At 62.3% G+C, this 56,152-nt stretch carries 56 protein-coding genes and 2 pseudogenes (1 of these 58 only partly in view); 47 read left to right on the forward strand and 11 right to left on the reverse strand.

From position 1 onward, the window contains the following. The first annotated feature begins 139 nt into the window (after positions 1-139). From QJT82_RS02045 to QJT82_RS02090, 10 genes are all read left to right on the forward strand, one after another. Positions 140-895, forward strand: a complete 756-nt coding sequence (locus QJT82_RS02045) for a biotin/lipoate--protein ligase family protein (protein ID WP_035634239.1) — start codon at positions 140-142, stop codon at positions 893-895. Further along, positions 892-1,431 carry a DUF6505 family protein gene (locus QJT82_RS02050; RefSeq protein WP_028345032.1) on the forward strand — a complete coding sequence of 180 codons (540 nt, stop codon included), beginning with the start codon at positions 892-894 and terminating at the stop codon, positions 1,429-1,431. The genes QJT82_RS02045 and QJT82_RS02050 overlap by 4 nt, the downstream gene beginning before the upstream one ends. Continuing rightward, the gene (locus QJT82_RS02055; protein WP_028345031.1) at positions 1,428-2,435 is read left to right on the forward strand and encodes a DUF6352 family protein; all 1,008 of its coding nucleotides are present in this window, start codon (positions 1,428-1,430) and stop codon (positions 2,433-2,435) included. The genes QJT82_RS02050 and QJT82_RS02055 overlap by 4 nt, the downstream gene beginning before the upstream one ends. Further along, complete coding sequence (locus QJT82_RS02060) at positions 2,432-2,947, forward strand: DUF3305 domain-containing protein (protein ID WP_028345030.1); 516 nt, start codon at positions 2,432-2,434, stop codon at positions 2,945-2,947. The genes QJT82_RS02055 and QJT82_RS02060 overlap by 4 nt, the downstream gene beginning before the upstream one ends. Next, complete coding sequence (locus QJT82_RS02065; protein ID WP_028345029.1) at positions 2,944-3,558, forward strand: DUF3306 domain-containing protein; 615 nt, start codon at positions 2,944-2,946, stop codon at positions 3,556-3,558. The genes QJT82_RS02060 and QJT82_RS02065 overlap by 4 nt, the downstream gene beginning before the upstream one ends. A gap of 128 nt (positions 3,559-3,686) precedes the next feature. Next, complete coding sequence (locus QJT82_RS02070) at positions 3,687-4,466, forward strand: Cro/CI family transcriptional regulator (RefSeq protein ID WP_028345028.1); 780 nt, start codon at positions 3,687-3,689, stop codon at positions 4,464-4,466. 29 nt (positions 4,467-4,495) lie between these two features. After that, positions 4,496-4,714, forward strand: a complete 219-nt coding sequence (locus QJT82_RS02075; protein ID WP_028345027.1) for a twin-arginine translocation signal domain-containing protein — start codon at positions 4,496-4,498, stop codon at positions 4,712-4,714. A 2-nt stretch (positions 4,715-4,716) separates the two neighbouring features. Then, positions 4,717-7,659 (forward strand): formate dehydrogenase subunit alpha, encoded by a 2,943-nt coding sequence (locus QJT82_RS02080; protein ID WP_028345026.1) that lies wholly within the window; start codon positions 4,717-4,719, stop codon positions 7,657-7,659. Positions 7,660-7,672: 13 nt separating this feature from the next. Next, the gene (fdh3B, locus tag QJT82_RS02085; RefSeq protein ID WP_011088224.1) at positions 7,673-8,269 is read left to right on the forward strand and encodes a formate dehydrogenase FDH3 subunit beta; all 597 of its coding nucleotides are present in this window, start codon (positions 7,673-7,675) and stop codon (positions 8,267-8,269) included. A gap of 41 nt (positions 8,270-8,310) precedes the next feature. Further along, positions 8,311-9,303: a formate dehydrogenase subunit gamma gene (locus QJT82_RS02090; RefSeq protein WP_028345025.1), complete on the forward strand. Its 993-nt coding sequence runs from the start codon at positions 8,311-8,313 to the stop codon at positions 9,301-9,303. A gap of 31 nt (positions 9,304-9,334) precedes the next feature. On the opposite strand, the gene QJT82_RS02095 is transcribed toward QJT82_RS02090, so the two are convergent. Then, positions 9,335-9,457, reverse strand: coding sequence for a hypothetical protein (locus tag QJT82_RS02095; protein ID WP_259244235.1), 123 nt, complete (start codon positions 9,455-9,457; stop codon positions 9,335-9,337). A 699-nt stretch (positions 9,458-10,156) separates the two neighbouring features. Here QJT82_RS02095 and QJT82_RS02100 point away from each other — a divergent pair. From QJT82_RS02100 to QJT82_RS02110, 3 genes are all read left to right on the forward strand, one after another. After that, positions 10,157-10,810, forward strand: a complete 654-nt coding sequence (locus QJT82_RS02100; protein ID WP_196238267.1) for an ATP-dependent Clp protease proteolytic subunit — start codon at positions 10,157-10,159, stop codon at positions 10,808-10,810. 166 nt (positions 10,811-10,976) lie between these two features. Further along, the gene (locus QJT82_RS02105; RefSeq protein WP_245288952.1) at positions 10,977-11,126 is read left to right on the forward strand and encodes a hypothetical protein; all 150 of its coding nucleotides are present in this window, start codon (positions 10,977-10,979) and stop codon (positions 11,124-11,126) included. A 122-nt stretch (positions 11,127-11,248) separates the two neighbouring features. Beyond that, positions 11,249-11,566 (forward strand): hypothetical protein, encoded by a 318-nt coding sequence (locus tag QJT82_RS02110; protein WP_028345023.1) that lies wholly within the window; start codon positions 11,249-11,251, stop codon positions 11,564-11,566. 36 nt (positions 11,567-11,602) lie between these two features. Here the strand turns inward: QJT82_RS02110 and QJT82_RS02115 are convergent, their stop codons facing one another. Then, a complete protein-coding gene (locus QJT82_RS02115; RefSeq protein WP_259244233.1) occupies positions 11,603-12,010 on the reverse strand; it encodes a hypothetical protein in 408 nt (135 codons plus the stop codon). Positions 12,011-12,411: 401 nt separating this feature from the next. Between QJT82_RS02115 and QJT82_RS02120 the strand changes: the two genes are divergently transcribed. Then, positions 12,412-13,491, forward strand: a complete 1,080-nt coding sequence (locus tag QJT82_RS02120) for an AI-2E family transporter (RefSeq protein WP_028345021.1) — start codon at positions 12,412-12,414, stop codon at positions 13,489-13,491. Further along, positions 13,491-13,928, forward strand: coding sequence for a potassium channel family protein (locus QJT82_RS02125; protein WP_028345020.1), 438 nt, complete (start codon positions 13,491-13,493; stop codon positions 13,926-13,928). The genes QJT82_RS02120 and QJT82_RS02125 overlap by 1 nt, the downstream gene beginning before the upstream one ends. Before the next feature lie 8 nt (positions 13,929-13,936). Here QJT82_RS02125 and QJT82_RS02130 read toward each other — a convergent pair whose 3' ends face one another. Continuing rightward, on the reverse strand, positions 13,937-14,605 hold the full coding sequence (locus tag QJT82_RS02130; protein WP_028345019.1) for a helix-turn-helix domain-containing protein: 669 nt from the start codon (positions 14,603-14,605) through the stop codon (positions 13,937-13,939). Between the two features lie 627 nt (positions 14,606-15,232). Here QJT82_RS02130 and QJT82_RS02135 point away from each other — a divergent pair. From QJT82_RS02135 to QJT82_RS02145, 3 genes are all read left to right on the forward strand, one after another. Then, a complete protein-coding gene (locus QJT82_RS02135) occupies positions 15,233-16,699 on the forward strand; it encodes a sensor histidine kinase (protein ID WP_264641908.1) in 1,467 nt (488 codons plus the stop codon). A gap of 117 nt (positions 16,700-16,816) precedes the next feature. Next, positions 16,817-17,449, forward strand: coding sequence for a response regulator (locus tag QJT82_RS02140; protein ID WP_080687042.1), 633 nt, complete (start codon positions 16,817-16,819; stop codon positions 17,447-17,449). A gap of 168 nt (positions 17,450-17,617) precedes the next feature. Beyond that, positions 17,618-17,992 (forward strand): response regulator, encoded by a 375-nt coding sequence (locus QJT82_RS02145; RefSeq protein WP_028345016.1) that lies wholly within the window; start codon positions 17,618-17,620, stop codon positions 17,990-17,992. A 16-nt stretch (positions 17,993-18,008) separates the two neighbouring features. On the opposite strand, the gene QJT82_RS02150 is transcribed toward QJT82_RS02145, so the two are convergent. Together QJT82_RS02150 and QJT82_RS02155 are read right to left on the reverse strand one after the other, a co-directional pair. Beyond that, the gene (locus QJT82_RS02150; RefSeq protein WP_028345015.1) at positions 18,009-18,590 is read right to left on the reverse strand and encodes an invasion associated locus B family protein; all 582 of its coding nucleotides are present in this window, start codon (positions 18,588-18,590) and stop codon (positions 18,009-18,011) included. Between the two features lie 27 nt (positions 18,591-18,617). Continuing rightward, a complete protein-coding gene (locus QJT82_RS02155) occupies positions 18,618-19,505 on the reverse strand; it encodes a dienelactone hydrolase family protein (protein ID WP_035634231.1) in 888 nt (295 codons plus the stop codon). Positions 19,506-19,668: 163 nt separating this feature from the next. On the opposite strand from QJT82_RS02155, the gene QJT82_RS02160 reads away from it, so the two are divergent. The 3 genes from QJT82_RS02160 (at position 19,669) to QJT82_RS02170 (ending at position 24,826) form a co-directional block, all read left to right on the forward strand. Then, a complete protein-coding gene (locus tag QJT82_RS02160; RefSeq protein WP_028345013.1) occupies positions 19,669-21,363 on the forward strand; it encodes a SulP family inorganic anion transporter in 1,695 nt (564 codons plus the stop codon). A gap of 185 nt (positions 21,364-21,548) precedes the next feature. Continuing rightward, the gene (locus QJT82_RS02165) at positions 21,549-24,299 is read left to right on the forward strand and encodes a decarboxylase (protein ID WP_028345012.1); all 2,751 of its coding nucleotides are present in this window, start codon (positions 21,549-21,551) and stop codon (positions 24,297-24,299) included. A 92-nt stretch (positions 24,300-24,391) separates the two neighbouring features. After that, on the forward strand, positions 24,392-24,826 hold the full coding sequence (locus QJT82_RS02170; RefSeq protein WP_028345011.1) for a hypothetical protein: 435 nt from the start codon (positions 24,392-24,394) through the stop codon (positions 24,824-24,826). Between the two features lie 39 nt (positions 24,827-24,865). Here QJT82_RS02170 and ppk2 read toward each other — a convergent pair whose 3' ends face one another. After that, positions 24,866-25,666 (reverse strand): polyphosphate kinase 2, encoded by an 801-nt coding sequence (gene ppk2, locus QJT82_RS02175; RefSeq protein ID WP_028345010.1) that lies wholly within the window; start codon positions 25,664-25,666, stop codon positions 24,866-24,868. A 22-nt stretch (positions 25,667-25,688) separates the two neighbouring features. Beyond that, a complete protein-coding gene (locus QJT82_RS02180) occupies positions 25,689-26,144 on the reverse strand; it encodes a hypothetical protein (RefSeq protein ID WP_028345009.1) in 456 nt (151 codons plus the stop codon). A 156-nt stretch (positions 26,145-26,300) separates the two neighbouring features. Here QJT82_RS02180 and QJT82_RS02185 point away from each other — a divergent pair, with 156 nt between their 5' ends. From QJT82_RS02185 to QJT82_RS02240, 12 genes are all read left to right on the forward strand, one after another. After that, positions 26,301-26,738 (forward strand): hypothetical protein, encoded by a 438-nt coding sequence (locus QJT82_RS02185; protein ID WP_028345008.1) that lies wholly within the window; start codon positions 26,301-26,303, stop codon positions 26,736-26,738. Beyond that, positions 26,731-27,963 carry a biotin/lipoyl-binding protein gene (locus QJT82_RS02190; protein ID WP_028345007.1) on the forward strand — a complete coding sequence of 411 codons (1,233 nt, stop codon included), beginning with the start codon at positions 26,731-26,733 and terminating at the stop codon, positions 27,961-27,963. Before QJT82_RS02185 ends, QJT82_RS02190 begins: the two co-directional genes overlap by 8 nt. A 24-nt stretch (positions 27,964-27,987) precedes the next feature. Then, positions 27,988-28,401 (forward strand): hypothetical protein, encoded by a 414-nt coding sequence (locus QJT82_RS02195; RefSeq protein ID WP_245288951.1) that lies wholly within the window; start codon positions 27,988-27,990, stop codon positions 28,399-28,401. 76 nt (positions 28,402-28,477) lie between these two features. Then, positions 28,478-29,842, forward strand: coding sequence for a TAXI family TRAP transporter solute-binding subunit (locus tag QJT82_RS02200; RefSeq protein ID WP_028345005.1), 1,365 nt, complete (start codon positions 28,478-28,480; stop codon positions 29,840-29,842). A gap of 87 nt (positions 29,843-29,929) precedes the next feature. Then, positions 29,930-31,645: a DUF3300 domain-containing protein gene (locus QJT82_RS02205; RefSeq protein WP_035634348.1), complete on the forward strand. Its 1,716-nt coding sequence runs from the start codon at positions 29,930-29,932 to the stop codon at positions 31,643-31,645. Next, positions 31,642-32,574, forward strand: coding sequence for a DUF2950 domain-containing protein (locus QJT82_RS02210; RefSeq protein WP_028345003.1), 933 nt, complete (start codon positions 31,642-31,644; stop codon positions 32,572-32,574). Before QJT82_RS02205 ends, QJT82_RS02210 begins: the two co-directional genes overlap by 4 nt. A 29-nt stretch (positions 32,575-32,603) precedes the next feature. Continuing rightward, a complete protein-coding gene (locus QJT82_RS02215; protein WP_028345002.1) occupies positions 32,604-33,026 on the forward strand; it encodes a hypothetical protein in 423 nt (140 codons plus the stop codon). 188 nt (positions 33,027-33,214) lie between these two features. Next, positions 33,215-33,643 (forward strand): universal stress protein, encoded by a 429-nt coding sequence (locus tag QJT82_RS02220; protein ID WP_028345001.1) that lies wholly within the window; start codon positions 33,215-33,217, stop codon positions 33,641-33,643. Between the two features lie 54 nt (positions 33,644-33,697). Next, complete coding sequence (locus QJT82_RS02225; RefSeq protein ID WP_028345000.1) at positions 33,698-33,994, forward strand: HdeA/HdeB family chaperone; 297 nt, start codon at positions 33,698-33,700, stop codon at positions 33,992-33,994. Between the two features lie 23 nt (positions 33,995-34,017). After that, positions 34,018-34,311: an HdeA/HdeB family chaperone gene (locus QJT82_RS02230; protein WP_028344999.1), complete on the forward strand. Its 294-nt coding sequence runs from the start codon at positions 34,018-34,020 to the stop codon at positions 34,309-34,311. Between the two features lie 248 nt (positions 34,312-34,559). Then, a complete protein-coding gene (locus QJT82_RS02235) occupies positions 34,560-34,790 on the forward strand; it encodes a hypothetical protein (protein WP_028344998.1) in 231 nt (76 codons plus the stop codon). Positions 34,791-35,002: 212 nt separating this feature from the next. Continuing rightward, entirely contained in the window at positions 35,003-35,740 is a 738-nt protein-coding gene (locus QJT82_RS02240; protein ID WP_018271002.1) for an outer membrane beta-barrel protein, read from the forward strand. A 103-nt stretch (positions 35,741-35,843) separates the two neighbouring features. Here QJT82_RS02240 and aspD read toward each other — a convergent pair whose 3' ends face one another. Beyond that, positions 35,844-37,469 (reverse strand): aspartate 4-decarboxylase, encoded by a 1,626-nt coding sequence (gene aspD, locus QJT82_RS02245; protein WP_028344997.1) that lies wholly within the window; start codon positions 37,467-37,469, stop codon positions 35,844-35,846. Between the two features lie 366 nt (positions 37,470-37,835). Between aspD and aspT (QJT82_RS02250) the strand changes: the two genes are divergently transcribed. Together aspT (QJT82_RS02250) and aspT (QJT82_RS02255) are read left to right on the forward strand one after the other, a co-directional pair. Continuing rightward, on the forward strand, positions 37,836-39,527 hold the full coding sequence (gene aspT, locus QJT82_RS02250) for an aspartate-alanine antiporter (protein ID WP_028344996.1): 1,692 nt from the start codon (positions 37,836-37,838) through the stop codon (positions 39,525-39,527). Positions 39,528-39,553: 26 nt separating this feature from the next. Next, positions 39,554-41,248 (forward strand): aspartate-alanine antiporter, encoded by a 1,695-nt coding sequence (aspT, locus tag QJT82_RS02255; protein ID WP_028344995.1) that lies wholly within the window; start codon positions 39,554-39,556, stop codon positions 41,246-41,248. Positions 41,249-41,383: 135 nt separating this feature from the next. Here aspT (QJT82_RS02255) and QJT82_RS02260 read toward each other — a convergent pair whose 3' ends face one another. Continuing rightward, positions 41,384-42,259, reverse strand: a complete 876-nt coding sequence (locus QJT82_RS02260; protein ID WP_051448203.1) for a helix-turn-helix transcriptional regulator — start codon at positions 42,257-42,259, stop codon at positions 41,384-41,386. A 177-nt stretch (positions 42,260-42,436) separates the two neighbouring features. Between QJT82_RS02260 and QJT82_RS02265 the strand changes: the two genes are divergently transcribed. The 4 genes from QJT82_RS02265 to QJT82_RS02280 all read left to right on the forward strand — a co-directional run bounded on the left by QJT82_RS02265 (position 42,437) and on the right by QJT82_RS02280 (position 46,593). Continuing rightward, a complete protein-coding gene (locus QJT82_RS02265) occupies positions 42,437-43,642 on the forward strand; it encodes an MFS transporter (protein ID WP_245288972.1) in 1,206 nt (401 codons plus the stop codon). Then, entirely contained in the window at positions 43,639-44,514 is an 876-nt protein-coding gene (locus QJT82_RS02270; protein ID WP_028344993.1) for a hypothetical protein, read from the forward strand. Before QJT82_RS02265 ends, QJT82_RS02270 begins: the two co-directional genes overlap by 4 nt. Next, positions 44,511-45,821 carry a tetratricopeptide repeat protein gene (locus QJT82_RS02275; protein WP_028344992.1) on the forward strand — a complete coding sequence of 437 codons (1,311 nt, stop codon included), beginning with the start codon at positions 44,511-44,513 and terminating at the stop codon, positions 45,819-45,821. Before QJT82_RS02270 ends, QJT82_RS02275 begins: the two co-directional genes overlap by 4 nt. Positions 45,822-45,912: 91 nt before the next feature. Further along, on the forward strand, positions 45,913-46,593 hold the full coding sequence (locus QJT82_RS02280; RefSeq protein ID WP_028344991.1) for a cupin domain-containing protein: 681 nt from the start codon (positions 45,913-45,915) through the stop codon (positions 46,591-46,593). Positions 46,594-46,812: 219 nt separating this feature from the next. Here QJT82_RS02280 and QJT82_RS02285 read toward each other — a convergent pair whose 3' ends face one another. Further along, positions 46,813-47,553, reverse strand: coding sequence for a hypothetical protein (locus tag QJT82_RS02285; RefSeq protein WP_028344990.1), 741 nt, complete (start codon positions 47,551-47,553; stop codon positions 46,813-46,815). Positions 47,554-48,305: 752 nt separating this feature from the next. Here QJT82_RS02285 and QJT82_RS02290 point away from each other — a divergent pair. The 4 genes and pseudogenes from QJT82_RS02290 to QJT82_RS02305 form a co-directional block, all read left to right on the forward strand. After that, the gene (locus tag QJT82_RS02290; RefSeq protein ID WP_080687041.1) at positions 48,306-49,280 is read left to right on the forward strand and encodes an AraC family transcriptional regulator; all 975 of its coding nucleotides are present in this window, start codon (positions 48,306-48,308) and stop codon (positions 49,278-49,280) included. Positions 49,281-49,491: 211 nt separating this feature from the next. Continuing rightward, positions 49,492-50,047, forward strand: a pseudogene (locus tag QJT82_RS02295) (integrase). 143 nt (positions 50,048-50,190) lie between these two features. Continuing rightward, positions 50,191-50,358, forward strand: a complete 168-nt coding sequence (locus tag QJT82_RS02300) for an AraC family transcriptional regulator (RefSeq protein ID WP_225159436.1) — start codon at positions 50,191-50,193, stop codon at positions 50,356-50,358. A 231-nt stretch (positions 50,359-50,589) separates the two neighbouring features. Then, a pseudogene (locus tag QJT82_RS02305) lies at positions 50,590-50,829 on the forward strand (LysR substrate-binding domain-containing protein); the annotation flags it as partial. 44 nt (positions 50,830-50,873) lie between these two features. On the opposite strand, the gene QJT82_RS02310 reads toward QJT82_RS02305, so the two are convergent. Continuing rightward, a complete protein-coding gene (locus QJT82_RS02310) occupies positions 50,874-51,479 on the reverse strand; it encodes a glutathione S-transferase N-terminal domain-containing protein (RefSeq protein WP_028344988.1) in 606 nt (201 codons plus the stop codon). 414 nt (positions 51,480-51,893) lie between these two features. Here QJT82_RS02310 and QJT82_RS02315 point away from each other — a divergent pair, with 414 nt between their 5' ends. From QJT82_RS02315 to QJT82_RS02330, 4 genes are all read left to right on the forward strand, one after another. Then, the gene (locus QJT82_RS02315; protein ID WP_028344987.1) at positions 51,894-53,201 is read left to right on the forward strand and encodes an MFS transporter; all 1,308 of its coding nucleotides are present in this window, start codon (positions 51,894-51,896) and stop codon (positions 53,199-53,201) included. 109 nt (positions 53,202-53,310) lie between these two features. Further along, complete coding sequence (locus QJT82_RS02320) at positions 53,311-54,462, forward strand: mandelate racemase/muconate lactonizing enzyme family protein (RefSeq protein WP_035634223.1); 1,152 nt, start codon at positions 53,311-53,313, stop codon at positions 54,460-54,462. Between the two features lie 92 nt (positions 54,463-54,554). After that, complete coding sequence (locus QJT82_RS02325; protein WP_225159441.1) at positions 54,555-55,592, forward strand: esterase; 1,038 nt, start codon at positions 54,555-54,557, stop codon at positions 55,590-55,592. Between the two features lie 341 nt (positions 55,593-55,933). Further along, a protein-coding gene (locus tag QJT82_RS02330) for a LysR family transcriptional regulator (RefSeq protein ID WP_035634220.1) crosses the window boundary here: on the forward strand, positions 55,934-56,152 show its start. Its footprint extends 672 nt past the window's final position; only the first 219 of its 891 coding nucleotides appear in the window; the start codon lies at positions 55,934-55,936; its stop codon lies off the right edge, out of view.

The raw sequence follows: 56,152 nt of genomic DNA on the forward strand, positions 1-56,152 counted from the left end.
GAGCAGATCAGGACGGTCTTCGCTGGCTGCTCCAGGTCGATCCCTCCGCGGGTGCGGCGCCGTCTTGCGGACTCGCGCCATTCCTTCACCTCGTATAGATATTCACTATCGGAAGGAAAAGGAAAGTGGAGGACGGCCCTTGCGGTCGACCCCGACCAGCCGCGTCTCCGTGGCGGAAGCGATCCATCTGCCGCCGCCATTCACGCTCGTCCGGTTGCGTGAGAGCGGAGACGCCTTTGCTCACGCTTGCCGCATTGCACCTAAAAGCGGTGCCGGCACGCTGGTCTGCGTCGGGCGGTTCGATCTTGCCGAATTCGCCGTGGTGCTCGAGCCGGGCGAGCCCTTGGGCACCGCGCGGCGCGCCTTTTATGCGGGCATGGTCGCGCTCACCGACGCTCTGCGCGCCTATGCGCCGCCGCACAAGACGGTCGCGATCGGCTGGCCTGACACCGTCGTGATCGACGGTGGGCTGGTCGGCGGCGGACGGATGGGATGGCCGAGATCGGTGCGCGAGGACGAGCCGCCTGCCTGGCTGGTATTCGGTGCCATGATCCGGACGGTCGCAATGGCCGATCAGGGACCGGGCGTCCATCCGCTCGCGTCCGCACTGGATGAAGAGGGGTTTGGCGAAGCGGGAGCCGTGCAGGTGACCGAGAGCTTTGCGCGGCACCTGATGCGCGCGATCGATAGCTGGCAGACCGATGGCTTTGGCAGCCTCGCGCGCGATTATCTCAGCCGGGTTCCCCGCGAGCGGCGAACCGTGCTGCGGATCGATGACGGCGGCGATCTCCTCACGCGCCGCGTCGGTACCGACAGGATTGAACGCAGCGTGCTCGTCAAGGCGCTCGGAACGCCGTCCTGGTTCGATCCGAAGCTCGGAGGGCCGCGACTGTGAAACTGCTCCGCAGCATCGCGCTCGATCCCTCCGACACCTTCGTCTTCGATGTGGCGGCCGAGCCGGGCGAATGGGCCGTCTCGGGTGCCTTCCGCTTCTGCGACCAGGATCCGACGAAGCTGACCGGCAAGGCGCGCGTCGCTTTCCGCAGCGGCTTCCTCGGAGTGCAATCCTGGGGCTGGTCGACGCTGGTGCAGATTGTGCCTGCGACCGAGAACGATTGCAGCGCACTGATCGACCGCCTCGCGAGGCAGCTGATCGATCGTTTCGGTGCGCCGGATCTGGCAACCGCGCGGACCGCCGCGGAGGAGGAGGTCGCCTTCGCGCAGTCGCTCTGCAACCATCCGGTCAGCTCGCTCATTGCCGTTCACCGTTCGGTGAGCGACGGCGAAGTCCGGGAATCGTTCCGCAGGCTGCAACTGCGCCAGGGTCAGGGACACAGCAAGGCGTTCTCGTTCATGGAAGTCGAGGACGATGTCGAGCCCGACGCTGATCTCAAGCTTGCCGATATGCGCGGGGAGTCGCAGCACCGATGAATGATTTCTGGATCGCGTGCGGCCACCATCTGCTCGATCGCGACGAGAACGGCGGGCTTTGCGTCACCGACGAGTTCCTGAAGGCCTATTTCGTTCGTCCGGAGCTGATTCCGCCGGATGAAGCATGCCCGGTCGAGCGGCGGCTGCACCGCGCGCTGCTCGCTTCTCCCCGCAGGCCGGTCGGCGCGGAAGAGATTGAAGCGATTGTCGATGCGGATGCCCGGGAGAACTGGCGGCTCGTGCTTGCCTTCCGCGATCTCCTTGTGCGGCATCCGACGCTGGAGCAGGCCTATCTTGCAACCGTCCGGTCCGGGACGAACGACTTGCCGCCGCTGTTCGTCAATCAGCTCATCCACGTGATCCTGCGCAATGCGCTCGACGGCTGCGATGATCCATTCGTGCTGCGCGCAGCCGAGCTGTTCTTCCGCCCGCAGCGCATCCTGCCGCAGGAGCAGGCCCTGCTGCTCGGCGATGAAGAGGTCGTCGGGGGACAGACTCCGACCCCGGTGCTCTCGCTGATGTCGATGCTGGGGGCGGTGACCGATGCCGAGCTGGATGTCTTGCGCGAGGACAATGCCGGCGATTACTGGCGCCGGAGCGACCATTTCGACATGGCATTCGACCTTACCGCAGGCGGCCGCGGGCCGGCAGCGCTGGCGCAGGCGATGGTGCGCTGGATCTCCCATCTGCTCGGGATCGACGTCAGTATTGAGCCGCTGCGCGAGCTGCGTGATGCACGTCTCACCTGGTATGTCGGGCTCGACGCCGACGCGACCAGGCTCGGCGACCGTCTCTGGCACGGCGAGCAGCTCGACGACCGCAGCGCCGGACGTGTGCTCTCATTGTTCCGCCTGACATTTGCGGACACGAACGCGGCCGCAGACGAGATGCGGGGCGAGCCGGTTTATCTCATTCTGTCGATGAACGCCGATCAGAAGCTCCGGATGAAGCCGCAGAATTTGCTGACGGGGTTGCCGGTCAAACATCTGGAGATGGCGACATGAGCCCGGCTGCGCTGCCGCTAGTGCGCGTTCCCGTCGGCGTCGTGGTCGAGCGGCATCAGGCGGATTCGCCGTGGACCGACTTTGTCTGGCGCGCGGTTGCCGTTCTGCCCGACGAGCCGGACACCAAACCCTGGACCGTGCTTCGCGAAGAGAACGGGACGACGCTGTTTTATGCCGGCAGCGCCACGGTCGATCTCTATGGTTCCGAGACGGCGCGCTACCGCGACAATCTCGCCTCGGGCAGTCCGGGCATCTGGACGGTATTGTCGCCGGCGGAAGGCGCCTGGCCCTATTCGGTGGCTGCCGCGACCGCCGATCCTTCGGAAGGGGAGGCGTTCACGGAGGCCGGTGCGAATCTGGTCGAAGCCGTCCCCATGCCGGAGATGCTGCGTGAGCAGATTGAAAGCTTCATTGCCGAGCACCACGTCGAACGTGAGTTCTTCAAGCGCAAGCGCCGGCAGGCCGATCCGGAGGCGCTCGCGCGCCGTCAGCATGAAGGCGGACACGAATGAGTGAGGACAAGTTCCTGGCGCGCTGGTCCCGTCGCAAGCAGGAGGCGAACGCCACGCAGCCGGACCCGGCCATGCGCGACGACATGCAGTCGATGCTGCCGCCTGCCGTGAACGACGACGACACGGAATTCGACCTTTCGAGCCTGCCTTCGATCGACTCGATTACGTCGGCGACCGACATCACGGCATTCCTGCGCAAGGGAATTCCGCAGGAGCTGACGCGTGCGGCGCTTCGTCGCGCCTGGAGCGCCGATCCCGTCATCCGCGATTTTGTCGGGCTTGCCGAGAATGCGTGGGACTTCAACGACCCGACCGCGATGCCGGGCTTTGGCCCGCTGGATTGCTCCGAGGCAGAGCTCACCGCGCTCATCGACAGGATCGTCGGCGGCCTCAGCAAGCCGGCCGAGGCGCTGCCTGAGCCTTCGGTTGAAGTCGCGGATTCTTCGCAGGAATTGTGCGAGGTCGAGTTGCCGGGCATCGCGGCCGAAGAAGCCGCGACCACGGGATCCGCACCTGATCCTGTTGCAACGCAACGAACGGTCGCCGACAGCACCGAAAGCGAACGGCCGTCGGTTGAGCGCCGCACGCACGGCAGTGCGCTGCCCCGCTAGGGACCGCGACGAAAGGCCATAGCCTCGGACTATGGCGTCGATTGACCCCCCGTTGGACCGGGACTAGGCTTCGCTAGCGCTTTGTAACAAAAGAAAAATCAGCAGACGGGACTTGGATGGAGGTCCACGTGCGTGATGCTGGCCTTGAGCGAGCCATTGACGCCGCTGGCGGCGTTGCGGAGCTTGCGCGCAAAATCGGCATCAGCCAGCCCTCCGTTTCGAACTGGAGCAAGGTGCCCGCGCAACGGGTGATCGCTGTCGAAGCCGCCACCGGCATATCGCGCGATAATTTGCGGCCTGATCTGTACAGCGAACCGCTCCTCTCCGAACAGCCGATCGATTCTGTCGATGCCGCACGTGCGCAGGAGTATCTGCTGCTCGCGGCGCTGTTGTCCGCCGCACCATCGAAGAAACTGCTCGATCAACTGGCTGCATTGACCGTCGATGCGACCCCGCTCGGGCGCGCGCATGCCGCGCTGGCTGAATCCGCCGCCAATGCAGTCGCGGCCAAGGTCGAACGCGAATATTTCGATCTGTTCACGGGTCTTGGCCGCGGCGAGCTCTTGCCCTACGCCTCCTACTATCTGACCGGCTTTCTTAACGAGCGGCCGCTGTCGCGTCTGCGTGCCGATCTCGCTGCGTCCGGGATCGAGCGCATCGCGAACAATTCCGAGCCGGAAGATCACGCGGCTATCCTGTGCGAGATCATGGCAGGCTTCGCGGGAGGGCGTTTCCCGGCGCCGTTCGACACGCAGCGCGCCTTCTTCGGCAAACACGTCGCGTCCTGGATGGGGCGGCTGTTCGCCGACATCGAGCGCGCGGAGAGCGCCGTTTTCTATCGTACGGTCGGTGCGCTTGGTCGCGCCTTTATCGAGATCGAGACAGAAGCATTCACGTTCGCGAACTGACCTGCATCCGCAGGTCCAGGAGAGATGCGATGAGTGAAGACAGGACTACCACAGTCGGGCGCCGCGATTTCCTGCGCAAGGTCGGCGTCGGCACGGTGGGCGCCGGCGCGACACTCGCAACGCCGCTGGTCGGGGCGGCGCAAGCCGACAGCGAAACCAACGATGAGAAGCGCAAGGCGCGCTACAAGGAAACCGATCACGTCAAGGCCTTCTACCGCGTCAATCGTTATCCGGCCAAGGGAGGTTGACCGTGCTGATCAAGCGAACAAACCAGCGTTCCCTGCGCCAAGGCTCCGCCGCCAGCTTCCCTGCAGATCAAGCCGGTGGCCTCGACCGCCGCAGCTTCCTGCGCAAATCCGGTCTTGCCGGCGGCGCGCTCGCCGCGTTCGGCACCTTGCCGCTTGGCAGCGTGCGCAAGGCGGAAGCCGCGGTGGCCGGTCCGCTTACGGCGGGCGCGACCGTCCGCAAGAGTATCTGCACGCATTGTTCGGTTGGGTGCACGGTGACGGCCGAGGTCTTGAACGGGGTATGGATCGGCCAGGAGCCGAGCTGGGATTCGCCGATCAATCGCGGCTCGCATTGCGCCAAGGGCGCTTCCGTGCGTGAGCTCGTGCACAGCGAGCGGCGGCTGCGCTATCCGATGAAGCTGGTTGGCGGGCAGTGGACCCGCGTCTCCTGGGACACCGCGATCAACGAGATCGGCGACAAGTTCCAGGCTGTACGTGAGAAGTCGGGTCCCGATTCCGTCTATTGGCTCGGCTCGGCCAAGATGACCAACGAAGGCGCCTACCTGTTCCGCAAGCTCGGTGCGTTCTGGGGCACCAACAATACCGATCACCAGGCCCGCATCTGCCATTCAACCACCGTCACCGGCGTCGCCAACACCTGGGGCTACGGCGCGATGACCAACAGCTACAATGACATCCGCAATGCGAAGACGCAGGTCATCCTGGGCGGCAATCCGGCTGAGGCGCATCCCGTCTCGCTGCAGCATCTGCTCGAGGGCAAGGAGCTGCAAAAGGCCAACTTCATCGTCATCGACCCGCGCCTGACGCGCACCGCCGCGCACGCGACCGAATATGTGCGGATGCGGCCGGGTACCGACATTCCGGTGCTCTACGGCATGATGTGGCACATCCTGCAGAATGGCTGGGAGGACAAGGAGTTTATCCGGCAGCGCGTCTACGGTTTCGACGACCTCAAGAAGGAGGTCGAGAAATGGCCTCCTGACGAAGTCGAGCGCGTCACCGGGATTCCCGGCGAGCAGCTCAAGCGCGTTGCCAAGATGTTCGCCACCGAGAAGCCGGCAACGTTGATCTGGGCCATGGGCCAGACGCAGAAGACCGTCGGCACCGCCAATGTGCGGGCGAGCTGCATCGCGCTGCTGATGACCGGCAATGTCGGCAAGGCCGGCGCCGGCGCCAACATCTTCCGAGGCCACGACAACGTGCAGGGCGCGACCGATGTCGGGCTCGATATCGTCACGCTGCCGTTCTACTACGGCCTCGCCGAAGGCGCCTGGAAGCACTGGTCGCGGGTCTGGGAGGTCGACTATGACTTCCTGAAGTCGCGGTTCGATTCCAAGCAGATCATGGAAACCCCCGGCATTCCGTTGACCCGCTGGTTCGAAGCGGTGACGTTGCCGAAGGAACAGGTTGCCCAGAAGGACAACGTGAAGGCGGTGTTCGTGCAGGGACACGCCTCCAACAGCATCACCCGTATCCCCGAATCCCTCAACGGCCTGAAGGCGCTCGAGCTGCTCGTGATCGCCGATCCGCATCCGACGACCTGGGCCTCGCTCGCGGTCGAGGCGGGACGCACGGAAGGCGTCTACATTCTCCCGGTCGCCACCCAGTTCGAATGCAAGGGGTCTCGCGTCGCTTCTAACCGCTCGCTGCAATGGGGCGAGCAGATCGTGAAGCCGATCTTCGAGTCGAAGGACGATCTTGAAATCATCTATCTGATGGCGAAGAAGCTCGGCTTCGCCGACCAGATGTTCAAGAAGATCAAGGTCGAGAACAACCTGCCCGAGGCCGAGGACGTGCTGCGCGAGATGAACCGCGGCAGCTGGTCGACCGGCTATTGCGGACAATCGCCCGAGCGCCTCAAGGCGCACATGAAGAACCAGGCGAAGTTCGACATGCTGACGATGCGGGCGCCGAAGGACGATCCCGAGGTTGGCGGCGACTATTACGGCCTGCCTTGGCCGTGCTGGGGATCACCCGAGGTCAAGCACCCCGGCACGCCGCTGCTCTACAACACCAATCTGCACGTGATGGACGGCGGCGGCACGTTCCGGCCGCGGTTCGGCGTCGAGCGCGAGGAGAAGCTGCCGGACGGCACGACGCGGAAGGTGAGCCTGCTTGCGGACGGCTCTTATTCGTTGGGGTCGGGAATCCAGGATGGCTATCCGGAGTTCACGCTGGCGAGCCTGAAGAAGCTCGGCTGGGACACCGAGCTCACCGAAGCGGAAACGGCCGTGATCAACAAGATCAATCCGGCCAATCCGGACACGGTGTCGTGGTCGCTCGATCTGTCGGGCGGCATTCAGCGCGTCGCGCTGACGCACGGCTGCGTACCCTACGGCAACGGCAAGGCGCGCATGAATGCCTTCGGCTTGCCGGATCCGATCCCGGTTCACCGCGAGCCGATCTATACGCCACGCGTCGATCTCGTCGCCAAATACCCGACGCTGCCCGACGCCAAGCAGTTCCGGATGCCCAATATCGGATTCTCCGTGCAGAAGGCCGCGGTGGAGAAGGGCATTGCAAAGCAGTTTCCGCTCATCCTCTCGTCCGGCCGGCTGGTCGAATATGAGGGAGGCGGCGAGGAGACGCGCACCAACCCGTGGCTCGCCGAGTTGCAGCAGGACATGTTCATCGAGATCAATCCTGCCGATGCCGCCGATCGCGGTGTCAAGGACGGTGGCTGGGTCTGGGTCACCGGCGCCGAGAACAATTCCAGGGCAAGGATGAAGGCGCTCGTCACCGAGCGGGTCGGCAAGGGCGTTGCATGGATGCCCTTCCATTTTGGCGGCTGGCTTGCGGGCAAGGATCTTCGCGGCAATTACCCGAAGGGCACCGATCCGATCGTGCTCGGCGAAAGCGCGAACACGATCACCACCTACGGATACGATCCCGCGACGGGCATGCAGGAGCCCAAGGTCACGCTCTGCCAGATCGCGGCGGCATAAGGGAGCAACGACGATGGCACGTATGAAATTTCTCTGCGACGCCGACCGTTGCATCGAGTGCAACGCCTGCGTCACGGCCTGCAAGAACGAGCACGAGGTCCCCTGGGGCATCAACCGCCGCCGGGTCGTCACCATCGCCGACGGCAAGCCGGGCGAACGCTCGGTCTCGATGGCCTGCATGCACTGCACGGATGCGCCCTGCGCGGCGGTGTGCCCGGTGAACTGTTTCTATACCACCGCCGACGGCGTGGTTCTGCACTCCAAGGATCTCTGCATCGGCTGCGGCTACTGCTTCTACGCCTGTCCGTTCGGCGCGCCGCAATATCCGAAGGTCGGCAATTTCGGCTCGCGCGGAAAAATGGACAAGTGCACCTATTGTGCCGGCGGCCCCGAGGCCGATGGCAGCAAGGAAGAATACGAGAAATACGGTGCAAACCGGCTTGCCGAAGGCAAGCTGCCGCTGTGCGCGGAGATGTGCTCGACCAAGTCGCTGCTCGCCGGCGACGGCGAGATCATTGCGCAGATCTATAAGGAGCGCGTGCTGAAGCGCGGCTACGGCTCGGGCGCATGGGGCTGGAAGACCGCCTATCGCGAGACGATCGAGTCCTGACGACGACCTGGCGCGGGTCGCGTCGATATCGGGAGGACCTTATGGCGTGTTTTGCACGATTTGTTCGGCTCGTCATTGGCGTGGCCGGACTCCTGCTGCTCGTCTCCGCGGCTTCCCCGTCCATGGCCCAGCAGGTCAACCCGACCGCAAGTTCGGTCAAGGAGCAGCAGCTGCTGCAGGAACTGAACCGGGTGCAGGGACGCGTCAGCATTCCCGACCAGCGCTCGGGGGTTCTCGAGCAGCCGGCGGGCCGCGAATGGCGCGAGTTCCGGAACGTGACGCTGCGCTGGATCGGCGGCATCGCGATTCTTGGCATGCTCGCGGCGCTGGTCATCTTCTATCTCAGCCGCGGGATGGTGCGGTTGCAGAGCGGGCGTTCGGGCCGGACCATCGTGCGCTTTAGTGCGTTCGAGCGTTTCGTGCACTGGATGACGGCGACTTGCTTCATCATTCTGGCGATCTCGGGATTGAACGTCACTTTTGGACGTCCATTGCTTCTGCCGCTGATCGGCCACGAGGCGTTTTCCGAATGGTCGCAATGGGCAAAGTATGTTCATAACTATCTCAGCTTCCCGTTCACCATTGGCGTCGTGCTGATCTTCCTGATGTGGATCGCCGGCAATATCCCGAACAGGGCGGATGTCGAGTGGATCAAGCGCGGCGGCGGCATCGTCGGGCACGATCACCCGCCGGCCTATCGTTTCAACGCCGGCCAGAAGGCGGTCTATTGGATCGTGGTCATCGGCGGAGGTCTGGTGGCAGCGACGGGATATGCGCTGATGTTCCCGTTCTACCTGTCAGGCATCGAAGGGATGCAGCTCGCGCAGATCGTCCACTCCATTGTCGCGGTGCTCTTCACGGCAGTGATGCTGGCGCACATCTATATCGGCACGATCGGCATGGAAGGCGCGTTCGAGGCGATGGGAAGCGGCACCGTCGATGTCAATTGGGCCAGGGAGCACCACAGCCTCTGGCTTGAGGAGGAGAATGCGCGCGACGCCCGACCCCAGCCCTCCGTTACCGCGGCGGAGTAGGCGGGGCGCGCGCCTGTTCGACGCGGACGCGCTACAGCCGTACGCCCGTCGTCGCAAAGGCCTGTGCGACCGGCTCTTGCACGCGGTTTAGCGCCAACGCCCCGATCGCCGCCACAACGATGGCGACGACGCAGGCGAGCAAGAAGACTTTCATTGTCGTTCTCCCAAACTGATCGGGATGCCGTGAAAGTCTACACAAGATGGCGCGTCGCGAACAGCGCTGTCCCGTGCGCGTGAGCCGCCATCGCCCAAGCCGTGGGGCGCAAGCGGCGGCTTTCGGGACGCTGCACCATCGAGACGTCGCATCCCGCGTTAGGTTGCCTTGGCAACCAGCAGTTCGCGCGGAGCGTCGATTGATCTCGCATTTTTAACCTGAATGGGCTTCCTCAGTCGGTCCAATCCCTTCAAGGATCGGGCAATAAAAATAAACAAACCAAATGAATGGCTTAGGTTGAAAGTTCTTCGTGATCCCGATACTGGGTTGGACTGGCTGATCGTAAAGTCCGTAGATGATGTTTGCTCTCGGCACAGAGCGTGCGCGTGAGGGCCTGCGTCCCTCTCTAGAAGTCAAACTGGCGCTCCCGCCTGCGCGCTTGCTGAATTGGGTTTGATTCAGATCAACCCACGATGCGCTTCGATGCTCTCTCAATCGTGTGAGGTCCCGGGTCAGATGGGGAGCGTCGTGGCAGCCAGGAAGCACGCTTTGAGGGTCCTCCGCGCAACATTTATCGACGCCCAGGCAACGAGCCGGAGCGCCGCGCATGGGGTGCGGCCACCCCGAAGCGATGTCGCAACGGGTCAGCTTCATTCTCGAGCGCCTGCGGTTCGCTCGATGCGGATTGCAGGATGCGTTTTGAGCATCGCGGTCGTGCTGACGTCGACGAACTGTCTCGCGATGGAGTTTTCCCGTGTCCGAGGATGTTTTGGAGATGTTTTGAAGCTCAGTGGAGATGTCAGGGATGGGGACTTTGTCCGCTTTCGCGGATATCTGGCGACTGAGCGCCGGATCGTTGGCCTCGATCTCGATTCCCGAGGCGGGTCTCTCTACGAAGGCTTCCGAATCGCCATGCTCGCGCACCAGAGGCAAATCGCCACTTACGTTTCCGGAGAATGCGACTCGGCATGCGCTTTTATTTTCCTGGCGAGCAGGAAGCGTTATGTGGCGCCAAATGCCAAGATCGGCGTCCACTCGGTTTCCAATCTACACGGCAACGAGGACAGTCGAACGATTCGTGACACGATCAAGCTTGCGAGGTTGTCGGCCAAGCTCCGTATTGCTCCGGCGGCCATCGGCAAGATGGTGATGACTCCGCCGGGAAAGATCTCCTTCTTGAACAAGGAAGAGCTCGCTTCGCTGAAGGTCGTGGAGCGGAATCCGTTTGACCGCACCGCGCGCACGGCGGCCGAGGAACCGAAGAGCAGCTCCATGTGCGGCGCGGCGCCCTCGAAGAGCGCGTCGGAGCAGGAACGTCCGATGCGGAACGCCACCGGCTCGAAGGGAAGCTAGGACGCCGGTTGAGCGGACTTCGGCCGAACCGCTTCGCATGGCCCAATTGGGTCAGTCAAGCCGTCGCACGTGATCCTGACTGCTTGGCACAAGCTGCACTGGTCTCTCCATTCCACCGCGATCTAAAATGGCAGTCATGGGGTACCCCAGCGACAGATTTCGACGAGTGCGTGGCGTAAGCCAGCCGGCTGGCGTTCGCAATTGGCTGCATCGCTGGCTTGAATTGGCCGACGGCGATATTGCCTTCAGGGTCGTGGTCGTGACGGCCGGGATGCTGTCGACCGCGGCGATCGCCTTTGGATTGCTGTCGTCCTGAGCGAGCCTCATGTTGGCCATGCGCGGTGCCAAATTCGTCGTTCTGAGGTGCCTCGCCAGCGAAGCTCTGACAATATGAGCTATCGTCTTCAGCGCGACACGGATCATTCCCAGCGGCAATGAATGCACTTCAAATTGGCTGAAAAGTCGAACGGACGCAGAGACCGTCAGGCGGCCAGGTTGGGCGTCGGGGCCTGCGCCGCGATCTTCCTGTTTTGCTGCGCGCAACAGACGGCTGCGCTGCCGCTGACGCCGTTCCGCTATGAAGCCCAGGCTCAGCGGCATTGCCCCGGCGATAGCGTGGTCTGGCTCGATTTTCGGCGCGGATGCTACTACCTCAAAGGGCAAAGCCGCTATGCCAGGGGCTTCGATGGCGGCTTCGTGTGCAGGAATGAAGCGCGCGAGAGCGGCTACCGGCGTTCGCTGCTCGGCCTGCGGTGACATCACCGAAGGCCGCCCTGGCATCCGATGTCCAGACTACCATCCATAGTAGCGCGGCCGAGCGTAATAAGCCGGCGCATAGCCATAGCCTCCGCCCGGCGGGCAATAGTCGTAGCCATAGCCGTATCCACCGCCATAGTAGGGATACCCGCCATAGTAGGCCGAACTCGCGATGGCTCCGCCAACGAGCGCACCGGCGGCCGCGGCGCCCCAGCCTCGATAGCCCCATCCACGATAGCCTCCCCAGCCGCCGTAGCCTCGCCAACCGCGATAGCCCCAGCCGCCGCCGCGCCAGCCGCCCCAGCGCACCTGAAGGACGGTATTGTTCTCGACCATGCCCTTCATGGCCGCGACGTTGGTCGGCAGCGGCGCCGCCTGGCCAGCGCCAATGCCGACCATGCTCGCAAGCAGGATCAAGGCCAGCAGGGTCTTGGTATTCTTCATGACGTCCTCCACATCGGGGTGACACAGGCAGTCGTGATCGAAAGGCAGCCAAATCGAGAGCTGCTTTCCGGTCCATGAGCATGCCGAGCCTGTCAGCCGCGGCCGGCCGAAGCTTGATTTGAATCAAAGTGGCGAGGGGGCGGTGCGGACGATTGATCCTTCGCCTTGGGACAATTGCCGCGGATAGGCAGGCCGCCGCCCTATGGGGGCGCGATCGCGCTCGTGATCCCGACCGCGAACGCATCCCGGCGAAGTTGGAGCGCCCAGATTCCTGCCCGAACCGGGGCTGCCTCTTCGGTGAAAGTCCGGACGCCTCGCGCTTGATCTGAATCAAGCCGTGCGCGGCGAGGCGATGGCACCGCTTCCCGCGTAGCTGCTGATGCTCAATCGAAAGCACGCTCTTGAAAACCCTGCGCCAGCTCGTGACCGGAGACGAGTTCATCCAGCTCGCAATTCGCCTCGGATTGCTGGCGCTGCTGATCTACTGGTCGTTCGTCCTGGTCAGCCCGTTCGTGCCGATCCTGGCCTGGAGCGTGGTGCTCGCGGTCGCGCTCTATCCCGTCTTCACCTGGCTCGCAGCAATGCTCGGCGGCCATGCCGGCATCGCGGCGCTCGTGCTGACCTTGATCTCTCTGGGAGTCGTCATCGGGCCGGCGACCTGGCTCGGAATCGGAGCTGTAGAGGGGATGAAGGAGCTCGCCGAACAACTGGGCGCCGGCCACGTTGTCGTGCCGTCGCCGCCGCCCGAGATCAAGGATTGGCCGCTGATTGGCGGCCCACTCCATGAGATCTGGGATCGGGCGTCGACCAATTTGCGCGCCGTGCTGCGCGAGGTCGTGCCGCATCTGAAGCCGTTGGCCGGGACCCTGTTTGCGTTTGCCAGTGATGCCGGGATCGGGATGGTGAAGTTTCTGCTGGCGGTCGTCGTGGCAGGGTTTCTGTTTCCGTACGGCTCGCAGCTTGCAGCGGCGTGCCGGAGCTTCCTGTCCCGCATCGTGCCGGAGCAGAGCGAGCACTTCCTCGATCTTGCGGGTGCGACCATCCGGGCGGTCTCCCGCGGCGTCATTGGCGTTGCCGTCCTGCAATCGCTGCTGGCCGGCATTGGCTTCAAGCTGGCGGGGATCCCGAGCGCAGGGCTGCTGGCGTTTGTCGTGATGCTGCTCGCGATCGTGCAGATCGGGGCGGCAATCGTGCTGTTTCCGGTCATCATCTGGCTATGGTCGGCCAAGGACTTCCCGACGGCGCTCGCTCTCACGTTCTTCTTCCTGGTCGTCGGCGTCCTCGACAATGTGCTGAAGCCGCTGGTGATGGGGCGGGGCCTGACCACGCCGGCGCTCGTCATCTTCGTCGGCGTGATCGGCGGCACGCTCGCCCACGGCATCGTGGGCCTGTTCATCGGTCCAATCATTCTCGCGGTCGCCTGGGAATTGATCACGGCATGGATCCGGGACGACCGCGCCCGGCTGGCGGGAGAGCGATGATGCTGTTTCAGCTCCTCGTGGGATCGGCGGTGAGCGCGATCAACATCGCGATCCATTCGCTCTGGACGGTCGCGGCCATCGGGTTGCTTCGCAACGTTGCCTTGAGCGCGGCCGGCCGGGCGGGGCTACAGCTCAGCGGCGTGATGGTCGCCACCGCGCTTGCGCTGATGCTGGCTCACACGCTCGAGATCGTGGTGTGGAGCTTGGCCTATTGGGTGCTCGGCGCCGCGCCCGCCGGCAGCAATCTGCTCTATTTCGCCTTCGTGAACTACACCACGCTCGGCTATGGCGATGTTATCCCGGTCAAGCAGTGGCTGTTGATCGGACCGATGGCGGCCATGAACGGCATTCTCATGTTCGGGTGGTCGACCGCGGTCCTGTTCGAAGTGCTGCAAAAGACCATCGAGCGTCAGGAGGCGCTCACGAAATCCCCCTGACCTCGCGGTCAGTTGTCCAGCCTGGACAGCTGGTCGCGGTCAACCAGCATGATTTCGCGCTGGTTCGAGCCAAGGAAGTTGAGCGCGCCGTAGGCGTGCAGCTTGGACAGCGCGCGTGACACGGTTTCGAGCGTCAGCCCGAGATAGTCGGCAATGTCACGCCGGCACATCGGCAAGGCGACGACGCCGACTCCGGTCAGCCGGCGATCCATTTCGAGCAGAAACGCGGCAACCCGCTCCAATGCGGTCTTGCGGCCGAGCAGCAGCATGTGCTCTTCGGCATGCCGCAGGTTGCTGGTGGTCATGACCAGCAGGTTGCGAGCCAGGGCGAAATCGGAATCGGCCACGCGTTCGAGGCTCATCCGCCTGATCAGGTGCACGTTCGTGTCGACGATGGCTTCGGCGGTGAAGCGGTGGGTTTCGGCATTCTCGAGGCCGAAGATGTCTCCGACAAGGTGAAAGGCGCCGATCTGGCGGCGTCCGTCGGAGAGCAGCTTGTAGCTGCGGACCGCCCCCGAAACGACCTGGTAGACGTACTCCGCCGGCTCCTTCTCCCCGTAGATCTCGGTGCCTTTCCTGTAGTGGAATTCGCTGGTGGTGCAGTTGGCGTGCCGGGCGGTCAGCCCGCCGAGGATGCTCGGTACATTGGCCGGTCTGATATTGACGCGAGCGAACATGGACTAACTCTCTTGGGTAACGACTGTTGCAGCGTCCGCGGCGGCTCGAAATGCTTGTCCGCGCGCAATGACTACGACAGGGCCCGGCCAGTCTCTATTGGTCTTGAGGTCATTGTCCTAAAGGACAGGGTGCGCCAAATGCGGCAATTTGTTCGCAATTGATGCGCACCATCTTAGATTACTTTTCAATATTCACGCCGATAACCGGGTGCTATTTTTTGAACCCGTTGGTCTCCGGCTCCGAACGCTATGGGCAAGGCAATTCGGCTCTCTGGACTGGTCATCCTGCTGGCTGCGCTGTTGGCGCCGGCTGTGCTCCGGGCGCAAGAGATGCGCCCGCATTCCATGCTGGTGCTGGAACAGTCCGATCGACGTGGCCCCTTCTACTACCAGGTGTTCGTTGGCTTGAGGGATGCGGTGAGCGCTCACGGTCACGCGCCGACCACCGTCTACACGGAGAGCCTCGATCTCAATCGTTTCGGTGGCGAAGCCTATCAGGAGAATGTCCGGCGGTTTCTCGAGGCGAAATATCGCGATCGGCCGATCGGCGTCGTGGTCACCATTGGAGCGGCTGCGCTTGAACTGGCGCTCCGCTGGCGTCCGCAGCTTTGGCCCGATACGCCAGTCGTGTTTGCGCTGGTCGAAGAGGCCGATTTCAAGCGATTGCGACCGCCGGCCTCCGTGACCGGCGGCATCGTGGCATCGAAGCTCCAGGATGCCGTCACGGCCGCCCGCGCCGTCGTGCCGGAGCTCAAGACCATCGTGCTCGTTGGCGCAGACTGGGGGCGGCAGGTTCTGTTTCGTAATTGGAAAGACCAGGCGGCGGCCGGCATTCCGGGACTCGACATCGTCGAGATCATCGGACGTCCGATGCCTGATATCGTCGAGCGGGTCGCAGCGCTTCCCGACCATAGCGCGATCATCTACACCGGCCTCTACAGCGACGGCAAAGGCAACTACTATCCGCCCTCGGATGCCCTCTCATTTGTCGCAGCGAGAGCAAATCGTCCCATCGTGGTTGCGGCGGAGACGTTCCTCGAACCGGGCGGCATCGGCGGATTTGTCATCATCCCATCCCTGGTCGGTGCCGAAGCAGCGGGCAGGGCGCTGCGGATTCTGGATGGCGAGCCGCCGGAAAGCTTGCCGCCGTCGGCTGTCGATACCGTGAAGCCCATTTTCAACTGGCGGCAGATGCATCGCTGGAACGTCAGCGAAGCCAACCTGCCACCAGGCAGCGAGATCCGCTTCCGCGAACCGACCTTCCTGCAAAAATATCGTTGGCGGGCCGTCGCCCTGGCCACGGCACTATTGGTTCAAACAACTCTGATTGCGTTTCTGCTACATGAGCGTCACATGCGGCGGAGTGCCGAAGTCGAAGCCCGCAATCGCCTGTCTCAGCTCGCCCATATCAATCGGCAGGCGACTGCCGGAGAACTCTCGTCCTCGATTGCTCATGAGCTCAACCAGCCGCTGGGCTCGATCCTGACCAATGCCGAGAGCGCGGAACTGATCCTCAGTTCGCCGACGCCCGACCTTCAGGAGGTGCGGGAAATCATTTCGGACATCAAGCGCGATGATCTGCGGGCAAGCGAGGTGATCCGCAGGATGCGCAGCCTGCTGAAGCGTGCGCCATTTGAGAAGAAGGAGATCGACCTCAACCAGACCATGCGGGAAGCATTCGATTTCCTCAAGCTGCAGGCCTCGGCGCGCAACGTCGCAATCTACCTGCAGACCTCACCGCAGACCCTGCGGGTGAAAGGCGACCCCGTCCAGTTGCAGCAGGTCATTCTTAACCTCGTGGTCAACAGCATGGACGCGATGGCCAAAATGCCCTACGGGCGCACCATCATCGGCCGTACGGAGGTCAATGGGGACGCGTCGGCGGTGATCTCCATCAGCGATTCCGGGCCGGGAATTCCGCAGGACAGGCTGAACGACATCTTCGATCCGTTCTTCACCACAAAGGAGCAGGGCATGGGCATCGGCCTGTCCATCGCACGGACGATCGTTCTGGCGCATAGCGGTCAGCTCTGGGCCGAGAACCAGTCCGGAGGAGGCGCGGTATTCCACCTCTCACTGCCACTGGCGGCGTAGCGCGTTTGGGTCTTGCTTGCCGAGGTGCAAGGTTCGATTTACGACCAACGCAGTATTTTCAGCCACGGCTGATGGTCATTCAATAAGTAGCGGCGATCGGCAGGCGGTGGAGCAATAATGCACGCTTACGTGCACATAGTTGACGACGATGCCTCGTTTCGTACAGCGCTCGAGCGCCGGCTCAAACTTGCAGGCTATCGAGTTGCTACGTACGCATCGGCCCGGGAATTGCTCGATCAATTGCCCGACGACGAGGAGACCGGCTGCATCCTGCTGGATGTACGCATTCCCGGAATGAGTGGTCCGGAGCTGCAGCGTCGCCTCAACGAGCTGGGGTCGACACTCCCGATCGTGTTCCTGACCGGATATGCCGACACAGCGACGACGGTCCAGGCGATCAAGGCAGGTGCCGAAGATTTTTTGACCAAGCCGATCGCGTCGGAACAGCTGATCGAGGCGATCAATCGCGCCGTTGCGCGGCACGAACTGGCCCGTGGCCAGCGAACCAGGCTCGACTCACTGCGCGCGCTGCTGGCGAAGTTGACCCCACGCGAGCGGCAGGTGTTCGATCTGATCGTGTGCGGTCGGATCAACAAGCAGATTGCCCACGAGCTTGGCACGACCGAACGCACGATCAAGGCGCATCGTCACCAGGTCATGGAGAAGATGCAGGTGCAGTCACTTGCCGAGCTGGTTTCGATCGCGGAGCAGCTCGGCACGCGTGCGTCCGGGGGCGAAGTCAAGGCTTGATCTGCCGGGCAGCGCTGCCCTCCTGTCCCATGGTACAATATGAAAGCTCTGTGACGCGGCGTATCTCCGATATCGGCCGCGAGAATATTGCGCGCCGGTAGCCGCTTGACATGCCCTTTATCCATACGCGGGCGAAGGTCATTCAGCGATAGGTAAAGGCTTCAGGATTTGCCGACCGCGAAACTCGTTTTCGTCGTGGATGATAATCCCTCGATGCTCCGTGGAATCGGACGGCTTCTGCGGCAATGTGGATTTGCATCCAGGCTGTTCGAGACCGGAAGCGCGTTGCTGAGACATGGCAGCTTCGACAGCGCGGTTTGTCTGATATTGGACATCAATCTCAGCGATGGGTCCGGGATCGAACTGCGGCACCGCCTGGCAGATCAGGGCATCGAAATCCCCGTCATCTACATCACCGGCAATGACAACCCGGCGACGCGCATGGCTGCAATGGCATCGGGATGCGCGGCCTATCTGACCAAGCCATTCACTGCCAATTCGCTGATCCAACCGCTTGAACGGCTGTTGACTGGCGTGGTCTAGCGGCTGCCGGTCCCAATCATTCATCGATGGCTTGATCGAGTGTCAACGCGGGCGACCCCTTGCGCACGGTCGCAAATCGGTCGAGCGGGACCGATGTGGTCATCGTCAGAATACTGGTGTCGACGACCTCGATCGAGAGCGTCTTTCCGCCATCCATGTCCTCGAGAAGCTTGGGATCGGCAACATCGGCCGCGATGCACATGTTGGTCGCGCACCAGGTGTAGGGAAGCCGATGAACGGCCTTCTGGTCGACCGATAGCTTGACGCCAGCCTGCAGATACATCCCGACCGGCAGGAACAGCTGGACGCGGTCGCTGCCGTCCTCTCGCTCGATCAGATCGACGCGAACGGCCGTCTGCCCGGTTGGGAAGGTGCCGGTGATCGTCGTCCGGCATAATGTCTTGGCGCCGGCAGCATTGAAGCAGAGCTTTCGCCACTCGCCATACTTGATATCTCGCACCGGCGCGCGTGTCCCCCGCGGGGCCACCTCGCCACCGTCCTTCGCCGCAGCCGGTGGTGAGGGCGTCTGCTGACCGTGGGCAGCACTGATGCCGGCCGCAAGCAGCACCAACTTCACCAAGGCACCATATCGGACCATGGATGCTCCTCCAGCGGGAACGCCCGCCTAGCGAACCTTGACTAGAAATCGTTCGACCAAAGGCGACCATGTGGGAATGGAATCGGGAGAGCCGATCAGGAAATGCCCTTCGTCGCCGAACGGCGGCAAAAGATGGTATTCGGCACGACCGCCGGCGCGCGTGAAGGCCTCGTGCATTCGCTTTGACAGGGCCGGGCCGAAGAACGTGTCGTTCTCGATGTAGAGCCACAGCATCGGCACCCGCGAGGTGCGGCCAAACGCGCCGGTCGCCTCGACCAGCCTGTCGGGAGCGCAATTGTTGTTGGGCTTGCCGTCGACACGGCCGCCGCGGCCCGCCGCGAAGGTGATGATGGCCTTGACCTGCGGCGGATTGAGGCTCGACAGGGCGATCGCTGCCCAGCCACCGGCCGACTGTCCGACGACGATGACGTCCTTCGGCAAGGTGCGCTTTTCGGCGGCCATGTAATCAATGATCCAGAGATCGACCTGCGCGACGGCGAGGCCCGGATCGAGGAAATTGGGATTGGTGCATTTCCCGATCTTGGAGAAGAACGGGCCATAAAGACCGCGTTCGGGAACATCGATGGCTGCCGCGCCATAGCCGGTCCCGACCGGCGCCACCACGAGGTGGCCGCGCCGCGCGAACCACATTGCGGCATCGCGGAATTCGACCAGCGGGAAAAAGCTGCGATCCCTGGCGTTCAGTGACACGCCATGGTTCATGATGACCAGCGGGAAAGGACCGTCGCCGAGCGGACGGACCAGATAGGCGAACATTGGCAGCGGCGTCGGCAACACCCAGATCTCTTCCTGGATGCGCTGGGGTGACTGTTGGTCATCGGCACGTGCTGCAGCGGTCAGGCCAAGCAGCAGCAGCGCTGCGGTTGCGAGGGTCCGTAAGCGGTGCTGACGCATGCCATGCGCTCCGGCAGTCATCTGGCAAATGTGCAGGTCACGACGATCGAGCCGCGCAAGATCTGAAGCACATTGAGGGCTGCAAGGCTTGATCTGAATCAACGCGCATCGGACCCGCCGGCGCAACCACATGCGACCATTGTGGCGTCATACGGCGGGCTTGATGTCGATCCAGGCAGAGACGAGTTGGATGCGCTGGTTTCCGCCGGCGAACTGGCTCGCCGACTACCGCGCATCCTGGCTTGGGGCGGACGCAATCGCCGGGGTCACGCTGGCGGCCTACGCGATCCCGGTGTCGCTGGCCTATGCGGGGCTCGCGGGTCTGCCGCCGCAGATCGGCGTCTATGGCTATCTGCTCGGCGGCGTGGGATACGCCCTGCTGGGCTCGTCCCGGCAGCTCGCGGTCGGACCCACCTCGGCGATCTCGCTGATGATCGCCGGCGCCGTCGGCATATTGGCCGGCGGCGATGCCACGCGTTATGGGCAGATTGCCAGTCTCGTGGCCTTCAGCGTCGCGGTGCTCTGCCTGATCGCCTGGCTGTTCAAGCTCAGCCTGCTGGTGCGGTTGATCAGCGATAGTATTTTGGTGGGCTTCAAGGCCGGAGCGGGCCTCACCATCATCATGAGCCAGCTGCCCAGCCTGTTCGGCGTCGCTGGGGGCGGCCACAACTTCTTCGACCGCGTGATCAAGCTTGCCGGCCAGCTCGGCGAGACCAGGCCGCTGGTGCTCGGCATTGGTGTGGCTGCGACGATGCTGCTCCTGCTCGGCGAGAAGAGACTGCCCGGAAAGCCCGTTGGGCTGGCGGTGGTCGCGCTGTCGATCCTCGCCGCCAGCGCATTCGGGCTCGCAGAACTGGGCTTGCCGGTGACCGGAGCGATCCCAACCGGCTTGCCGACACTTTCGCTACCGACATTTGGCCTGCTCGAATTTGACGATCTCTTTCCGATCGCCGCCGGATGCCTCGTGCTGGCCTATGTGGAAGGGGTGTCGGCCGCACGAAGCTTTGCGGCAAAGCACGGCTACCCGCTGGATGTCAGGCAAGAGTTTCTGGGACTCGGCGCGGCCAATCTCGCCGCAGCCTTCGGGCATGGCTATCCCGTCGCCGGCGGGTTGTCGCAGTCGGCCGTGAATGACGCCGCCGGCGCACGCACGCCGCTGGCGCTGGTGTTCTGTTCGGCAACCCTCGCACTCTGCCTGCTGTTCTTCACCGGCCTGCTGACCAATCTGCCGAAGACCGTGCTCGCCGCGATCGTTTTCTCAGCCGTCTACAAATTGGTCGATATTTCGGCGCTGGCCAGAATGTGGCGGATCAGCCGGATCGATTTCTATGCCGCTATCATCGCGCTGGTGTCCGTGCTGTTCCTCGGGATATTGCAGGGTGTGCTGCTGGCGGCCGTCGCCTCGATCTTCCTGCTGTTGTTGCGGGCGTCCCAGCCCAATATAGCGTTTCTGGGCCGTCAAGCCGGCAGTGGGCGCTATTCCGACCGGGCGCGACACGATGACGTCGAGCCCTTGACCGGGATCATCGCGTTCCGCCCGGAGACCTCGCTCCTTTATGTCAACGCGGAGACGATCTTCGAAACGGTGCTGGCGGCGCTTCGGGTGTCGCCCGACGTCAAGCTGGTGGCCTGTGACCTGTCGGCCTCGCCGTTCATCGACCTTGCGGGCTCGCGCATGCTGCACGACCTTCACCAGGAACTTGCATCGCGCCAGATCACATTCTGCATCGTGGGCGCGCACGCGCAGTTGCGGGATCTGCTTCAGGCGGATGGTCTTGCCGACAAGACCGATAGCGGTGACTGGATGCGTACGCTCGACAGCGTCTTGAGCAACAGGAAGCCACAGGCAAGCACCTAGGGCGCGCGGCCGTGCGAACTGCTGCGACAATCCAGCCTTGTTGCGTCGCAAGACATCGTGATCACCCGCGCTTGGGGAGCTGTCTCAATCCAGCTTGCAGCTTGACTTGGATCAAAGGGCGCAACGGGCCCGGTTTGTACGATCGGACAGAACGAGCGCTGACATCACGAGATCGGGAGACTCTCATGGCCAACGACGCGAAGCCGGCACAGCAGCGCATCGACCAGTTCTTCTCCGGGCCCGGTGGACGAGCCGACAATTGGCGCGATCTGGTTGAGGCGGCGAAGGTATGGAGCAGGGGCGGCAACCGTGCGGCATATGACGCGGCGCTGTCGGCGCTTGCGGTGACGGAGGAGTTCCACGGCTACCCGGGCCTTCGTTTGATGGCGGCGCTGAAGGAAGCCGCAGCGGCGGGCGACGCCGCCACCTCGCATATGCTTGCGACGCGGATCGCGCAGGCACTTCAGACAAAATCCTTCCGCCAGCATGCAGGTGACTGGAGCACGCAGGACGAGGGCAATGGCGACGTTCCCGATCTGCTTCCACCAACCCTGGGACAATCGGCGGCGCGCCGTCCTTACTTCGAGACCCTGATCGTGACCGGGGTGCCGGCCAACAACTGGCCCGGGCTCCTGGCGGAATGGCGCAAGCTGCGGCGTCCGGTCGACGCCTTCATCTATGAGCCCGTGGTGGTGGGCAACCTCGAGGACGCCTTCTGTGCGGCAATGCTGAACCCCAACATTGCGGCGGTGGTGATCAATGAAGGCTTCGGGCTGCGCTCGCGCCACGATGCGCCGGTGCTTCGTGCCATGACCGGCGCCATGGGGCTGAACGACGAGTCCGATGCGTCCGCGCTGCGGTTGGCCCATATCCTGAAGCGGGTGCGTCCCGAGCTTGACCTCTACCTCATGTCCAATCGCGACGTCGAGGAGTTGGCCGGCAATCCCGAGGCCGATGTGGTGCGCCGGGTGTTCTACTCGGTCGAGGATATCCTCGAATTGCACCTTTCAATTCTGGAGGGCGTGCAGGATCGCTTCGACACGCCGTTCTTCGACAATCTGAAGAAATATGCGCAGCGGCCGATCGGCACCTTCCACGCGCTGCCGATCGCGCGCGGCAAGTCCGTGTTCAAGTCGGACTGGATCCGCGACATGGGCGAATTCTACGGGCTGAACCTGTTCCTTGCCGAGAGCAGCGCGACCACCGGCGGGCTCGACAGCATGCTGGAGCCGACCGGCAACATCAAGAAGGCGCAGGAGAAGGCCGCGCGCGCGCTCGGCGCCGACCGCGTCTACTTCGTGACCAACGGCACCTCGACGTCCAACAAGATGGCCGTGCAGGCGCTGCTGGGTCCCGGCGACATCGCCATCGTCGACCGCAATTGCCACAAATCGCACCATTACGGCATGGTGCTGGCCGGCGCGCAGCCGCTCTACGTCGAGGCATTCCCGATGACGGAATACTCGATGTATGGCGCGGTGCCGCTGCAGACGATCAAGCAGGCGCTTCTGAACGCGAAGGCCGATGGCCGGCTCGACCGGGTCAAGATGATCGACCTGACCAACTGCACCTTCGACGGCCACATCTACAACACGCGGCGGGTGATGGAGGAATGCCTCGCGATCAAGCCTGACCTGATCTTCCTCTGGGACGAGGCCTGGTTCGGATTCGCGCGGTTTTCACCGTTCCTGAGGCGGCGAACCGCGATGGGCGCGGCGAACGAGATCGAAGCCTGGATGCGCGATCCCAAGTCGGTTGCGGCCTATGAGAAACAGCAGGCCGAGCTCGGCAAGGATCCTTCCGACGAGGTTCTGCTCAAGACCAGGCTGATCCCCGATCCGCGCCAGATCCGGCTGCGCGTCTATCAGACCAATTCGACCCACAAGTCGATGTCGGCGATCCGCCAGGGCTCGATGCTGGCGGTCAAGGACATCGAATTCCACACCGTCGAAGCGCAGTTCAAGGAGGCCGTATTCACGCACGCCTCGACCAGCCCGAACCAGCAGTTGATCGCGAGCCTCGACGTCTCGCGCCGGCAGATGGAGCTCGAGGGGTATGGACTGGTGGCCAATGCCATGGAGATCGCGTTCGCCATCCGCAATGCGGTCAACACCAATCCGTTGATTTCGAGATATTTCCGCGTTCTCGGCGCGGATGCCATGGTGCCGAAGCAATACCGCCAGAGCGGATTCACCGACTATCTGGCGGCCGGGACCAACTGGGCGAGCGCCCTGAAGAGCCTGAACGACGACGAGTTCTGCCTCGATCCGACCCGGATGACGCTGGTCTGCGGCACGGCCGGCTACGACGGAACGTCGTTCAAGGGGCTGCTCGCCAGCCGCTACAACATCCAGGTCAACAAGACCTCGCGCAACTCGGTCCTGATCCAGTCCAACATCAACAATACGCGGAGCGACGTCGCGCATCTCGTCCGGGTGCTGGCCGAAATCTCCGGTGAAATCGATCGCGGCCTGGCCAAGGGCGGCGCGAACGCCAGGGTCGACTTCGACATGCGGGTCAACAGCCTGATGAAGGACGTACCCGACCTGCCGAACTTCTCGCATTTCCACAACGCCTATCGCGGCGATGCCGGCACGAAGACGAATGAGGGCGACATCCGCGGCGGGTTCTATTCGGCTTATGACGCCGCGGGATGCGAATATATTCGCCTGAACGATCCCGAGATCGACAGGCGCCTGAAGAACGGGCCCGATCTCGTCTCCGCCAACTTCGTGATTCCCTATCCGCCGGGCTTCCCGATCATGGTCCCTGGCCAGGTCATCACGCAGGAGACCATCGATTTCATGCGCAAGCTGGATGTGAAGGAGATCCATGGCTACGACGCGGCCGAGGGCTTGAAGCTCGTGACGACCGAGGCGCTGGCCAGGATGGGCAAGCCGCGAGCGGCCGCGACGAAGTTCAAGGCTGCATCATAGACCAAGGAGAGTCCGCAAGGCGTCATCGCATTCTTGCGGCGATGAGTCTTGCGCAACAAGTGCGTAACGCAACCGGTTTCCGGAGGGACACCATGAGGAAAGTGAGTTTGATCGGAATTCTTGCTACGCTGGCGGTTGGATTGGCCGGCTTCAGCACGCCGTCGCTGGCTGAAACCGGCTCGGTCGCCGTCATCTTCACCAAGGGTGGATTCATCGTTGGTGTCGGAGGCGGCGAGGGCGTATTGACCCTGCGCGGCAAGCACTATCCGTTCACGGTGTCGGGCATGAGCGTCGGCTTCACGATCGGCGCTTCGACCACCAAGCTGGTCGGGCGCGCCCTCAATCTCAGAGGGCCTGCCTCGATCGAAGGCTCCTACAGCGCTGCAGGCGCCGGTGGGGCGATCGCCGCGGGCGCCGGCGGCGTGCAACTGCAGAACGCCAATGGCGTGATCCTGCAGCTCAGCGGTCCGAAGGTCGGCGCCGAAGTTTCGGCCGCCGTGGGCGGGGTTTCCATCCGCTTGAAATAGATCCGGAGGTCCAGGCCGCGCCCGGCGCGGCCTGGACCGTTAGTAGCGTTCCTCGACGAACTTCATTCCGCGCAGTCCGGCCTGATCGTTGTAGCGACCCTTGTTGGAGCGCTTGGGCAGCTTGACCTTGTCGCGCCTGACCCGTCCGTGAGGAATTGTCTTCAGCAGGAACGCGATGCAGTTCAGCCGCGCCCGCCGCTTGTCGTCGGAACGGATGACGTTCCAGGGCGCGTGCTTCGAACTCGTCGCCTTGAACATCAGGTCGCGCGCGCGGGAGTAATCATACCAGCGGCGGTAGGATTCCGTGTCCATCGGGCTCAGCTTCCACTGCCGCAGCGGATCGTCGATCCGGGCCCTGAAGCGGCGCTCCTGCTCATCCATCCCGACCTCGAGCCACAGCTTGATCAGGATGATGCCGCCCTCGATGATGTATTGCTCCATCTGCGGGCAGAGCGAGAGGAATCGTTTGTGCTCCGCCGGCGTGCAGAACCCCATCACATATTCGACGCCTGCGCGGTTGTACCAGCTGCGGTCGAAGATCACGATCTCGCCGGCCGCCGGAAACTGCTGCATATAGCGCTGGATGAAGAGCTGGGACTTCTCGCGATCCGAGGGCGCGGGCAGGGCGACCACGCGAAACACGCGCGGGCTGACCTTCTCGGTCAAGGCCTTGATCGTTCCGCCCTTGCCGGCCGCATCGCGTCCCTCGAACAGGATGATGACCCTGAGATTGTTCGCTTTCACCCATTCCTGGAGATGGCAGAGCTGGATCTGCAGCTTGTGCAGTTCTTCCTCATAGTCCTTGCGCTTCATCTTCCCAGCGGGCTTGTCTTTCGCCATGGATATCCGTCCATCGTTTCGACTAGTCGCCCCAGGCAATGACGATTCCGATATCGCCGGGCATGCCGCCGGGGTAATCAACGATCTGATAGCGGATGCGATAGCCGCGCGGCTGCAGGTAGTCAGCCCAAAGCTGGTATATTTCCTTAGGGATACCCGTCAGCGTCTTCTCCCAGCCGGCCTCCATCTGATTGATGGCTCGCCCCTTGTCGGTGCACAGCGTATTGGGAAAGCGATAGACCTGTACTTCGCTCAACCCGTTGCGCACCGCCCGCTGAATCACCGTCGACGCCAGCTTGACCTTCTCGTCCTCGCTGAGCCCGGAGGGCTTGCTCAGCCGCTCGATCAACGCGCGCTTCTCGGCTTCGATAGCGGCCGCACGCTTGGCGTCCTCCTCGGCTTTCTCCGCTTCCTTGAGCGCTGCCTGCTTCTGGATCTCGTGTGCCTTGGGGATCAGATCATCGATCTTGTCTCGCATGGCTGGGGACTCCTAAGCCCGATCTTTCACCTTGCCCCCGGAACGGTAGGGATGGGCCGATCGGCTTCCTTGATCCAGATCAAGCAAGCGCGATAGGATCGTCAGCAGTGTCGATCAAGATTCGCTTGCGGTGTTATTGCGACCGGGAGACTTGGCTTGAGCGAGCAGATGCATCCGGCGGCCCCCCATCATTTGCCGTTTTTCATTCCCGGCGCCGACGGGTCGGACACCCTGATGGTGGTGATGGGCATTTTCCTCGTAGCCACAGTCTTCTGGGTTGGCACTCTGTACTGGAAGCTGCACAGCCTGCCGGAGCGCATGGCGCACAAGAGCCAGAAACTTCAGTTTGAGATCGTCGCCGTCCTCGGCCTGATATCGCTTTTCACCCACATGCATACCTTCTGGGTCGCCGGCCTGTTGCTGGCACTCATCGACCTGCCGGATTTCGGCACGCCGATGCGCAGCATCGCCGATTCCGTCGAGCGCATAGCCGACGCCACGCCGGGCGCTGCCGAACCGGAAGCCGAATCCGTACCTGGCGGCAGTCCCGACGTCCGGACGCCCGCCAAGCAAGAGGTGCACAACCATGCTTGAGCTGATGATCTGCTCGCTGGTGACGATCCTGCCGGATTACCTCTACCGCCGCTATCGGCAGGGCAAGCGGTTCGGCAAGGAGATCACGTTCTTCTCCGTCTGGTACGAACTGAGATGGGGGATCACCGGCTGCCTGATGCTCACGATCTCGCTGATCACGATGATCTTCTACTTTCATCCCTCGACAACCTCGGCGGCGATCTACTTCAGGACCGTGCCGATCCTGCCCGAAGGCTCCGGCCGTGTCGTCGAGGTCAATGTCGACTTCACCGCGCCGGTGAAGAAGGGCGACGTTCTGTTCCGACTCGACAGTTCGAAGCAGGAGGCGGCGCTCGAGACCGCCAAGCGAAAGATCGCCGAGGTCGATGCGTCGTTGATCGCGGCGCAGGCCGACGTCGTCAAGGCGGACGCTCAGATCGGGGAGGCGAAAGCCTCCTTGCAGCAAGCCAAGGACGAGCTGGAGGTGAAGAGCGAGTTGCAGCGCCGCAATCCCGGCATTGTGCCGCAACGCGACATCGAGAAGCTGCAGGTGCTGGTTGATCAGCGGCAGTCCGGCGTCGATGCCGCCAGCGCCGCCAGGGAATCGGCGGCGTTGCGGGTTTCCACGCTGTTGCCGGCCGAGAAGGCGAGCGCCGAGGCGGCGCGGGCGCAGGCGCAGGTGGATCTCGACAAGACTTTCGTCCGTGCCGGCGTCAATGGCCGCGTCGAGCAATTCCTCGTTCGCCCCGGGGACCTCGTCGCCCAGATCATGCGGCCGGCCGGAATCCTGATACCGGACGAAGCGGGCCGCGACAGGTTGCAGGCCGGATTCGGGCAGATCGAGGCCCAGGTGATGAAGCCCGGCATGGTCGCGGAAGCCACCTGTATGTCGAAACCCTGGGTGATCATTCCGTTGGTCGTCACCAGCGTGCAGGATTTCATCGCCGCGGGCCAGTTTCGGGCCAGCGAGCTGTTGATCGACCCGCAGAACCTGCAAAAGCCAGGTTCGATCCTCGTGTTCCTGGAGCCGCTTTACAAGGGCGGCCTTGACGGCGTGACACCAGGCAGCAGTTGCATCGTCAATGCCTACACCAGCAATCATGACGCGATCGACGATCCGAAAACCGGCACGTTGAAAGGCTTTGCCCTGCACGCCGTCGACGCGACTGCACTCGTTCATGCCTTGCTGCTTCGGATTCAAGCTCTGCTGCTGCCGATCAAGACGCTGGTGTTAAGCGGTCACTGACGGGCGCGAACAGGGAGACAGCATATGAAACCGGACGGTAAGTTTCGTGCAATCGTGGCGACGGGCATGATCTTCGGATTGCCGGGTTACGCGCACGCTTTCGATCTCACGGGCGCCTGGGCCACGAGCGCCGAGCAATGCCGAAAGGTGTTCGCCCACAAGGGCCGGGCGAACCAGCTGACCTTCACGAACTTCTCTGGCGTCTATGGCGGCGGATTCATCGCCGAGCCCGATCGCCTGCGGGGCAAGTTCGAGAACTGCAAGATCAAATCGCGCAAGGACGACGGCCAGAACATCAACATCATCGTCGGCTGCGCATCCGGAATCATGGTATCGAATGTGCAGTTCTTCCTTAAGGCCGTCGACGACGATACGATCACGCGCCAGTTCCCGGGCATCGAGGGGATGGAGGTCAACTATCATCGTTGCAAGATCTAGAGGCGTCCGCTCCCCGCGCTGGCTCAGCACCGCCAGACCGTTGTCGGCTGACGCCGGACCGATTGGGTAGCGGGCCATGGATCCGAGCAGGTTGCCGAGGTCATTCCGCATCGTCCTGGTGCTGGGTATCGCCCTTCTGGCAGCGGGCGCCGGCTTGCTGGCGTATCGATGGTATGAGCAGCCGACGACCTTGACGATCGCGGTTGGCTCGCTGGACGGCGAGGCCGGCAGGCTGGTCTCGGCGATCGCAGGAAAGTTCGCCCAGTCGAAAGCGCCAGTCCGGCTCAGCCTGGTCCAGACGCCGGGACCGCTCGAGTCCGCCAAGGCATTCGCGTCCGGAAAGGTCGACCTCGCGGTCGTCCGTGGAGACGTCGGCGATCTCTCGCAGGCCCAGGCCGTCATCGTGTTGGCCCACGCCACCGTCCTGCTGGTCGCGCCGCCCGGCGCTGCGATATCGGACGTGGCGGAGTTGAAACGCGCCGCGATCGGTGTGATCGGCGCCGAGGCCAATCAGAAGCTGATCAAGGTGCTGACCGACGAATACGATCTGACGCGCGCGGGCGTGACGTTCAAACCGCTCGCCCCCGCGGACGCGCGCCGGGCCCTCGATGCCAAGGAAGTCCGGGCGATCCTGCTCGTCATGCCTTTGACCGAAAAGTATCTTTCGCTGCTGCGCAATGTCTTCTCGCGCACCACGCGAGCCGGCCCGGTGATGATCGCCATCGAGTCCGCCGGAGCGATCGCCGAAAAGGAGCGCGCCTATGAAAGCTTCGATGTACCGAAGGGGACCTTGCGCGGCTCGCCGCCTATTCCTGCTGATGACCTGACGACGCTGCAGACGTCGTTCTATCTGGTGGCGCAGAAGAAGCTCGGGAATGACCTGATCGGCGACCTGACGCAGTCGATCATGAATGCGCGACGGGATTTGCTTGCCGAGCTGCCGGCACTCTCGCAGATCGCTACGCCCGATACCGACGCAGGCGCCTACATCCCGGTGCATCCGGGGGCGGCGGCGGTCTATGAGGGGACCAGGGAGAGTTTTCTCGACCAGTGGGGCAATGCGATCTTCCTGGCGCCGATGATCGCCGGCGGACTTGCGTCCGTGCTTGCGGCAGCGTGGAAATTCCTCCGACCGGTCGAGACACCGAGCCGCGAGGAGGCGCTCGACACGCTTTACGCGTTGGGGCCTCGGGTCCGCGCGGCCGGGCGCGAGTCGGAGCTGGAAGAGATCGAGCGCGAAATCGACCAGGTGCTGCGAACGCAGCGCGACCAGCCGGTTGCGGACGACAAGGCCGAGCGCGCCGTCACGGCGGTGAACGTTGCGGCCCATCGGCTCGAGAACCTGATTCACGATCGCCGCATCCACCTTGCGTCACGACAGCCGGGCCAAGCCGAAAGCCAAGTCGAAAGCCACCAAGCCGAAAGCCGAGCCGAAAGCTGAACGGAAGGGCCGTTTCCTTGATCTTGATCAAGGAGGGGACGGGACTGCGGCCGATGCTGTCGACCGTTGGTGTCGATGGAGGTCGCGATGTTCCGTTGGGGCAAGACTCTGCTTGCGGTTGTGCTGGTGTCGGTGACGTCCGTTGCCGCAACCGCGCAGACTGCTGACAAGCCGCCGGCCCAGGCCAGCCAGCCGGCCGCGGCAACAACGCAGCCTGCCGATCAGCTCCTGAAGCCGGAACAGCTGGAAGCCCTGGTGGCGCCGATCGCGCTTTATCCGGACTCGCTGCTCGCCAACGTGCTGGCGGCGTCGACCTATCCGCTCGAGGTCGTGCAGGCCGATCGTTGGCTCAAGGAGCGCAAGAGCTTGAAAGGGGATGCGCTGAAGGCCGAGGTCGACAAGCAGGCCTGGGATGACAGCGTGAAGGCGCTCACGAGCACCGCCGACGTGCTCGCAATGATGAGCGACAAGATCGATTGGACGAAGAATCTGGGCGATGCCGTGCTGGCGCAGCAGCCCGACGTCATGGATGCGATCCAGCGGCTGCGCAGCAAGGCGCAGGCCAACAACAAGCTGGTGACGACCAAGCAGCAGAAGGTCAGCGTCCAGACTCAGGAGAGCAAGCAGGTCATCGTCATCGAGCAGACCGATCCCAACACGGTCTACGTGCCCTATTACGATCCCGCGACGGTCTATGGCACGTGGCCCTATGCAGACTATCCGCCGTATTATTTCGGCTATCCGTCCTATATCGGCGCCGGGGTGATCGCGGCAGGTCTTGCCTTCGGCGCCGGATGGGCGATCGGACGCTGGGGTAATTATTGGGGCGGCGGCTTCAACTGGGGCAATCGCAACGTCTATGTGAACAATTTCAACAGGGTCAATAATATCGGGAACAGCTGGCAGCACAATCCGGCGCATCGCCAGGGCGTCCGCTACAACAACAGCAACGTCCAGCAGCGCTTCGGCGGCAACGCCAATCGGGCCGGTGCCGGCGATCGGATGGATTTTCGCGGCCGCGATGGTCAGCAGGTTCTCAAGCCCGGCGGCGATCGCCCGGGCGCAGATCGCGCCGGTGACCGGGCAGGAGACCGCGGTGATCGCGCCGGAGATCGGGCGGGAGATCGGGCCGGAGACCGTGGAGGCGACCGCGGCGGAGACCGTGCGGGCGATCGCGGCAAAGGTGGTGACCGTGCCGGTGCCGCCGATCGCGCCAAGGGCGGCGACCGCGCCGGTGCCGGCAACAAGGCCAAGGGCGGTGGCGATCGCGCAAAGGCCGCCAACCGCGGCAATGCCGGTAACCGCGCAGCTGCGGCGAATCGTGGCGGTGGCAGTCGCGGTGGCGCCATGAACGTATCGTCCGGACGGGCAGCTGCGGCGGCATCGGCGCGCGGGCGATCGAGTATGGCCAGCATGCCGCGCGGCGGCGGCGGCGCAAGTTTTGCCGGCCGCGGTGGTGGTGGAATGGGCGGAGGCGGCTTCCGCGGTGGTGGCGGAGGTGGCGGCTTCCGCGGCGGCGGCGGTGGACGACGCTCCGACATCGCGCTCAAGCACGATATCGAGTTGCTTGGACATCTCGCCAACGGCCTCGGCTACTATCGTTTCAGCTATCTCGGTAGCGACAAGAGCTATGTCGGCGTGATGGCGCAGGAGGTCGCGCAGGTCATGCCGGCGGCGGTGACGCGCGGCGCCGACGGCTATCTCAGGGTCTATTACGACAAGCTCGGACTCAGGTTCCGCAGCTACAACGACTGGCTTGCCGCCGGCGCGAAGATTCCATCCCCGTCGGAGGCATCACGATGACAGGCTCTTCGGACTCGCGACTGGATCGTATTGTCTCCATCGGCGTGGCCGCGGCAACAGCACTTGCTCTGCTGCTGTCTCCTGCGCGCGCCCAGCAAGGTTTCCCCAATCCGGAAGACGCGGCATCTGCCTTGGCAACCGCGGTCAAGGCCGGCACCAGTCGGGCCATGCTGAAGGTGCTGGGCCGCGATGCCGCCGACATCATCGAGTCGGGGGACGATGTCGCCGACGCCAATGCGCGAGAGAGCTTTCTTTCTGCCTACGACGCCAAGCATTCGATCAAGGCTGACGACAACAAGAAAGCCACCTTGATTCTGGGGAGGGACGATTTCCCGTTCCCGATCCCGATCGTCAACAACAAGGACGGCTGGAGTTTCGACGCGGCCGCGGGGCGGCGCGAAATCCTCTACCGCAGGATCGGCCGCAATGAGCTGGCCGCGATCCAGACCAGTCTTGCCTATGTCGATGCACAGAACGAATACGCAGAGAAGGATCGCGGCGAGGGTGTGGGCGCATATGCGCAGCGCATCGTCAGCCGGCCGGGCAAGACGGACGGATTGTTCTGGCGCGACGACAAGGATCCAAGCCCGCTCGGCGAGCTGGCCGCCCAGGCCGCTGCGGAAGGCTACAAGGTCGGCGAGCAGAGCATGCCGTATCACGGCTACTACTATCGGATCCTGAAGGCACAGGGCTCCGACGCCCCGGGCGGCGCGCTGAACTATGTTGTGAAGGGCAAGATGATCGGTGGATTCGCGCTGGTCGCCTATCCCGCCGAATACGGCAATTCCGGCGTCATGACCTTCCTGGTCAACCACGCAGGCACGGTCTATCAAAAGGATCTCGGCCCACGCACCGATTTCCTCGCCAAGCGCATGATCGTTTTCGATCCGGATCACACCTGGAAGAAAGTGGACCCGACAAATCCCTGAGCGAGGAGGGGACCGCAGTGACGCGATCCATGATCCGTTCCGTCATACTGGCGCTTGCGGCGATGGTCCTGTTGGTCGCGCCATGCTTCGCACAGGCCGTCGGCCACGTCCAGGTCAAGTTCGTGAAGGCGGCGCTCGTCGTGGGCGGCGGCGGCGGCAGCGGCACGTTGACCTACCGCGGGCGGCACTATCGGTTCATCGCGTCCGGCTTCAGCCTCGGCGTGACTGCCGGTGCGTCGGTGACCTGGCTGGAAGGTACCGCCTCAGGCATCAGGGACGTCAACGATTTCGCCGGCAGCTACACGCTGGTCGGAGCCGGTGGCGCATGGGCCGGTGGCGTAGGCGGGGTGAGCTTGCGAAATGAACAGGGCGTTGTGCTCATGCTCAAGGGACCGAAAGCAGGATTGGAATTCGCCGCCAATCTGGGCGGACTGACGATTTCGCTGCGGTGAACCCCCGCTGGATTCGCCCTGCCTCAGATGGGCCGCAGGTGGAAGGCGGCTCCGCCGAGCGACGATCAGCGTCCGGGGTGCGGCGCTGAGCGATGGATTGATCTATCTCAAGGCCAGGCCCGAGGCTCAGGTTCAGCTTGCATTTGGCGGGCGGCGATACGTCATCCAGATAACCGGGAGGTTAAGGCATGTACCGGCACATTCTCATTCCGACAGATGGGTCGGAACTGGCGGAGCAAGGGGTGAAGCAGGGGTTGGCGCTGGCGAAATCCGTCGGAGCCAAAGTATCGGTCATCTTCGTCGTTGAGCCGCTCTCGGAAATAGGAGGGCGGTACCGTGATCTGCTCGCGAGATTTGCCGAGATACGCAAGGAAGAGGCCACGAGCGCGCTGGATCGCGCCGCACACGCGGCCAGGGAGGCCGGCGTTCCCTGCGAGACAAGCCAAGTCGAGAGCGGGCAACCCCATCAAGCCATCATCGCAGCAGCCGGGGATAAGGGCTGCGATCTCATCGTTATGTCATCGCACGGGCGCAGCGGGCTCTCCAAGCTTCTCATCGGCAGTGTGACAAACAAGGTGCTGGCGCAAGCAAAGACTCCGGTCCTTGTCTGTCAGTGAGGGCGCAGATCGCCGGATAGAAATCACCGTGCACGGAGCTTGGGAGAAATCGAAATGAACAAAATCACTGTGTGCCTTGCTCTTGCCGGTGCGGCGTTGTCGGGCCCGCTGCAGGCGCAGACTAGCGTCGATATGGCGCGGATAACTTGCTCGCAGTACCTCGCCATGTCCCCGGGCGATTCTTCCATATTTTCTGCCTGGATGAGCGGCTGGTTCAATCAAAAGAAGGGATACGTCTTTGTCGATCTCAACGCGTATGCGCGAAATGTCGCAAGCGTGAAGGCGTGGTGCGCGACCAATCCCACTCAGACCGTGATGGCCGGCCTTGAGCGCTCTACGGCCGGCCAGTGATCAAACAGGGTTGGAAGATAACAATGAAACCATCGATTCCTGCAATTGCGACCGTTGTACTCCTCGCCACGAGCGTCGTGGCCAAAGCGCAGGTCGTCGTCGATCTGTCTCTCATTACCTGCAAGCAATTGCTGGAGTCGGACCAGGAAAGACAAACGCTGATCAGCTCGTGGATGTCGGGCTATTTCAGCGCATCGAAGAACCTGACCGTCGTCGATTTTCGCTACGTCGAGCGAAACGGCAAGGTAATCGGCAAGTACTGCAAGTCGCACAAGGCAGACACCGTAATGAATGCGATGCAAAAGAACTGGCGCTGATCATCGTCCTTGCGAACGTGCAGGCATTGGACGGCATCCTTGTCCTTCTCGGGCCGGAGGTGAAGCCCGCGATGCCAACGGTCGGCAGGCTCGTCGCGGTTCACTCGCGCTTCTGATCGAACCGCTTCTCCCTCAACTCGGGCCGCGGCGCCCGTATTTTTACGGTCCGGGCCCTTGACCAAGGTCAAGGCGCGGCCGCCGGCCAGATGGTGTGTCGCTAGGGCTGTTCGCTCTCGCCCGGTGTCGCGGTGTCGGCCATCTGGTATGTCACTTATGAAATTCGCCGACGTGGTCTGTTGGCTCGAAGGGCGCGCAGCCCTCGCGAGACCAGGACATTTGCAAGCGAATCGGAAGCCAAGGCGTTCGCGCGTTCAAAACTGGACGAAGGGCTGGTCGTGTTTGCCGGCACCATCAATCCGCACCTCCCCAGGCAATTGATCCCCTCGCAGAACATTGCCGATTGGCTCGTCGAACAGTGAGCCGGCTCGGCGCTGCCTCTCCGACACGACGAGCTTCGTGCTGCACCGAAGTTGAAGGCAGAGCCCGAGCACGGTGTTTCGTTTGCCCTTGAGTGTTGCCATTTTGGCACGTGGCTTTTCGTGACTCATATCTAGGCTTCGACCACTGCCCGATTGGGCGAGCGCAAGGACTGCTTTTCTCGATTAACGCGAAGAGACCCGGAGATCATTCCATGAAGAGATTTTTGCTTTCTGTCGCCGCGATTGTCGGCATGGCCACGCCGGCGTTGTCTGCTGACATGGCCGTCAAGGCGGCGCCTGTGCCGGTCCCTCCGCCGGTCTACAACTGGACCGGCTTCTATATCGGTGCGAATGGCGGTTGGGGTGAGAGCCGCACCTGCTGGGATTTCCTCCCCGCCCTCGGAGGTGTCGTGGCCGACGGGTGCAGCTCGCGCTCCGGTGGCGTTTTCGGCGGACAACTCGGCTATCGCTGGCAGGCAGGCCAGTTCGTGTTCGGCCTGGAAGGACAGGGTGATTGGGCGGACCTGAAGAGCTCGCGCCTCAGCCTGATCGATCCGAGGTTCTCGACGACAACGAAGACCGATGGACTGGGTCTCTTCACCGGCCAGCTCGGCTGGGCCTGGGATGCCGCGCTGTTCTACGTGAAGGGCGGTGCAGCGGTCACCAGCAATCGCTATGACATCTGGACCACGGTCGGGGGAATTGGGGTCGCGTCGGCGACGTCGACCCGTTGGGGCGGCACCGTCGGCGTGGGCTTCGAATACGGCTTCACTCCGAACTGGTCCGTCGGGCTCGAATATGACCGTCTTTTCATGGGCGATGCCAACAACACGTTCTCGGTCGTCAATCCCATCGTGGCCGGCGCTGCCAACCGGATCGGACAAGACGTGGATCTCTTGACGATACGCTTGAACTATCGGTTCGGCGGACCGGTCGTCGCGAGATACTGATCTTCGTGAGCCCATGTAATTTGAGCCCCGGCACCATCGCCGGGGCTCTTCCTTTGCTTCAGCACTGCCGGATCAGACGCTCGACGCGCGGCAAACACCGTCGTCAGCGCTTTGCGGCTCCGCCCTTCGCTGCCTCGTAGGCGTCGCGATAGCCTCTGGCGATCGTCCGAACGCCGCGTCCGATGTCGTCATAGACATCGTCAGCGAGGTTCGCGAGCGACACGCGAAGCGACCATTCCGGAGCATCGAATCCGCCGCCGTTCAACAGCACGATCCCGTGGGCTTCGGCCAGCCTGAACGCGAGGTCCAGCGGGTGGACGTTCTTCTTCAGGTATTCAACCGCATCGTCGCCGATGTTCTTCCGGGCCCAGAACTCGAAATCGATCAGGGCGTAGTAGGCATCGTAGTTCGGATTGGGGCTTAGCTTGTCGGCCAGCCCGAGGCCGTCGAGCAGCGACCATAGGCGCTTGTTGACGATCTCCATGCAGGCCGCCTGATAGGCCTTTTTCACGTCCATCATCTCCGCGAGCGAGAACAGGCTCATCATCACCTGCTGCGGCAACGACAATCCCGCGGTGTGATTGAGCGCCACGTCGCGGCTGTCGGCGACGATGCGGTCGATCAGCTTGAGCTTGCGCGGTTCGAGCGTGAGCGGCCCGTAGCGCTTGTCGAGCGCCTTCACGGCGTCGTCCGGAAGCTTGGCGATCATCTTGTCGAAGATGTTGTCCTCGTTGATGGCGATGGCCCCCAGCCGCCATCCCGTGCAGCCGAAATACTTCGAATAGGAGTAGACGCCGATGGTGTTGTGCGGCAGCTCGCCGAGCAGCGAACGGAACCCGTGCACGAAGGTGCCATAGACATCGTCGGTGAGGATCATCAGGTCGGGGCGCTTGGTCTTGACCAGATTGGCCAGCTTGGCAACCGTCTCCTTGCTCAACGCCATCCCCGGAGGGTTGGACGGATTGACCACGAAGAAGGCCTTGATCTTCGGATCCTCCAGCTTCTTGATTTCCTCGTCGGTGAACTGGAATTTGTTCTCTTGCGGAGCCCTGATCTGAACGACCTTCAGGTCGTAATCTTCCAGGTGCGTCATCTCGATGTAGGGCGTGAAGATCGGCGTCGCCAGCGCGATCGTATCGCCCGGCACCAGCAGCCGATTGGCTTTCAGCGACTTGAAGAGGTAGCACATCGCCGCCGTGCCGCCCTCGACCGCATAGATGTCGAACTTGCCGGCCGGCCGGGGCTCGCCGCAAACCGCCCACATCAGGTATTCGTGCACGATCTTCTCGTTGTGCACCAACATGCGGTCCGGCACCGGGTAATTGTCGCCGATGATCGAATCCACCAGCTCGTGGACGAAGGCGTCCGGGTCGAAGCCGAACTTCTTGACCGCAAACGGCAGCATCTCGGTCAGGAAGCTCGCGCCCGGCATGTCCTTGTGCTGTTTGAGCCAGGCCTCGAACCGGCCGGCGATGCCGTTTGCCTGGGGCATGCCGCCGATTCCCGCCGGATGCTCCATCACCCGCTTGCTCTCGGTGATGGCGAACTGTCCGAGCAGGAAGAAACCTTCGCGCGGCGTCGTCGCCACCCAGTTCGGATTGCCCCGCCCGGCGTTCAGGAAGGGCATCTGGCTCCGCTTCGAATTGCTCTTCGCGAGGTTGATCAGCTCGTCCTTGATCTCGAAGGGGCTCAGCGCCTCGAATTTCTTCAGGGTCAGAAGATCGGCCATTTGACACTCCCGGGGCGGTGCAAGCTGTTGGAATGGAGGCGACAGGCTCTGTTGCCTGCGCAATCGCGCGCAGCATGATCGGCGGCCGGTGACGAGCCTTGATCTATGTCAACGGTCGCGCGCCGGCGATGCGATCGCTGCGACGGATTGCCGCTCACGATGCAATGTGCGCGGCAGGCCGCGTGGTGTCGGCAAGATCATGAAATCGCAAAGCTCTCGCAGCTGCGGTTGACATAGATCAACATCCTGCTCGCCAACCGCCATCTGATGTCGGCCGATACGGTTGCTCGCCCTTTTCGGCCACCCCTGCACGAGATCGAAGCGGGCGCACGCCGAAGCCCCGGGACAGCATGAACGGGTGACATCATGATCGATTGGCTCTTCCAGACGCTCCGCACCTATCCCGAAATTGCGATCTTCCTCTCGCTGGCCCTGGGCTACTATTTCGGTTCCTTCACCTATAAGGGGCTTGGACTGGGCGCGGTCACCGCGACACTGGTCGCCGCTGTCATCATCGGCCAGATCGGAATCACCATATCAGGGCCGCTCAAGCCGTTCTTCTTTCTGATGTTCCTGTTTGCAATCGGTTACGGTGTCGGACCGCAATTCGTGCGCGGCATCGCGCAGGATGGCGTCCCGCAGGCCGTTTTCGCGGCGGTGGTCTGCGTCTTCTGTCTGCTGTCGGCGTATCTCGGCGCCAAGCTCGCCGGTTACGACGTCGGATCGGCCATCGGGCTCTATGCTGGCTCGCAGACGATTTCCGCGTCGATGGGGCTCGCGACCGACGCCATCAATCGCCTTGGTCTGCCCGCAGACGAAGCCAAGAAGCTGCTCGATGCCATGCCGGTCGCCTATGCCGTGACCTATATTTTCGGCACGGTTGGGTCGGCAATCGTGCTGGCGCTGCTCGGGCCTGCGCTGCTCGGGATCGATCTCGAGACCGCATGCAAGAAATACGAGGAGGAGCATGGCGGCAAGAAGGAGCTGGGCGGCCCGGGCACGGCCTGGCACCAGTTCGATCTGCGTGCCTACCGCGTCAGCGAGCGTGGGCCGGTCGTTGGCAAGACGGTTGAGCAGGCCGAGGCGCTGATTCCCGATCATCGCGTCTTCGTCCTCCGGCTTCGGCGGGGCGGAAAGATCGCGGAGGCAACCTCCGATACCGTGATTCATGCCGGCGATGTCGTCGCCGTCGCCGGGCGCCGCGATGTGCTGGTGCAGCTGATCGGCGAGCAGGCCGAGGAGGTTGACGATCGCGAGCTGCTGGCAGTTCCGATCGAAGGCGTCGATGTCTACGTGACCAGCAAGGACGTCGACGGCAAGACGCTGGAGCAACTGGCGAAGGAGCCGGGCGCTCGCGGCGTATTCCTGCGCAGGATCGCCCGGGGCGCGATCGCGACCGAGATTCCGATCCTGCCGAACACCAAGATCAATCGGGGCGACATCCTCACCTTGGTCGGCCGCACGTCCGATGTCGCCGCCACCACAAAGCTGCTGGGCCGGCCGGATCGTGCGACAGACGTTGCCGACGTCGCGTTCATCGGCGCCGCCATTGCGATCGGCGCCCTGGTCGGCGCGTTCGTCTACAAGATCGGAAGCGTGCCGCTGACGCTGTCCACCTCCGGCGGCGCGTTGATCTCAGGCCTGTTCTTCGGCTGGCTCCGGTCCGTGCATCCGACCTTCGGCCGCATCCCGTCACCCACCGTGTGGTTCATGAACTCTGTCGGCCTGAACGTCTTCATTGCCGTGGTCGGAATCTCCTCGGGCCCGGGATTTGTCGCCGGCCTGCAAAAGCTCGGCTTCAGCCTGTTCCTCTGGGGCGTCGTCGTGACCACCGTGCCGCTGATCCTGGCGATGTTTGTCGGCAAATACGTGTTCCGCTTCCACGACGCGATCCTGCTCGGATGCTGCTCCGGCGCGCGCACCACGACCGCCTCGCTGGGCATGATCAACGACCGCGCGAAGAGCCAGATTCCCGGTCTCGGCTACACCGTCACCTACGCGGTCGGAAACACGCTGCTGACGATCTGGGGCATGGTGCTGGTGATGATGATGACATAGCCGCGGCGCGGGACCGTGTTGAGACGATGTTGAGCTGGCTGGCGCAATTTCTCGTTCGTTATCCGGAGCTCGCGCTGTTCCTGGTGATCGCGGCGGGCTACTGGATCGGGAGTTTCAGGATCGGCGCCTTCAGCCTTGGCCCGGTGACGGGCGCGCTGTTCGCAGGACTCGCGGTCGGCGATTTTGCGCATGTACCCGTCTCAAGCATGACCAAATCGTTCCTGTTCCTGCTGTTCCTGTTCGGGGTCGGCTATTCAGTCGGCCCGCAATTCGTGCTGGCGATGAAGCGCGACGGGCTGAAGCCGATGCTGATGGCCGTTGTCGTGAGCCTCGCCGGCCTTGCGGCAGCGATCGTCGTGGCACGCGTGCTGCGGCTCGACCCCGGCTTTGCCGCCGGGCTCATGTCGGGCGCGCTCAGCCAGAGCGCTGCAATGGGTACGGCGACCGACGCGGTCAATTCCCTGCCAGTGTCCGAGGCACAGCGCGCGCTGTTTGTCTCGCACATCGCGGTGGCGGATGCGGTCTGCTACATCTTCGGTTACGCCGGCGTGATCACGTTCTGCACGATCGTCGTTCCGGCGCTGCTGAAGATCGATCTGAAGACGGAAGCGCTCAAGCTGGAGCAGACCCTGGGCATCACGCGCGCCAAGCCCGGCCTCGCGTCGGCCTGGCGCAAGTTCGAACTGCGCGCCTACCGGCTGGATGCTCACGCTGCGATCGTCGGATTGACAGTTGCGGCCGCCGAAGCTCGCGTGCCCGGGCAACGTGTATTCATCCACCGTATCCGTCGCGGCGAGCGCATCCTCGAGGCGGAGCCTGCAACGGTGGTCGCGGCAGGTGATGTCGTCGCGCTGTCGGCGCCGCGTCAGATCATCGTCGAACTGATCGGACCGCGCGGGGAGGAGGTGGAGGACCGGGAGCTCCTCGATATTCCGCTGATCTCGGCAGACGTATTCCTGATCAACGCGAAGCTCGCAGGCAGCAGTCTCCAGCAGGCGTCGGAACAAGACTGGACGCGCGGCCTTTATCTGCGCTCGGTGAGCCGGGGCGATGAAGCGCTTCCGATCGCTGCCGGCACGGTTCTGGAGCGCGGCGATATGCTGCGTATCGTGGGTCCTGAAGCTGTGGTGCAGAATGCCGCCAGGAGCATCGGCGTCATCGTTGCGCCGAGTACCACGATCGATTTCGTGGTGCTCGGGCTCGCGATTTTCCTCGGCGGCCTGCTTGGCGTTCTCGTGAGTTTTTCGGTTGGTGGCGTCACGATCTCGCTGAGCACCAGCGTCGGCACGCTGCTCGCCGGACTTCTGGTCGGCTATCTCCGCACACGTCTGCCGTATTTCGGCCGGATCCCCGACGGCGCCATCAGCCTGATGACGTCGCTCGGACTGGCGGCGTTCGTCGGCCTGACCGGGATTCATGCCGGGCCGATCTTCCTTTCCGCGATACGCGAGTCGGGCATCGGGCTGCTGCTGGGCGGCATGATCGTCACCCTGTTGCCGCAGATCGTCGGCTTCTGCTTCGGCCATTTCGTGTTGCGCATGAACCCGATCCTCTTGCTCGGTGCACTGACCGGCGCACAGACGGTCACGGCCGCGATGGCGGCCATTCAGGAGCGCTCGGGCAGCTCAGTGGTGGTGCTTGGCTACACGCCCGCCTATCCGATCTCCAATATTCTGCTGACGACCTGGGGATCGGTCATGGTCGTCGTTTTCGCTGGATGACAGGGCAGGGACGGCCCGCGCCTACCTCGCCATTGAGAGTCGCGCACTAGCAAGCCTCCCCCGGGGTCCGGACGACCGTATTTTGCCTGTTCCGAGCTGAACTACGGTTTCCAGCGAGTCCCTGGGGCTGAAGGGTCAGCGCGACCGGTGGGGCGCATCTTGAGGTCCGGATCGACGCCTTGATGAAGTCCCTCCGCTGGCCGCGTGGCCTAGATTGCGTCGATGTTGCAGGGGACTAATGCGCATTTCGGAGCGAAACATGAATATGAATGCTGAGGCCGATGAGTAACCCAGCCGCAACGCGATCTCGGTGATCGGCAGTTCGCTGCCCAACAATTCGATAGCCTTGAGCAGGCGGAGACGCTGGCGCCATGCGCGCAGGTTCATGCCGACTTCGCGCTCGAAGTGCCGCGTCAAGGTTCGCGGCGACATGCCGATCTCACGCCCCCATCTCTCGGCGTGGCGAGGATTCGCGGGATCGGCGTAGAGGGTTTCACAGAGTGCCAGCAAGCCCGGGTGGGTGGGCCAAGGTAACGCTGCCGAGATCGGCGTCGCCCGCCGCAACTGATCGAGGATGAGCGCGATGACGCGAGCGGCGTAGTGACGATCCTCGCTTTTCAGCGACGCGGCTTCCACGATGAGCGTCCGCAGGAGCGGGGACACATGGATGACCGTCGTGCCGGACGTCATCCCCTGGCTGGCAGCATTGGCGACCCAGAGGCTGCGGAATTCCGCTCCCATCAGGGAGCCGACCGAATGCTTCGTACCGGCCGGCAGCCAGACGGCCTGTTCTGGAGAAATGACGACGCTCCGTCCATCCGCGTTCACGGTGAGCGCGCCTGAGATCGCGTAGACGAGCTGATTCCAGCTGTGACTGTGTTCGGCGAAATAGCCCTTCGCGGGAAGAGACTGCACCCGAACGATCAAAGGCTTCGGCGAGCCGAGGCCGTGCGGGGCATCGACCGTCTTCCAGCCGGCATTCCTTGGCGAAGGGTGACGTTTCATCGACATAAATTGGCAATCTGTAGAGAGAAAAGTCCAGCGATTTCTCCTTAGCTCCGACGTGGTGATCCACGGCCCGGTGGACCGCCACCGGTCTGATCGGCGACGTCTCGTCGACGGACATCTAACGGCGGAGCAAGCCGCAGCGTGAACTTCAATTTTTCCGCTCCCAGCCATGCGGCGCCGATCGCTATTCGCCGAGAGCGCAGCAATGTCGCAAGGCTTGCCGTCGCCCAGGCGCTCGCAGGCGCCAATTCCACGGTCGTCTATGCAACCGGGGCCGTGGTCGGCGACATGCTGGCGCCCACCAAGGCACTTGCGACGCTGCCGGTCTCGGTTTTTGTCGTCGGCATGGCTCTGTGCACGCTGCCAGCGGGCGCTGTCGCGCAGCGCTATGGCCGGCGCACGACATTCCTGCTCGGTGCAGGCAGCGGCGTCCTCGCAGGCTTGATTGCGCTCCTCGCGGTACTCAACGCGTCATTCCCGCTCTTCTGCGCAGGGACCTTCTTTGGCGGCGTCTACGCGGCCGTGGTGCTCTCTTTCCGCTTTGCGGCAGCCGATTGCGCAGCACCTGAACGGCGTCCGCGCGCGCTCTCGGCCGTGATGGCCGGCGGTGTGTTCGCCGGTGTGATCGGTCCACAGCTTGTGACGCACACCATGAACCTGTGGGCGCCGTACCTCTTTGCCGCGACGTTTGTCGGCCAGGCGGTGGTTGCGGCGCTCTCCGCGGTCATTCTGGCGGGCGTTGAGCTTCCTCCGCTGACTGCAACGCATCTCAAGGCCGGAAGGCCGCTCGCTGTCATTGCCCGGCAGCCGCGCTTTATCCTGGCCGTGATCTGCGGGGTCGTCTCCTACCTGCTCATGAATTTCCTCATGACCGCTGCCCCGCTGGCGATGAAGCTCTGCGGGCTGCCTCAGGAATCGGCCAATCTCGGTCTGCAGTGGCACGTCATCGCGATGTACGCCCCGAGTTTCTGGACGGGCCGCCTGATCACGCGCTTCGGCGCATCCGCGATCGTCGCGGTCGGGCTGGTGCTGATTGCGGCCGCTTCGTCGGTGGGCCTGCTCGGGATCGATGTCGTGCATTTCTGCGCGACGCTGAGCCTGCTCGGGATCGGCTGGAACTTCGGCTTCATCGGCGCCTCCGCGATGGTTCTGGAGTGCCATCGCCCCGAGGAAAAAGCGCGCGTCCAGTCGCTCAATGACTTCGTGGTCTTCGGCACGATGACCGTCGGCTCCTTCCTTTCGGGCGGGCTGCTGTCGTCCTTCGGCTGGTCGGCCGTCCTGATGCTGTCGTTCGCACCACTGCTCGGCGCGTTGCTGGCCCTCATCGGCTTTGCAATACCGGCCCGCCGCACGACCAAGTTAGCGTCTCGAGGAGAACCCACATGAGCGTCGCGGAAACCCCGGTTCAATATATGGAGCGAACGCGCCAATATTACCGTGCCCTTGGTTACGACAACGACTATGTCTGGGCGAGCTTTGATGATGTCCCTTTCACCAAACCTGCCAAACCATCGTCGGACCTGCGCATCGCACTGATCACCACGGCCAGTCCGCCGGATTTTGACGGCGTCAAACGGGTGTGGTCGGGTGTGGTTTCGCCGCCGCCCCGGAAGCTGTTTACCGACAACGTTGCATGGGACAAGGAGTCGACCCACACCAATGATCCCGGCAGCTTCTTGCCGGTAGAAGCCGCTTTCGGATTGGTCGGCGAAGGCGCCCTCATCGGACTGACCCGGCACTTTCACGGCGTGCCGACAGAATACAGCCAACGGAAAACGAACGCGGAGGATGCACCTGAAGTCCTGGCACGGGTTCGAAAAGACGGGGCGGATGCTGCGATCCTTTGCCCCCTTTGCCCCGTGTGTCATCAGACCGTAAGCTTGGTGGCCCGGCATCTGGAAGCGAACGGCATTCCGACGGTCATTATCGGCTCGGCGCAGGATGTCGTGGAGCACTGCGGCGTGCCGCGGTTCTATTTCACGGATTTCCCGCTGGGCAATCCTTGCGGGCATCCCTGGCGACCGGACATGCAGCGCGAAATCATGCGCCAGGCGCTCGCCCTTTTTGACACGGCGACGGCGCCGCGAACGACTGTGAAAGCGCCATTTGCGTGGAAGGAGGACGGTTCCCTCTGGCGGCCCCGGTATGGAAGAGTAAATCCAGAGGATCGAGAGCGGCTGCTCAAGCTGGGTGATGAGCGCCGCCAGCGGCAAGCCAAAGCCAAGCAGGTTTCCATGGAGGGAGTGTCATCAAAATGACCGAGAGTTCGATGGGAAATCGGGTGCGCGTTCTTGAAGACCGTTACGGTAACCCCTTGAGCACAAGCTCTGCCGCCGCCCGCGACGCATATGTCGCCGGCGTCGACAAGCTGCTCGCGGCCGGCTCGGGAATTGACCAGGCATTCCGCGACGCGATCGCCGCCGACGAAGGTTTTGCGCTGGCGCACATCGCGCTTGCGCGAACCCTGCAACTGCTCGGTCGCGGCAACGAAGCCAAAGCGCCGCTCGAACGCGCGATCGCGCTGGCGCCGGCTACGACTTCGCGCGAGCAAGGTCATATTGCGATCTTTGCCAAGATTCTGAGTGGTCAAGGCGCTGCGGCGGTTTCGGCGATCGCCGAACATATGAAGCACTGGCCGCGCGATGCCATGGTGCTGGCACCGGCCACCGGTGTGTTCGGCTTGATCGGCTTCTCGGGCAAGTCCGGCCGCGAGGTTGAGCAACTGGCGATGCTGGAGCCGCTTGCAACCCATTACGGCGATGACTGGTGGTTTCGAACGGTGCTCGCGTTTGCCGAAATCGAGTTGCACAGGCTCGACAGTGGTTTCAGGAATATCGAGACCGCACTTCGTGGTTGTCCCCGCAATGCTCACGCTGCGCATATCAAGGCCCATCTGTTCTATGAGAAAGGACAGCGCGAGGAGGGGCTGGCTTACCTCGAGCGATGGAACGCCGCCTACCCACGCGAGGGGCAACTGCATTGCCATATCAGTTGGCATCTTGCCCTGTGGTCGCTGGAGACCGGCAGGCGGGATCAAGCCTGGAAGATCTATCGTGAGGCGCTGCATCCGGGCGGCTCGTGGGGGCCGCAAATCAATGTCCTCACCGATTGCGCGTCGTTCCTTGCGCGCGCGGAGATGGCAGGCGAGCCGCGACATCCGGAACTGTGGAGCGAGATCAGCCAGTATGCGGCGAAGTGGTTTCCCAACTCGGGGATCATCTTTGCCGACATGCACAGCGCGCTCGCCTTTGCAATGGCCGGCGATGCGGAGGCTCTGGCTGGCATCATTGAGAACCCGAAGGGACCCGCCGCGGACATGGTGGTGCCCATCGCGCGCGGCTTCGATGGTTTGGCCAAGGGCGACTGGGCACGGGTCGTCGATGAGCTAAGGCCCGTCCTGGCAACCCATGAAAGGGTTGGAGGCAGCCGCGCCCAGCGCGACCTGCTGGAATACTCGGTGACTTGCGCCTTGCTGCGCAGTGGTCGAGCCGACGAGGCGCGGCGGCTGATCGCGTCACGACGACCGCAGAATGCGGTGAGTGGCGTTCCGCTCGCGGGGATCTAAACGCGGCTTGGTTTAGGGACCTGCACTGGTCAAGCGATCCGAAATGGCGAAGCGGTGGGTTTTGGATGGCGCCACCTGAGGGAGAGTAACGATGCGCATCAACGATGATCTGTCGAAGCCCGTTATCGTTCACGCCTCGAAACTGGACTGGGTGGCCAGTCCGTCGGCCGGCGTGGATCGGCGCATGCTGTTCCGCATTGGCGGCGAAGTCGCGCGCGCCACCTCGATCGTGCGCTATGCTCCCGGTAGCGCCTTCCCGCGTCATACGCATGGCGGCGGAGAAGAGATTGTCGTCCTTGAAGGTACCTTTCAGGATGAGCACGGCGACTATCCCGCGGGCAGCTACTTCCGCAACCCTCCCGGGACGTCGCATGTCCCCGCCTCGAAGGACGGCTGTACGATCTTCGTGCGGCTCTGGCAGTTCCGGGACGAGGACCGGACTCAGGTCGTGCGTCAGCCAGGTGAGGGCCAACAGGTTGCGCCGCGCCCCGGTGCAAGCAGCGTCAGCGTGCTATTTGACGACGGCCACGAGGAGGTCCGCCTTGAAGACTGGCGGCCGGGTGAAGTCATCAGCCTTGCGAACGCGCGCGGGCTCGAGTTCTTTGTTCTATCGGGGGGACTGACGATCGGGTGCGAGACGCTGCAGCCGCAGGGCTGGGGTCGGCTACCCGCCGGCGTCGACCTGAAAGCAAGGGTTGGCCCGCAGGGCGTGAAAATCTGGATCAGGGAAGCGCCGCTGCTGCATCCGGATGTCTGTCGACTTCCCGGGTAGCCGCGACAATCCTGACCGCCTCTGCGCTGAGCTCCTTGCAATGGCGAAGCTACTTTGCATGGGGTTGTTTTCGATATTTTGGTTGGGCCGGGCCTGTTCCGCCGGGGCAGCGTTCCGAAACATCATGTTGCATCGAACCGATGTTACGGCTACGCAATTGAGATGACATGGAAATTTTCCGTCGCCCCGATGATGGATTGGAGCGAGAGTTCAATTTTTTCAACCAATTAGAAGGTGGCGTGTGCACGACGTGTGCACCGGGAGATCAAGAAAAATCCCACGGCGGGCAATGTGAGCAGGTTCGAACGGGGTGCCCCCGTCAGACAGGCGGACATGCACGACATGAATTTTCGCAGGGCAGGGCACTTTCGCTGACGAACCAATTTCAATTGTCGGAGCCGCCGCATCAGCATCGCGCGGCTTTGGTGGTCTGACTGAGAACAGATGCAGTGTGGGTTGGTAGCGCTCCCCCCCTACTATCTTTCCCCACACTCCTTTGACGCGGTTCGGATAGGCCTTTTCGCCCAGCAGGGCATTTAGCCGGCCTGCGATCTCCACAGTTACGCTGCCTGGCCGCTCTGGATCGCGGAAAACGGTGACGGTCTCGACGAGGTCCCTGATGGCTTCGGCGGCCTCTCCGTCGCCCGCGCTGATACCCTTCGCTAGCGCTTCCTCAAGACGGCCGAGTTGTTCCTCATACCGCTTCAGAATAGCCGGATGCAGCGCAACTTCCTTTGCGGCCGGCGGTGCATTCTGCAGCTCCTCGGAGATGCGCTTTCGTTCGGCACCCAAGGCCGTCGATCTTGGGCCAAGAATGGATGGGTCTCCGAGTCCCTTTGCGATCGCATCAACCAGTCGGTCGATCTCCCTGTTCAGTTTTCCGAGCTGTTGCTCAAGACCTTGTCTCTTCGCAACTGACGCCGATGCGAGACGTTTCCTTTCCTCGAGGTACGTGCGCACGTACTCGGAAATTCGTAGCTCTGGGCGGGTGAAGCGCTTCCCAACAAATCAATGATCAAAGAAAAAAGCGCGCAATGGGGCCAGTTTCGTGGAACGAGGCCGTGAACCCATAAAGCTGCCGAGCTGACGGCTCGCGAGAGCTCGCTGTGCTCCGGTAGCGATCAAATTCCGCATCGAACGAAATGACGCGACGGGTCAAGAGGCAAAGTGGGCACGCATCAAATTGAAGAGGCCGCCAGCTGAGGCGCCCTCTTTAATTGAGTGGCCCCAGCAACATGGGGGCCTGTGTAGGGGAAAGGCTCGTTGCTGGGGCCTGCTACTGGCCCGCTTGGCGCGTGCGGGCCAAGTGCCCAAAATTCTTAAACCAGCAGTGCAGCGGCAGCTAGCGCGATTGGGCAAAGCCCCGGCACGATGATGCCGGCGCGGAAGACTATCTCGGCCATTGGCGCGCCCCCAAACCGAATGGGACCACTTTAGTGTAGGTTTGGAGCTTCTCGCGAGGAAAGTGCGATTTGTGCCACTTTATCCCGGGTCCGTATTCTTACGGTGCCGTCAGAAGCGCGGCCTCCCAAGTGGTGACTCGCCCTTATCCCGAGCGCTGGAAATGCGTTCACTCACGCAGAGCCGGCATTCTCGAAGGTCATTGAGATCTTCAGCTATGTGCCAGTCACGGACCTTATCGATTACGATTGCCTAATTGACGCGCCGTTTGTAATGATTTCTGAAGGGCAGCCCCAAGACGGGAGGTCGAGATGCCAACGTCATCTCACCTTTTGCGGTGGTCGACCAAGATGCTGCCGGAGCGCTCGCGGTTCTCGACGTTCCGTGAGGAATTTGCGCGGCTGAACCTCGCGTTGGACGTGATAGACCACAGCGGTGGCCGCCCGCGGATCGACGTTACCTACTTGCCGCTTGGCGCGGTTGGCGTTTGCCGCCTTGTCACGACGCCGGTCGAGTTTATCCGTCAGAAAAATCATCTCAAGGATAGCCGTGACCAATTCGGACTGAACATCATCGAGGCTGGACCGGTGCAATTTGCAAATGCTGGCCAGGAACATGTCTATGGCGCGGGCTCTGCTTGTTTGGTCGATCGGGGAAGGCCACTGCGAATATTTGGACCACGTGGCGGCAGTGTCAGTTTCGTGACCGTGCAGGCCGCTGCCCTAAAGTCCCTGGTTGCGCAACCGCAAGATTTATCAGGTCGACCGGTATGTCCGGGACCGGCGCTTACGCTTCTCCACCGCTATCTGCGGTCGCTCGCATCCTTCAAAGAACCTCCGTCATCAAAACTGATCTCCGCCGCCGGTCTACATCTCCTCGATCTCGCGGCTGCAACGCTAGGGCCGAACGCCGAAGCTGCCAACATTGTTACTGAGCGCGGTGTGAAGGCAGCGAAGCGGCAGGCGATCCTGGAGGAGGTCGCGCAACACTTCAGCAATCCCAATTTTGACCTGGACAATGTCGCTAGGGCGCTTGGCATGTCGCGGCGATACGTACAAAAATTGCTCGAGGAGACGGGAAAGTCGTTCACCGAGCACCTTGCGGGATGCCGGCTTGAGCGTGCTTTCGCGATGTTGACGGACCCAAACTATCTGCATTTGGCCATCATCGAAATTGCGTTTGCAGTAGGCTTTGGTGATGTCTCTTATTTCAATCGCATGTTCCGCCAGCGCTTCGGCGAGACGCCATCAGGCGTGCGCGCCGCAACCATGGGGAAGCAGAAGTGATCCTGCGACCCCTTACAGTGCGCCGGCGATGCCGCTGAAGAGCGGGCATTTTGTGGGCTTCGCACATTCTAGAGCATGGCCGCTTCGGATCAAAAGTGTCCCTTGGCCGGTTGAAGATACCCAATTTATGTCCCGACTTGTCCGAAAGCCGACGTGAATCATAGGCTTGCCGGCTCCAGAATGGCACGCCTCGCTAACCGAGGAGGTCAACATGGCTGACGTCTCAAGCACTACTGAAGAAGTCATACCCAAGCACGTACCCTGGAATAAGGGAAAGATCGTGGGAGCGAAGCCGCCGCTCAGGCCTAATCACGTGTGGTCCATTCGAACGAAGCTATAAGTCGAGGAGCGCATTCGGGACCTTGCTCTGTTCAATCTCGCCATCGATAGTAAGCTCCGCAGTTGCGACGTCGTGGTGCTAAAAGTTGATGATGTCGCGCCGAGCGGCTTGCGCAATCGTTCGGCAGAAGAAGACCGGTCGACCAGTCCAGTTCGAACTGACCGAGACAACGCGGCAAGCCGTCGATGACTATCTTAAGACGACCGGAAAAGGGCCAGGTGACTATCTGTTCGCGGGCTGCCGCAGGTACAATTTGTTTGGGACGCACTCACTACGCCGAACAAAGGCAACCCTGAGCTATAGGCGGACGGGCAACTTGAGAGCCGCCCAACTCTTGCTCGGTCATACCAGGATTGAAAGCACCGTCCGATATCTCGGCATTGAGGTTGATGACGCCCTAGCCAAAGCGGAACAGGTTGACGTCTGAAGTGCCCGGGCAGAGCGGACATACTCTGCCCGACCTGCCTCCGCTGCCTCGCGCCAACAGCAGACGTTCGCGAGCGAAGTTTTGCCTCCCGGGGCGGTACGAAGGTCTCGCCTATGCTCCAAATACTGGAACGTCACTGGCGCATGCAACTCGCAGTCCGACATCTGGCCACCCCAGGGATCAGCGTTGCACAAGTGGGAGCAGAGGTCGGTTACGAATCCGAGGCGGCCTTCAACCGCGCCTTCAAGAAACATGTTGGCGTACCGCCGGGTTCATGGCGAAGAAGTAAATCATCGCCAGCTCTGGAATGACTCTGTGCTAGTCGACCATGTCCGAGTTGGGTCATTTTCACCGCTGTCGAGAACCCAGGTAGACCGAAGGTCGCCTCCAATTGTCTGTAAGCGGACATAGGCTGAGGAGGTTTCTCGGCCGAGAATGACTGGCCTCATCGACTGAGGAGGTCACCATGACCGATGCCCGAGGATTCAATGAGACGCCAAGCGTGTACCGTGGAATAAGAGAAAGATCGTTGGCGCGAAGCCGCCACTCCGCCCCCGGGGCTCGCTCCCGGACCTGTGTTTGACTATTACGGTTTAGCGCTTCAAGCCGCCGGTGACGGGCTCGGAGCAGTTCTTGCCATGCGAGCTTATGTCGAGGCGGACATAGCCGCAGGACGCCTGGTAGCCCCCTTTGTGCTGACCGTGCCGAAGATCGAAGCGTGGTATCTAATTTTCCGGCCCGGTCGGGCAAGAGCCCCCGGCCTGCGAGCCTTTCACGATTGGCTCAAGGCCGAGATCGAGCTCGACAACAGTTGGCCAGTTGGTGACTACCCGCCAAAGGCGGTTGCCTCGAAGGCAGGCACGCGCCTGGAGAAATCGTCCAGCCGAGCCACGAGCTTTGGCCTGGTTTTGCGCCATTCTCCTCCAAATCGCAGGTCCAGAAACCCCAGCCCGCAAGCCTTCGCAATTGCGCCGATGTGCGGCCTGTCGGACCAGTCGAATGGCGCCGCCTCCATCGCATCCAGAGCTCGCTCCATCTTTCCCGCATGGTGCGCAAGCCATTTCTCGCTATGCATCTCCGCCGGTCGCCAACGTTTTTCATACACGCGCAGCAGCGCAGCATCAGTCATCCCCGACGCGAGAGCGTGAGCAACAAGCACGTCAATGCGTGCCGAGCCTCTTGGAATGAGCGCCTCTCCGCCGCCAAGGTCATTGAGGAATTCGAGAATGACCAGTGAATCGTAGATGGTCCTGCCGTCATCCAACAACAATGTAGGCACTTTCCCGAGCGGATTCTCTGTCCGAATCTGATCGGCTGGATCGTAAGTGTCCGCAAGGCTCACCTTCACCTGATCTTCAAGCCCAAGGACAGATACAGCGATCCTGACCTTGCGAGCGTAAGGCGAGGTTGCCGATATGCGGAAAGTCATCATCGTTCGTCCCTTTCTTGCTGACCGTCTAGTTAAGGAAGCGCCAATCGCACACGGCAGGCGTGACAGCAAGCTCGTACAATAAATCTTCAAGGCAGATACCCATATCGAAAAGATTCATTACTCGAACGCAGCGCCACACCTTAGCTGTTGTTTCAATCGACAGCCAACGACTCGGTTGCGCCGAGTGTTCCGGGCGGATGGCGGGACGCAGACCTGAACGTCACTCGACGGCGCGATAGCAAAAATGCCGCGCTGATTGGTGACGCCAAGGCAAATGCGAACAGCTTTCCAACGTGGCGACACGGCGGGCCGCGGCATTTAACTTCGTCTGCACCGCTGCCGGCGAAACCATAAAGACGCGTCGTCGATGGGTGCGAGAGAGGCGAAAACGAAAGAGCTTATTTGGGAGCGAGTATGTCCAGGACCGTCTCTGACGCTTTAATCAAGAAAGTCTCCGTGCGGCTTATTCCAGTCCTCTTCGTCTCTTACGTCCTGGCATACCTTGACCGCATCAATGTCGGCTTCGCAGCCCTCAAGATGAACGCAGACATCGGCATCTCGCCTTACATTTTCGGGCTCGGCGCTGGCGTCTTCTTTCTCAGCTACTTTGTCTTCGAAGTCCCAAGCAATCTTGCTCTTGCAAAATTTGGCGCCCGGAAATGGATTTCGCGCATCATGATCTCCTGGGGGATCATCTCTGCCTGCATGGCTTTCGTGCAGGGACCAACCAGCTTCATTATTGTTCGCTTCTTGTTGGGCGTCGCGGAAGCCGGCTTCTTTCCGGGCGTCATCCTCTATCTGACGTTCTGGTTTCCACAGGAGTACCGGGCTCGAATTGTTGCGGCGTTTATCGTGGCGGTGCCCGTCTCCTTGGCGCTTGGTGGACCGCTCTCGACGGGATTGCTGAGCATGGACGGGGTCCTTGGCCTGCGAGGGTGGCAATGGCTATTTATCCTTCAGGGAGTGCCGACGTTTCTGTTCGGATTTGTTTTTTTGGCCATCATGCCCGATCGACCCCGTGACGCGACCTGGCTGACGGGAGAAGAGCGCTCAGCGCTTCAAGGAGCAGTCGACGAAGATGACGGCGCAGTCGCAGCAAACCACGGCTCCGACACGCTGCAGGCGATGACGGATCCTCGAACGCTCGCACTCGCGTTCATTTGGTTTGCCAATACCACGGCGAATCTCGGCTTGGCGTTTTTCTTGCCGCAGATGCTCAAAGGTCTCGGTCTCACCGACATGCAGACCGGCATTGTGACCTCCGTGCCCTATATTTTTGGGACGCTCGGCATTCTTGGGTTTGGCTACATTTCCGACAAGTACAATGAGCGTCGCTGGACGCTGTTTGTCGCGCTCGCTCTGACGGCGGTTGGCCTGTTCGGAGCGGGACTTTTGACGGGATCCCTTCTTACGGTTGGAGTTGTGGCTGTCGCTGCTATTGGAATCTACGGTGCGAAGCCGCCATTCTGGCCGTTGCCATCGACGTTCATGACCGGGAACGCCGCAGCAGCTGGTATAGCCTTGATAAACTCGATTGGAAACCTCGGCGGATTCGTCGGTCCGTACGCGCTAGGTTGGATCAAGGACTCGACGCAGAGCTACCAGGCAGGTCTTTATTTCCTCGCGGTGCTCACATTGATAGCTGCGGCGTTGACACCTTTTGTCGTCAATGCGCGGTTCACCAATGGGCAGAAACCGTCGACCGGACTCAAGCGCGCGTGAAGGCGGCCATCGGAACAGGACGCGTTGGTAATTCGGAATGTGTCCTCGAAGCCCCGCTCGGAAAATAATCGCGCCGGGCCTGGCGCAGTTAGCTGAAAGGAAATCACACATGAGCATCAATATCGCACGCATCGAGGCATTCCTCTTTCGTGCAGAGGTGAGCGAGCCGGTAAAGACCTCTTTCGGCAGCATCCCGCGGCGAAGCGTGCTGCTCATTCGTGTCGAGGATCGCGACGGGGCGCACGGTTGGGGTGAGATCTGGTGCAATTTTCCTCCCTTCAGTGCCGACAATAAGATACGATTGTTCGAGACGGTTATCTGTCCGGCGGCGCTGTCCGGTAGTTATGTCGATCCCGCCGATGCTTGGCACACACTGACTGTTCGTACCCATCGATGGGCTATCCAGGGAGCAGAACCTGGACCGTTTGCCGCGTGCCTTGGCGGTCTGGATCTCGCGTTGTGGGACCTTACGGCCAGGCGTGAGAAGAAGACGCTGCGTAGCCTATTGAGCAGCGGCCAAACTTCGAGCACGGTCGGTGCATACGCGAGTGGCCTCAACCCAGATACCGCGTGCGAGACTGTCGCGCGTTGTCGCGAAGCTGGTTTCCGTGCATTCAAGGTCAAGGTGGCGTTCGGCGCCGAGATGGACTCGCGCGTCGTTTCAACGCTCGCTCGCGACCTTCGACCGGGCGAGCGGTTGATGGTTGACGCGAACCAGGGTTGGGACCTGTCGGAGGCGCGGCGATCAGTGCCTCGGTTGGGGGCGTTCGGTCTTGAGTGGATCGAGGAGCCAATCCCTGCTGACAGGCCTCAATCGGAGTGGGCTGAGTTGGCCTTGCTGTCTCCGGTCCCTCTCGCCGGCGGAGAGAACGTGATGGGGTATGACGCCTTCGCTACGTTGATCAACAACGGTCATCATGGGATCGTACAGCCCGACATGTTGAAATGGGGTGGCGTCACCGGCGCTTTCGCAGTGGGGCGGCGCGCGGTGGCCTCGGGCCGGTCATATTGCCCGCATTGGCTGGGGAGTGGCATCGGCTTGCTCGCGGCCGCGCAGGTCCTCTCCGCCGTGGGCGGCCCCGGAATGCTGGAACATGACGTCATGGAGAACCCGTTGCGTGAAGCGCTCGCGCAGCCGTTCCCGCGAGTGAAGGACGGCGTATTCCCGCTTCCCGAAGCGCCGGGACTGGGCGTTGAACCCGACCTTAAGGCCAGCGCGGACTGGCTCGTGACGCGCGCGGAATACCGAGCTTCGAAGTAGTAGAACGCAGCTGAAAGTCGCGTTGGTTCCGGAGTGAACCGGTGCCGACGCTTCAACCCAAATAATTGCGCCGTCCGATCTGGGAGCCATCCGTGTTGAACCGATTCATAGTGACCCTCATGCTTTCTCAATTCGTATCGACCCTAGCCACTTCGACGGCCGGACTCGCCGCGGAAGCAAAAAACTACGGACCGCTGACGATTGAACGTCAAGGAAGCTTCTTCGTCGGAGGACGCGAGATAAAGAGCGATGCGCTGTCGACGATCCCGCAATTCATCTCGCAGGGCACCGTCGAGGTGGACCAGATGTACGTTCGCTATCAAATGCCTCTGCACCCCAAGCCTTATGCGATCACGCTGATCCACGGCTGCTGTCTGACCGGCAAAAGCTGGGAAACCGCGCCGGATGGACGGATGGGCTGGGACGAGTATTTCCTCCGCCGCGGCTTCAGTGTCTATGTCGTCGACCAATCCTGGCGCGGCAGGTCGGCTGCCAGTCCCGTTGCCGTGAACTCGGTGAAGACCCGCAAGCTGCCTCCGGATTCGCTGCCCGCTTTCATATCGGCCGGCCGGGAAGGGGCGTGGCCTCTGTTTCGCTTTGGGCCGGAATATCCGACTGCGTTCCCCGGTCTGCAGTTCCCGATCGAGGCGCAAGATGAGTTTTGGAAGCAGATGGTGCCCGACTGGAACTATTCGATGGCTCCGCCGGTGCCCACCGTCAAGGCTCTTGCCGAGCTGTCGCAGCGCATCAAGAGCACGATCCTGATCAGTCACTCCCAGTCCGGAATCTATCCCTTCCAGACCGCAGCGATGAATCCCAAGGGCATCGCGGGCATCATTTCGATCGAGCCAGGCGCATGCCCCGGCACAGACTTCAACATGTCGAGCCTCAAGGGGATTCCGATTCTCGTCCTCTTCGGAGACTTCGTTGAGAAATCCGAAGCCTGGTCCAAGAGGCTGCAGGGCTGCAAAGCGTTTGTGGGCGCGGCAAAAGAGGCTGGTGTTCAGGCCGAAGTCGTCTCCCTTCCTGATGTAGGCATACACGGCAACTCGCATATGCTGATGCAGGACAAGAACAATCTGCAGGTCGCCGATTGGTTGATCGATTGGACGGCCAAGCACGTCAAGTGAAGTCGCTGACGCCGCCTGACGTCGACACAATTGGCTCTTGAGAGATTGGGGCAGTGTCGAAATCCACGCAGCGTATGCCTGAGATTGGTGAAGCCGAGAATGCTCGGCTCGTTTGACCGCACGATAATTCGGCGGTGGTCTTAGCGTCCTTGTGGAGCTGGCGCTTGCCGGTTTCGGCCCGCGTCAGCTACGAGTGCGTTCGATTTGTCCTGAGCTATCTTTTGGATAGATATGGTCATCTAGATTATTGATAAGTGTTTGATACTAATGCCATTTACAGATTGCTCCTTGCAGTGCTTTACTTCGCTCAGTCGGAGCATTGCCCTCAAAGGGAGTTCCCAATGGATGTTAGCGATCTCAAAGTTTTCGAAGCGGTAGCTCGGTTGGGTAGCATGAACCGTGCAGCGCTGGAGCTGAACACGGTCCAATCGAACGTGACAGCCAAGATCCGTAATCTCGAGTTGGAGCTAGGCGTCCAACTATTCCAACGCCAAGCTCGCGGAGTGCAACTCACTCCTGCAGGGCGACGCCTGCTTCCTTTTTCGCCAAAATTGTCGAAG

Origin of the sequence: Bradyrhizobium sp. Mp19 (assembly GCF_029952935.1) — a bacterium.
Lineage (GTDB): Bacteria > Pseudomonadota > Alphaproteobacteria > Rhizobiales > Xanthobacteraceae > Bradyrhizobium > Bradyrhizobium elkanii.

Coding starts and splice junctions, on each gene's coding strand:
- QJT82_RS02215 (WP_028345002.1), top strand. CDS start 32,604: ATGATCCGTTCCGTCATACTGGCGCTTGCGGCGATGGTCCTGTTGGTC.
- QJT82_RS02170 (WP_028345011.1), top strand. CDS start 24,392: ATGAGGAAAGTGAGTTTGATCGGAATTCTTGCTACGCTGGCGGTTGGA.
- QJT82_RS02090 (WP_028345025.1), top strand. CDS start 8,311: ATGGCGTGTTTTGCACGATTTGTTCGGCTCGTCATTGGCGTGGCCGGA.
- QJT82_RS02240 (WP_018271002.1), top strand. CDS start 35,003: ATGAAGAGATTTTTGCTTTCTGTCGCCGCGATTGTCGGCATGGCCACG.
- QJT82_RS02165 (WP_028345012.1), top strand. CDS start 21,549: ATGGCCAACGACGCGAAGCCGGCACAGCAGCGCATCGACCAGTTCTTC.
- QJT82_RS02130 (WP_028345019.1), bottom strand. CDS start 14,605: ATGTTCGCTCGCGTCAATATCAGACCGGCCAATGTACCGAGCATCCTC.
- QJT82_RS02075 (WP_028345027.1), top strand. CDS start 4,496: ATGAGTGAAGACAGGACTACCACAGTCGGGCGCCGCGATTTCCTGCGC.
- aspD (WP_028344997.1), bottom strand. CDS start 37,469: ATGGCCGATCTTCTGACCCTGAAGAAATTCGAGGCGCTGAGCCCCTTC.
- QJT82_RS02210 (WP_028345003.1), top strand. CDS start 31,642: ATGACAGGCTCTTCGGACTCGCGACTGGATCGTATTGTCTCCATCGGC.
- QJT82_RS02280 (WP_028344991.1), top strand. CDS start 45,913: ATGCGCATCAACGATGATCTGTCGAAGCCCGTTATCGTTCACGCCTCG.
- aspT (WP_028344996.1), top strand. CDS start 37,836: ATGATCGATTGGCTCTTCCAGACGCTCCGCACCTATCCCGAAATTGCG.
- fdh3B (WP_011088224.1), top strand. CDS start 7,673: ATGGCACGTATGAAATTTCTCTGCGACGCCGACCGTTGCATCGAGTGC.
- QJT82_RS02260 (WP_051448203.1), bottom strand. CDS start 42,259: ATGTCGATGAAACGTCACCCTTCGCCAAGGAATGCCGGCTGGAAGACG.
- QJT82_RS02155 (WP_035634231.1), bottom strand. CDS start 19,505: ATGCGTCAGCACCGCTTACGGACCCTCGCAACCGCAGCGCTGCTGCTG.
- QJT82_RS02190 (WP_028345007.1), top strand. CDS start 26,731: ATGCTTGAGCTGATGATCTGCTCGCTGGTGACGATCCTGCCGGATTAC.
- QJT82_RS02150 (WP_028345015.1), bottom strand. CDS start 18,590: ATGGTCCGATATGGTGCCTTGGTGAAGTTGGTGCTGCTTGCGGCCGGC.
- QJT82_RS02115 (WP_259244233.1), bottom strand. CDS start 12,010: ATGAAGAATACCAAGACCCTGCTGGCCTTGATCCTGCTTGCGAGCATG.
- aspT (WP_028344995.1), top strand. CDS start 39,554: ATGTTGAGCTGGCTGGCGCAATTTCTCGTTCGTTATCCGGAGCTCGCG.
- QJT82_RS02160 (WP_028345013.1), top strand. CDS start 19,669: ATGTCGATCCAGGCAGAGACGAGTTGGATGCGCTGGTTTCCGCCGGCG.
- QJT82_RS02300 (WP_225159436.1), top strand. CDS start 50,191: ATGCAACTCGCAGTCCGACATCTGGCCACCCCAGGGATCAGCGTTGCA.
- QJT82_RS02195 (WP_245288951.1), top strand. CDS start 27,988: ATGAAACCGGACGGTAAGTTTCGTGCAATCGTGGCGACGGGCATGATC.
- QJT82_RS02180 (WP_028345009.1), bottom strand. CDS start 26,144: ATGCGAGACAAGATCGATGATCTGATCCCCAAGGCACACGAGATCCAG.
- QJT82_RS02220 (WP_028345001.1), top strand. CDS start 33,215: ATGTACCGGCACATTCTCATTCCGACAGATGGGTCGGAACTGGCGGAG.
- QJT82_RS02110 (WP_028345023.1), top strand. CDS start 11,249: ATGCACTTCAAATTGGCTGAAAAGTCGAACGGACGCAGAGACCGTCAG.
- QJT82_RS02205 (WP_035634348.1), top strand. CDS start 29,930: ATGTTCCGTTGGGGCAAGACTCTGCTTGCGGTTGTGCTGGTGTCGGTG.
- QJT82_RS02095 (WP_259244235.1), bottom strand. CDS start 9,457: ATGAAAGTCTTCTTGCTCGCCTGCGTCGTCGCCATCGTTGTGGCGGCG.
- QJT82_RS02290 (WP_080687041.1), top strand. CDS start 48,306: ATGCCAACGTCATCTCACCTTTTGCGGTGGTCGACCAAGATGCTGCCG.
- QJT82_RS02200 (WP_028345005.1), top strand. CDS start 28,478: ATGGATCCGAGCAGGTTGCCGAGGTCATTCCGCATCGTCCTGGTGCTG.
- QJT82_RS02320 (WP_035634223.1), top strand. CDS start 53,311: ATGAGCATCAATATCGCACGCATCGAGGCATTCCTCTTTCGTGCAGAG.
- QJT82_RS02310 (WP_028344988.1), bottom strand. CDS start 51,479: ATGATGACTTTCCGCATATCGGCAACCTCGCCTTACGCTCGCAAGGTC.
- QJT82_RS02230 (WP_028344999.1), top strand. CDS start 34,018: ATGAAACCATCGATTCCTGCAATTGCGACCGTTGTACTCCTCGCCACG.
- QJT82_RS02140 (WP_080687042.1), top strand. CDS start 16,817: ATGCACGCTTACGTGCACATAGTTGACGACGATGCCTCGTTTCGTACA.
- QJT82_RS02270 (WP_028344993.1), top strand. CDS start 43,639: ATGAGCGTCGCGGAAACCCCGGTTCAATATATGGAGCGAACGCGCCAA.
- QJT82_RS02055 (WP_028345031.1), top strand. CDS start 1,428: ATGAATGATTTCTGGATCGCGTGCGGCCACCATCTGCTCGATCGCGAC.
- QJT82_RS02065 (WP_028345029.1), top strand. CDS start 2,944: ATGAGTGAGGACAAGTTCCTGGCGCGCTGGTCCCGTCGCAAGCAGGAG.
- QJT82_RS02315 (WP_028344987.1), top strand. CDS start 51,894: ATGTCCAGGACCGTCTCTGACGCTTTAATCAAGAAAGTCTCCGTGCGG.
- QJT82_RS02275 (WP_028344992.1), top strand. CDS start 44,511: ATGACCGAGAGTTCGATGGGAAATCGGGTGCGCGTTCTTGAAGACCGT.
- QJT82_RS02060 (WP_028345030.1), top strand. CDS start 2,432: ATGAGCCCGGCTGCGCTGCCGCTAGTGCGCGTTCCCGTCGGCGTCGTG.
- ppk2 (WP_028345010.1), bottom strand. CDS start 25,666: ATGGCGAAAGACAAGCCCGCTGGGAAGATGAAGCGCAAGGACTATGAG.
- QJT82_RS02125 (WP_028345020.1), top strand. CDS start 13,491: ATGCTGTTTCAGCTCCTCGTGGGATCGGCGGTGAGCGCGATCAACATC.
- QJT82_RS02225 (WP_028345000.1), top strand. CDS start 33,698: ATGAACAAAATCACTGTGTGCCTTGCTCTTGCCGGTGCGGCGTTGTCG.